The following is a 57,671-nucleotide window of genomic DNA, read 5'->3' on the forward strand; positions in this document are numbered from 1 at the left end:
TGCGGAAGGCGTCGTTCTGCACCAGATAGGTGTTCGAGCCTTCGGAGCTGATCGCCCGCATGAGCCCACGGGCGCCCAGCAGCGCGGCCAGCGTCACGATGAAGGGCGCCATTCGCGTGTACGCGATGAGGAGCCCATTGGCCAGGCCGATAGCCCCGCAGACGGCCAGGGGCAGCGCGAATGCGGCCAGAATGCCGTACTGCGACGCCCACGCGGCGAGCACGCCCCCGAGCACGTAGAGCGAGCCGACCGACAGATCGATCCCGCCCGTGATGATCACGAAGGTCATGCCCAGCGCGATCAGCATCGGCGGCGCGGCCGCGACCAGGATGGTGGCCGCGTTGTCGAGGCTGCGGAAGTTGGGGAAGGCCGCGACGGCGATCAGCAGCACCACGATCAGGACGGCCAGCGCGCCCTGCCGCTGGACGACGCCGACGATCCGGTCGTTCCGGTCGGCCTTGCGGATGTCCTCGGCGACGATCGCCGGAGGGTCCGAGACGACTCCCATGGTCACCGGGTCTTCCTCTCTCGGGCCACGTAGACCGCGATCAGGATGATCACGGCCTGCACCATCTCGGTGGTGGAGGGCTGCAGGTTGTGCTTGATCATCGTGGCGATCACCAGCTGCATGAGCAGGGCGCCGGCCACCGTGCCCAGCACCCGCACCTTGCCGCCGGTGAGCGGGGTGCCGCCGACGACCACGGCGGTGATCGCGGACAGCTCGATGAGCAGGCCCACGGCGGACGCGTCGCTGGACTGGATGCGGGCCACCGACAGCAGGCCGGCGATCGAGGCGAGCACCGCGCACACCACGTAGACGGTGATCAGCACCCGCTTGACCGGCAGGCCGGCCAGTTCGGTGGCCGGCCGGTTGCCGCCGATGGCCAGCAGCCGCCGGCCGAAGACGGTGCGGCGCACCACGAACGCGATCACCAGCACGAGCGCCGCGGCGATCCACACCAGCACCGGAATGCCGAGCAGGTCGCCCGAGCCCAGGTAGAGCAGGTTGGGGTCGCGGATGTCCTTGAGCTTGCCCTCGCTGATCACCACGGCCAGACCACGTCCGCCGACGAAGAGCGCGAGGGTGGCGACGATCGGTTGCAACCCGACCTTGGCCACCAGCACCCCGTTGATCAGTCCGACCGCCACGCCGGCGAGCAACGACACGAGAACGGCCGCCACCACGCCGTACCCCAGATAAAGGGGTATGAGGGCGGCGGCGAGGGCCATGACCGAGCCGACGGAGAGGTCGATGCCCTCGGTGCCGATGACCAGGGCCATGCCGAGCGCCACGATCACGATCGGCGCCACCTGGATCAGCTGGATGCGCAGGTTGCTCCAGGTCAGGAAGTACGGGGTGAAGAAGATGTTGTACAGAACCAGCAGGACGATGGCGATGTAGACGCCGTACTTGGGCAGCCAGGCCCGCAGGCGGGCGCCGTCGATGGTGGGCCGGGCGGCCACCGTTTCAGTGCTCACGGGTGTCCTTAGCGATCGTGGACATCAGGTCCTCGGTGGTCACCTCGTCGCCGGTCAGGGTGCCGACGACGACCCCGTCGCGCAGCACCACCACCCGGTCCGAGCCTTCGACCAGTTCTTCGGCGTCCGACGAGACGAGCACGACGCCGAGCCCCTCGGCCGCCAGTTCGTCGATCAGCGACTGCACCTCGGCCTTGGCCCCGACGTCGATGCCCCGGGTGGGCTCGTCGAGCAGCAGCACCTTGGGGTCGGTGGCGAGCAGCCGGGCCAGCAGAACCTTCTGCTGGTTGCCGCCGGAGAGGTCGCCCACCGCCTGGTCCGGGCTGGACGCCTTGATCCGCAGGCGGGTCATGAAGCGCTCGACGATCGCGTCGATCTTCGCGTCGGACACCAGGCCGCCGCGGGAGACGCGGGGGAGCACGGCGAGGGCGATGTTCTCGCGCACCGACAGGCCGGGGACGATGCCCTCGGCCTTGCGGTCCTCGGGCTGCACGGCGATGCCGGCTCGCACCGCGCGTACGGGCGTGGGCTTCCTCAGGTCTTTGCCGTCCACCTCGATGTCGCCGCTGTCCAGGTGGTACGCGCCGCCCACGGCCTTGATCGTCTCGCTGCGCCCGGCCCCGAGCAGGCCGCCCAACCCGACCACCTCGCCCGGGCGCACGTCGAAGCTGACGTCGTGCAGCTTGTGCCGGCTGTTCAGCTCGCGCACCCGCAGCACGGGCGGGGCCTGGTCGTCGCCGGTGGCCGCGCCGGAGAAGGCGGTCGCGCCCTCCCGTCGTACCTCGGCCATGTCGCGACCCAGCATGAGCGAGACCAGCTTGATGCGTTCGAGGTCGGCCAGCCGGCCGGTGTGCACGAGCTTGCCGTCGCGCAGGATGGTGACCGCGTCGCAGATCTCGTAGAGCTCGTCGAGCCGGTGGCTGACGTACACGATGCCGATGCCGCGGGCGTGCAGGTCGCGGATGACGCCGAAGAGGGTCTGCACCTCGCGCGGCTCGAGCGACGAGGTGGGCTCGTCCATGATGACGACCTTGGCGTCGATCATGACGGCGCGGGCCAGGGCGACCATCTGCTGCGCGCCCAGGGCCAGAGTGCCGAGCGGGCGGCGGACGTCGGCCGAGACGCCGTAGTCGGACAGGATCGTACGGGCCTCGCGGTCCATCCGCTTGCGGTCGATCAGGCCGAAGCGGTTGCGGGGTTCCCGGCCGAGGAAGAGGTTCTGCGCCACGCTCATCAGCGGGACAAGGTTGACCTCTTGATAGATGGTCGAGATGCCGGCCCGCTGGGCGTCCATCGGCGTGCCGAACTGCGAGGGTTTGTCCTGGTAGCGCAGCTCGCCCCCGTCTGGCTGGTAGACGCCGGTCAGCACCTTGATCAAAGTGGACTTGCCAGCGCCGTTCTCGCCGACCAGCGCGTGCACTTCGCCCGGTTTCAGCGTGAAGGAGACTCCGTCGAGGGCGCGTACGCCCGGAAAGGTCTTCGAGACGTCGACGACTTCCAGCAACGCCATATGGTTCTCCTTCGTACGGGTGCCGGGCCGGATGGTCAGGGAACCACCCGGCCCGGCGTTTCTCGCGCTACCCCAGTGGGGCAGCGTTGTTCCAGGTGGCGTCGGCGTTGTAGCTGCCGGCGCCGTCCCACGTGTTGCCACCGCCGTTGGTGGCGATGTAGACGGCCTCGGCGTAGTGCCGCCAGTAGTAGCCGGGGTAGTTGATCGATTCGAGGGAGATGTTTCCGGCCCCGCCGTTCAGGCCGGGCTGGCCGCAGAAGGTGGCGTCCTGCTGGAACGTCGCCGACCCGTCGTTGGTCGCCGTCTGCAGCCGGTAGTTGGCGTGCCGCAGGAAGCGGCCCGGGTAGTTGACCGATTCGAACGTGTAGCAACTGTTGTCGGCCAGGCCGGTGCGGACGGTGAAGGTGGCGTCCTGCCGGTCGGTGGCCGGGCTGCTCGTGGTGATCACGTCGGTGCGGGCCAGGCTGTCCCGGTGCCGCAGGTAGCGGGTGTCGTAGCCGGGCGTGGTGACCCGGAACGACCGGTTCTGCCCGACGGTCAGGTCGGCCCCGCTGCGCCACAGCGGGGCGCCCACGGCCCAGGTCGCGTCGTCGTTGAACGACCCGCCGGTGCTCGCCTCGACCCAAACCTGTTCGGCGCGGTGCCGCAGGTAGCGGCCGGGGAAGTTGGCCGACTCGAGCGACGTGCCGCCGCCCGACAGGCCGGGACGGGCGCAGAAGGTCGCGTCCCCGGCGAACGAGCCGCCGGTGTTGGCCTCCCGGTAGACCTGCGAGTTGCGGTGACGCAGGTACTGACCGGGGAAGTTGCGCGACTCGAACGAGTAGCAGGCCGCGTTGGACAGGCCGGGACGCACCCAGAAGGTGGCGTCCTGCCGGTCGGTCGTCGAACTCGACGTCGAGATGACGTCGGTGCGCGCGACGCCGGCGGCGTGCCGCAGGTAGCGGTTGGTGTAGCCGGGCGTGGTGACCTTGAGCGAGGCCAGCCGGTTGACCGAGAGCGTTCCGCCGCTGGCCGCGCCGAGCACCCGCAGGTTGACCTCGCGGACGCGGGCGAAGTCCATCTTGCGGATCTGCCGGTCGTACGTGAAGAAGCCGTTGAGCTCCTCCTCGACGTCGGTCGGTTCGGTGTAGACGGAGCCGGACAGCCCGTTGCCGTTGATCAGGTCGACCATGCGGCCGGTGATCTGGATGTATCGGTTGGTCAGCGCGGTCGAGTCGGGCAGCCACTCGTACGCGAACTTGCCGGTCGTCGGCCACTCGTGCCCGGGGGTGCGCAGGCCCAGGCCGCCGTACTCGCCGTTGACCGCGAACCGGGTGGCCGTCGGCGGCCGGGTGATGCCGGGACCGACGTACTGGTGGTCGTCGATGACGTCGCCGTTGCCCGGGTCAGGGTCGGAGTCGCAGCAGTTGGAACCGGAGTTGTGGTTCACCATCCGGGTCGCGTCCCAGCTCTTGACCAGGTCGGCGATGCGGCCGGCGTCGTACTCGCCCCAGCCCTCGTTGAACGGCACCCACTGGACGATCGACGTGATGCCCTTGTGCTCGTCGATCATCTCCTTGAGTTCCTTCTCGAATCGCGTACGACCGACAGCCGACGGTTCGCGGCCGCTGGCCAGCGCGGGCATGTCCTGCCAGACCATCAGGCCCAGGCGGTCGGCCCAGTAGAACCAGCGGTCGTTCTCGACCTTGATGTGCTTGCGCACCATGTTGAAGCCGAGCGCCTTCTGCTGTTCCAGGTCGAAGCGCAGCGCGGCGTCGGTGGGCGCGGTCGAGATGCCGTCGGGCCAGTAGCCCTGGTCGAGGGTGCCCAGCTGGAAGACGAACTTGCCGTTGAGCGTCGGGCGCAGCACCCCGCCGAGCATCGCCTTGCCCAGCGAGCGCATGCCGAAGTAGCCGCCGACCGCGTCACCGCTGGCCAGGGTCACACGGAGGTCGTACAGGAAAGGATCGTCGGGGGTCCAGAGGTGCGCGTTGGGCACCGGGATCCGGAACGACGAGCCGACCGTGCCGGTGGCCGAGCCGACGACCGTGCCGCCGCTGAGCACCTGCGCGGTGGCCTGCTGACCGCTGGCGTTGGCGGCCTGCACGACCAGGTCGAGGCCGCCGGCCGACACGTTGGGGGTGGTGTCGAGCCGGGTGATCCGGGCCGGGTTGGTCGGCTCCAGCCACACCGTCTGCCAGATTCCCGAGTACGGCGTGTACCAGATCCCGCCGCGGCTGAGGCGCTGCTTGCCGACCGGGATGTCCTGGCCGTTGGTCGGGTCCCAGACGCCGACGATGATCTCGTTGCTGCCGCTGCGGAGAGCGCTGGTGATGTCGTACGAGAACTTGTCGTAGCCGCCCTCGTGCGTGCCCAGCAGCGTGCCGTTGACCCAGACCTTGGACTGCCAGTCGACGGCGCCGAAGTTGAGCTGCACGTTCTTGCCCGACCAGCCGGCCGGAACGGTGAACGTGCGCTTGTAGTACGAGTAGTCCTGGCGTCGCATGATCCCCGAGAGCGCGCTCTCGATCGGATATGGCACGAGGATTTCCTCGCCCAGGGTCTGTCCCGTCGGCGGGGTGTTGATGTTCGAGGCGCCCGCGAACTGCCAGATGCCGTTGAGGCTCTGCCAGTCGGTACGGGTCAGTTGGGGGCGGGGGTATTCGGGGAGCGGGTTGGTGGTGCTGACCTGGCCCGTCCACGGGGTGGTCAGCGGCGGCGTCTTGGGGACGAACGCGGCGGCCGGTCCGGTCGTGGCGACGAGCGTGCCGGCGGTGGCGGTCAGCGCGGCCACGGCGAGGGCCAGCAATCTTCGGGGATGTGCGGTCACGTTCTCTCTCCTTCGAAAGAGTGAGCCGTGCGGGGATGCACACATACTGACGTGAACGAACACAGTCAGCAATAGACAAACTTCAATGTGTAAACAGGCCCGGCGACAGAGGCCGCCGGGCCCGTCACTCAGTAGGCGCTACCGATGTCCGACTTGGCGTTGTCCGTGCCGTATTGCCGGTCCTCGATGATGATGTCCTGCCCGACCGGCTCGCCGTTCAGGAACTTCGTCGCCGTCTCGAACGCCAGCGGGCCGAACCGCGGGTTCGACTCGATCACCGCGGACGCCCAGCCGTCCACGATGGCCTGCACAGCGCCCTTGGTGCCGTCGATCGAGACCACCTTGACGTCGCCGGCCTTCTTGCCCGCGCCCTTCAGGGCGGTGATGGCGCCGAGGGCCATCTCGTCGTTCTCGCCGTAGATCCCGTTGATGTCCGGGTTGGACTGCAGTAGTTGCTCGGTGACTTTCTGCCCTTCCTCGCGGGCGAAGTTGCCCGTCTGTTCGAACACGACCTGAATGTCCGGCGCGACCTTGGCGATCTGCTCCTTGAAACCGCTCGTGCGCAGGGTGGTCACGTTGTTGCCGGGCGAGCCCAGCAGGATCGCGACCTTGCCCTTGTTGCCCATCGCCTTGGCCATCTCGTCGGCCGCGCGCTTGCCCTGCTCGGCGAAGTCCGACCCGATGAAGGTCAGGTAGTCCTTGCACGGGTCAGCGTTGATCTTGCGGTCGATCGTGATGATCGGGACCTTCTTGGCCGAGGCCTTGGCGAAGACGGAGTCCCAGCCGTCCGAGTTGAGCGGCGCGATCACCAGCAGCTGAACACCGGAGTCGATCATCTGCTCGACGTCGCTGATCTGCTTGTTGAACTGGGAGTTCGCGTTCGTGGTGGTGAGCTGGGTGATGCCCTGCTTGGCCGCCTCGTCCTTGATGGACTGGGTCTCGGCGATGCGGAACGGGTTAGCCTCCTTCTCGGACTGCGAGAAGCCGACCTTCGCCGTCTTGAGGTCGAACTTGGTGCCGCCGAACTGGTCGAGGGTGCAGGTCGCGGCGCTGGGATCGGCCGACTGCACGACCTGGGCGCCGGCCGACGCGGGCGTGTCGCTCGCGGTCGTTCCGTCGTCCTCGGACTTGGCGCAGGCGCTGGTGAAGAGAAGGGCCGCACCCAGGATCGCGGCCGCCGGCCGCCAGCGGCCGGGAGAAACGCTCATGACAGAGCTCCTTAGCGGTGGATGTGACATCGGGGAGTAACCACCTCGAAACACATTCACGCACTATCAAACTTTTTCTGTCAAGACTCCGCACCATAGGCGCGCACGAATGCACGCGATTCAAGATCGTCTTGGCAACTTCGGCTTGATCAAACCATGGGAGTCGATGTGCGCGCGACGTCCCAGCGCGCCGACATCGAGGCGTACAGACGGCGGGCCTCCTCGGGCCGCTCACCGCTGAGCACCGCGGCGTCCTCGAGCGCCGCGGCCAGCTCGAAGGTGCGGCCGACCTTGCGGTAGTGGGCCGCCGCGGCCAGGGCGGGGGCCGGATCGCCGTGCAGCAGGGCCTGGCAGCGCAGGTTGGCCGCGTACGCCCGGGCCGGTCGCACCTCACGCGCGGCCTCGGTCGCGCAGATCGCGGCGGCCTGGTCGGCCACCTCCGGGCGGTCGTGCCGGCGGGCCAGCCGCAGCACGTCGGGCAGCCACTGGTGGCGCAGCATCATCGGCGCGTAGGCCGGTTGCAGCAGCGGCCCGAGCAGGTCGAGCGCCTCGTCCGGCCGGTTCCGCTGCTCGGCCGCGAGCGCCCGCGCCACCAGCAGGAAGTCGCAGTTCTCGCGCTCGGCCTCGCTGGCCGGCACCGCGTCGGCCGCGCCCAGGTGAGCCGCGGCGAGGTCGCGCGCGCCCCGGTGCAGGGCGATCAGGGCGGCCACCCCGTGCAGCAGCATGGTCACCGCGCCCGGCTCGCGCTGACCGTGGAACGTGATGCCCGGGCCGTCCTCGGTGACCGCGCCCACCTCGGCCAGCGCCTCGTCCCAGCGGCCCAGCCAGTAGTCCTGCACGGCCGTCGCCACCTGCAGCCCGGCCGGCGCGGTGCGCAGCGTCTCTTGCGCCTCGTCGAGCCGGTCCAGGTTCTGCAGCGAGAACAGCCGGTTGTCCAGCAGGTCGACATAGGTGCCGGCCAGCTCGGGCCGGCCGCGGACCACGTTCAGGGCCCGATCCACGTGCTCCAGCGCTCGCTCGTGGTCGCGGCGGATCGAGCTGGTCAGCCAGATCGTCTGCAGGGCGAACGCCGTCTCGTAGGGCTGGCCCGCCGCCACCGCCTCGTTGTAGACGACCGTGGCCCGCCGCTCGGCCGCGTCCAGATCGTCGAGGTCGCCCCGGCGGAAGTTGGCCAGCAGCACCCGGTGCCGCGAGCGCCAGATCTCCGGCACCCGCTCGTCGTCGACCGCCTCGTGCAGCATCGCCTCGGCCTCGGCGGTCTCGCCCCGGTGATGGCGCATGGTGGCCAGCAACTGACGCATCTCGGCCCGGTCGCCGGGATCACTCGTCAGGCTCATCGCCTCTTCCGCCTGGTGCAGCGGGACCCGGCCGTGCCGGTACTCGAGCCGGACCAGCGCGACCAGCAGGGTCGCCCGCTGTTCGGCCGAGGGCAGGTCGGTGGCCAGCGTGCGCCGGATCAGGTCGCCGGCGATCTGCGGGGCCCGGCGCACCACCGCCGCGTGATGGGTGACCAGCCAGTTGAGCACCCACGAGTCGGCCAGCGGGGCCGAGGCGTTGAGCTGCTCGGCGACCCGGGTGAGTGGGCTGCCGCCGGCCGCCAGCACCTCGGCGGCGTGCCGGTGCAGACCCGCGCGCAGCGCCGGCGGCACGCTCGCGACCAGGGCCTGGCGCAGGAACGGATGCCGGAAGGCCAGGTCGGTGCCGCTGTCGACCAGCACCGCGGCCGCCAGCGCCTCCTCCAGCGCGCCGACCAGGTCGAGCGCCGACCGGCCGGTGACCGCCACGACCTCGCTCACCGAGAACTCCGAGCCCAGCAGCGCGGCCAGCCGCAGCACCTCGCGGGTTTCGGAGGAGAGCACATCGAGCGCCGCGTGCACGGCGTCGAGCAGGGTCGGCGGCGGCTCGACGGTCACCTCGGGGCCGATGTCGGCCCGGCCCCCGCTGATCTCGACCGCGTCCCGCTGCCGCAGCGCCGCGACCAGCTCGCGGGCGAACAGCGGGTTGCCGCCGGAACGGGCCGCCACCTCGCGCAGGTTGGGTCCGGGCGGGGCGCCGACCAGGGCGGTCACCAGGCGGTCGAGGTCGGCCGGGGCGAGCGGGCCGAGGTCGAGCGGCATCTGCTGGCGGGCCCGGATGCGGCGGCGCAGCTCGGCCTGGTGCGCGTCGGGCCGGGCCGCGGCCACCAGCAGCAGCGGCAGCTGACCGACCAGGCCGAGCAGCCTCTCCCACACGCGCACGGTGGCGCTGTCGGCCCACTGCATGTCGTCGACCACCAGCACCAGCGGGGACGTGGCGCAGGCGGACCGGACGGCGGCGACGATCTGATCCTCGGCCGGTCCTTCCGTCTCTTGTGGACGCCGCGAGGCCGTCTCGAGGCCGAGCGCCCGCGACAGCACTTGCAGAGGCACCCGCGAGCCGAGCTGGTCGGCCGCGCCCCAGGCCACCCGGCAGCCGAACCGGGCGGCGTCGGCGAAGGCGTGGGTGAGCAGTTCGGTCTTGCCGATGCCGGGCTCGCCCGAGATCCAGACCGCGCCGCCGGCGCCGGCCGCCACCGCGCGGACCAGGCCGCGCAGATGATCGATCTCGGCCACCCGGCCGACCCAGGAACGGCCGCCGAGGCCGTCGCGCAGCGCCTTGGCGATCGGCGTCGGCACCACCGTGCGGAACGAATCGGGGGAGGGGCGGGCGGGGCCGCGGTCGGCCGAGCCCGAGAGCAGTTGCCGGTGCAGCGAGCGCAGCGCCGGGCCGGGCTCGATGCCCAGCTCGGCGACGAGGGTGCGGCGGGCCGTGCGGAAGACCTCCAGCGCCTCGCCGTGCCGGCCCGCCCGGTGCAGCGCGCGCATCAGCAACTCGTGCAGCGGCTCGTGCAACGGGTGGTCGCGGACCAGGGCGGTGAGCTCGGCGATCAGCCCGTCGTCGCCGCCCGCCTCGAGCATCAGGCGGGCCCGTTGCTCGGCCGCGGCCAGGCGCAGCTCGGCCAGCCGCTGACGGTCGAGCTCGAGGAAGGGGCCGGCCAGATTGGCGTACGCGTCCCCGCGCCACAGGGTCAGGGCCTCGTCCAGCCGCTCGATGGCGGCCGCCGCGTCCCCGGCCGTGAGCAGTTCGGCCGCGGCCGCGCGCAGCCGCTGGAACCGGGCCGAGTCGAGATCGCCGGATTCGACGCGCAACTGGTAGCCGCCCGAGCCGGAGCTCAGGTTCTCGGGGTCGAGCACCCGCCGCAGCCCCGAGACGTACGTGTAAATGCTGCCCACCGCCGTGGCCGGCGGCGAATCGCCCCAGATCGCGGTGATCAGCTCGTCGCGCCCGACCACCCGCCCGGCGTGCGCGGCCAGCACCGCGAACACCGCCCGCTGCCGGGCCGGGCCCAGATCGAGCTCGCTCCCGCCCAGCCAGGCCCGCACCGGCCCGAGCACGCAGACGCGCAAGTCGTTCGTCACGTGTCCTCCCGGGTCGATGGTGGTGAATGGAGACGTGTCGAGGTGTCAACGGATAACAGAAAGCGCACGGAGGGGCACTCCTCGCCGGGCGCTCTTTCGCCTGGCGGCTACCCCTGCTGAACTAGTTCATCGGCCTTCCGTCGGTGATGAAGGATCCGTGAAGGTTCCCTGAAGGCACTTTTCGCAGACTGACTCCCTGACCTTATGGGGAGGCAGCCATGGAACAGATCCGCGTCGCCGTCCAGGCGACCGACCCGCTCAGCCACGCCGGCCTCGCCGCGTTGCTCCAGTTCCGCGGCGACCTCACCGTAGTGCGCAATGCCCAGCGAGCGGAAGCGGACGTGCTGGTCGTGGCCGCGGAGAGGCTCAGCACCGAAGTCGTGGCGACGCTGCGCCGCGCGGGTGCCGAGACCGGCGCTCCGGTTGTGCTGGTGGTCGGCGAGATCGACGAGGGTGACTTGCTGACTGCCGTCGAATGTCGCGTGGTGGCCATCCTGCCGCGCGGCGCCGTCTCGGCCGACCGGCTGGCCCACAGCGTGAAGGCGGCCGCCTCGGGCGGCGGCGTGCTGCCCCCGAATCTGGTCGGTGAGCTGCTCAAACACGTCGAACGCATGCAGCGCGACGTGCTCACCCCGAACGGGCTGAACGCCTCCGGGCTGACCCCGCGCGAGATCGACGTGCTGCGCCTGATGGCCGACGGCTTCGACACCAACGAGATCGCCGGCAAGCTCTGCTATTCGGAGCGGACCGTGAAGAACGTGATCTATGGCGTCACGCACCGGCTGAAGTTGCGCAACCGATCCCACGCTGTGGCATATGCGCTTCGCGCCGGCATGATTTGAGAGTTGGCTGGGGTCATGGATGCCCCGGTGAAGCTCAAGCCCGGCGACCGTGTCGCCGTCGTCTCGCCCTCGTGGGCCGGTCCCGGGGTGTTCCCGGCCGTGCACGAGCAGGCCATGCGCAGGATCCGCGACGACCTCGGCCTGGAACCGGTCGAGTTCCCGACCACCCGCAAGCCCGGCTCACCGGCCGCGGCGCGGGCGGCCGACCTCATGGCGGCCTACGCCGACCCGGCCATCCGGGCCGTCTTCGCCACCGTCGGCGGCGACGACCAGATCACCGTGCTGCCGCACCTCGACCCGGCGCCGTTCGTGGCCGACCCCAAGCCGTACTTCGGCTACTCCGACAACACCAACCTGCTCAACTGGCTGTGGATGCACGGGGTGGCCGGCTATCACGGCGGCTCCACAATGGTGCATCTGGCGCGGGGCGGCGGCATCGACGCCGAGCACCTCTCGTCGCTGCGGGCCGCCCTCTTCGAGACCGTGGACTTCCCGATCGAGCCGGTGGCCGGGTTCAGCGACGAGGACGAGAGCTGGCGGGACCCGGCCACGCTGACCACCTCGAAACCCAAGGTGCCCAGCCCGGGGTGGCACTGGCACCAGCCGGACAAGGTGGTGACCGCGCCGACGTGGGGCGGCAACCTCGAGATCCTGCACTGGAACCTGGCCGCCTCGCGGTGGATCCTGCCGCCCGAGCGCTACGCGGGCTCGATCCTTCTCCTCGAGACGTCGGAAGAGATGCCGCCGGCCGAAGAGGTCTTCCGGATGCTGCGCAACGCGGGCGAGCGTGGCCTGCTCGAGCAGTTCCCGGTTGTGCTCTTCGCGGCGGCCAAGGCCAGCCACGGCGCGCACCGCCCGCCGCCGGAAGAGCGCGCCCGTTACCGCGACGAACAGCGGGAGGCGACGCTCAAGGCGCTGGCTACCTACAACCCCGCCGCGATGGCCGTGTTCGGGATCGATTTCGGACACACCTCACCGCAGTGGATCCTGCCCCACGGCGGCCGGATGACCGTCGACGGTCCCGGCCGCCGCATCGTCGCGCACTTCTGATCAGGCGACCCGTTCGGGCACCTGAGGCTGCGCGGGCGTCGAGCCGGGGTCGCAGAAGGTGCGGGCCGGCGGGTGGGCCGGCAGCCTCGTCGGCACCAGCAGGAAGGCCAGCACGGCCCCGGCCACCATCAGGCCGGCGCAGATCATCATCGTGTTCCGGTAGACCGGCTCGAGCTGGGCGGCATCGGTCAGGCTGCCGCCGCCCAGCCCGGCCGCCAGCGGCAGCACGGCCACCGCGAGCAGGCCGGCCGCCCGGGCCACGGCGTTGTTGACGCCCGAGGCGATGCCGGCGTACGAATCCTCCAGCGCCCCCAGGGCCGTCGCGGTCAGCGGCGCCACCAGCGTCGACAGGCCCAGCCCAAAGATGATCACCGAGGGCAGCACGTCGGTCCAGTAGTTCGCCCCGGGCCCGATGCGCGACATCAGCACCAGGGCGACGGCGCAGATCACCGGGCCCACGGTCATCGGGATGCGCGGGCCGATCCGCTGCGACAGCCCACCCGCGCGGGCCGACAGCACCAGCATGAGCGCGGTCGTCGGCAACAACGCGATGCCACTGGCCAGCGGCGAATAGCCGGACACGACCTGCAGATTGATCACGAACAGGAAGAAGACGCCGCCGTTGGCCGCGTACACCACGAAGGTGACCAGGTTGGCCCCGCTGAAGGCCTTGTTGGCAAAGATACGTACGGGCAGCATCGGGTGGGCCGCCCGGCGCTCGTACATCACGAAGGCGACCAGCGAGGCGACGCCGACGGCCAGCGAGACCAGCACCACGGGACTGCCGGGCCCGTCCATGGGCCAGGCCGTGAAGCCGTACGTGAGACCGGCCAGCCCGAGTGCGCCGGTGAGCACGCCGACCACGTCGATGTTGCGCGCGGCCGCCGGGTTGCGCGACTCGGGCACGTGCTTGGCGCCGACCCAGATCACGATCGCGGCCAGCGGCACGTTGATGAGGAAGATGTAACGCCAGTCGCCGATGTCGACCAGCCAGCCGCCCAGGAACGGGCCGAGCGCGCCGCCGATGCCGCCCAAGCCGGACCAGGCGCCGATCGCCTTGCCACGGTCCTCGCTGGTGAACGACGCCTCCAGGATGGCCAGCGCGCCCGGGGTGAGCAGCGCGCCGCCGATGCCCTGCAGGATGCGGGCGAAGATCAGCGTCTCGATGTTGGGCGAGAAGCCGCAGAGCAGCGAGGCCAGGGCGAACCAGGCGACGCCGAGCAGGAAGATGCGCTTGCGCCCGTAGCGGTCGCCCAGCGAACCGCCGAGCAGGACGAGCGAGGCCAGGCTGAGGGCATAGCCGTTGACGGTCCACTGCAGACCGGCGGCGTCGGCGCCGAGATCACGGCCGATCTCGGGCAGCGCGATGTTGACGACGGTGGAGTCGATGAAGGCGAGGCTCGAGCCGAGGACGGTCGCGAGCAGCACCCACCGGCCGGCCGCCGTGCTGTACCGGACCGGTTGACCGGTCGTCAGATCCATGCGGCGACAGTAACCCTGAGCAGCCCCGAAAAGGATCGGTCGAGCGACTGGTGAGCCTGTGTGCCTCACTACTCCGCCGAGCCGTCACATCTGGCGATGGTGTCTTGTCGGGCGAAGGTGAACATAGGGTGGGATGCATGATGCGTGCAGCCGTCTTCAATGAGCCTGGTCCGGCCTCCGTCCTGCAGATCGTCGATCGGGATCTGCCGCCGCCCGGGCCGGGTGACGTGCGGGTGCGGATCGTGTTGTCAGCGGTCAACCCGACCGACACCGGCACCCGGGCCGGCAAGGGGGTGCCGGACGGTGTCGCGCCGCCGCGGGTGCCGAACCAGGACGGGGCCGGCGTGGTCGACGCGGTCGGGGACGGGGTGCAGGGGCTCGAACCGGGTGACCACGTCTGGGTGTGGGACGCCGGCTACGGCCGCGAGAACGGCACCGCGCAGGAGTACGTCGTGCTGCCCCGCCGCCAGGTCGTGCGGATGAACGAGGACGTCCCGTTCGAGGTCGGCGCCGCCCTGGGCATCCCCGCGCTGACCGCCCACCGCTGCCTCACCCTGGCCAGCGACGGGCCCGAGCGGTTGGAGCCGGGTGCGCTCGAGGGCCGCACCGTGCTCGTCGCGGGCGGGGCGGGCGCGGTCGGCAACGCCGCCATCCAGCTCGCCAAGTGGGCCGGCGCGACCGTGCTGACCACCGTCTCGTCCAAGGAGAAGGCCGACCTGGCCACGGCGGCCGGGGTCGACGCGGTGATCAACTACCGCGAGGAGGACGTGACCGCCCGGGTGCGCGAGCTCAGCGAGACCGGGCCCAACGTCATCGTCGAGGTCAGCACCGACAACCTGGGCCTCGACCTCGACGTGATCGCACCCGGCGGCAACATCGCGATCTACGTCGGCGGCAAGTTCACCATCCCCAGCTTCAAGGCGATGCTCAAGAACGCCAGCCTCGACTTCGTGCTGACCTACACCACCTCGGAGCAGGAGAAGGACAACGCCGTGGCCGCGGTGGCCGAGGCCGTGAACGCCGGCGCCTTCCGGGTGGGGGAGGAGGCCGGGCTGCCGATCGTCCGCTTCCCGTTCGAGCAGGTGGCCCAGGCCCACGAGGCCGTCGAGCAGAACGCCGTGGGCAAGGTCGTCATCGAGGTGACTGCGCCTTAGCCAGCAGCGCGTCGGCCACTCGTTCCACGCCGCGGCCGTCCACCGCCGACCAGGCCCGCTGGGCCAGTTCGGTGCGGGCGGCCGCGTCGGTCAGCAGGTGGTGCAGGGTGTCCACGGCGTCGGCGCCCAGGTGGCCGAGCCGGCCGAGCCCGGCGCCGTAGCCGCGGGCGATCGTCCGGTCGTACCCCAGGATCTGGTTGTCGACCACCCAGACCAGGGCGGCCGGCAGACCCAGGCAGAGCAGCTCCCAGGTCGACGTGCCGCTGGCGCTGACCGCGAGGTCGGCCCCGGCCAGCAGCTTGGGCAGGTCGTCGGTGGGCGCGACGATGTCGAAGCGCTGTCCCTCGGCCGGCACGACCGCGTGCAGCTCGTCGCGCAGGCTCTCGTTGGCGCCGATGATCGTCGCCTCGAACGGCGCCCCGGTCTGAGCGAGCCGGACGGCGATCTCTGGGGCGGCCCGGTAGGCGTCGGTTCCGCCGAAGAAGGCCACGACCTTGGGCGTACGCGATGACGTGTGCACCGGTGGGGCCGAGGGCCGCAGCTCGCGTACCGAGCTGCGCAGCAGCGCGTAGTCGAGCCCGGCCAGGCCCAGTGCCCCCTCGACGTCGACCACCGAATCGAGGTTCTGGTCGACGTAGATGTCGGCTGTCTGACCGCGGAAGTCCCCGTCCACGATCGCCAGCACCGGGCGGCCGGTCGCACGGACCGCCACCGAGTGCGACGGCGGCAGCGTGTACGAGTCGATGACCAGCGCGTCCAGCTCGAGCCGCTCGACCTGCGCCACCAGGGCGGCGTCGTCGGCCGGGGGCGGGAACCAGGGCAGGCCGCGCTGGGTGAGCTGGGACTCGGCCCACTCGACGCCGCCGAGGTCGCTCAGGAAGACGACCGCGACGCCGCGGGAGACCAGCTCCTCGGCCAGCGCGACACACCGGACGAGATGACCGACGCCGGTGCGGGCACCGGCGTCGCAGCGAATACCGACGATCGTCACTGCTACGCCTGCACCAGGGCCTTCTGGAGGACGTGCGCGTTCAGCTCGATCAGCTCGGGCCGCCCGGCCAGCCAGTCGGTCAGCTTGCGCACCGAGATCGGCTCGTCGCCGAAGTGCGTGACGATCGCCTCGATCAGCTTCCAGTCGTCCTCGGTGTCGAGCGTGAGGCGCAGGTGCGACAGGTCGGGCTGCAGGGTCAGCCCGAGCACGTCGAACTTCTCGGAGTGCGTGTAGATGTACGACGTCACGTGGGTGCGGTGGTGCTCGGTGGCCAGCGCGTCGATCTCGCGCAGGATCGGCGTACGGACGATCTCGACGTCCAGCCCGCGGGGCAGCGTCTTGGTGATCGACGTGGTCATGTAGTCGACGCCCGCGGCCAGAAAGACCCGGTGGGTGAGCGCGATCAGCTCGGGGTCGAGCAGCGGCGAGTCCGCGGTGAAGCGGAGCACGATGTCGCTCTCGTGCTCGTCCAGCACGCCCAGGAAACGGTCGAGCACGTCGTCGACCGAACCCCGGAAGCACGGCACGCCGATCGCGGCGCACTCGGCCGCCACGGCGTCGTCGTCCGCCTCGGTCGTGGTGGCCACCACGACCTTGTCGAGCACGCCGCTCTGCTGGGCGGCGTAGACGACCCGCTCCAGGACGCTGCGGCTGCCCAGCTTGCGCAGCACCTTGCCGGGAAGCCGGGAAGAGCCCATCCGGGCCTGGATGATGCCGAGGGTTGTCATGAAAGTCCTTTTCGAAGGCGATTGCGTGCCTTGCGGGCAACTCCCATACCCAGCTTCGCGACGCGGAAGCCGACGGAGCCGCTGAAGGTCGCGATCTGCATACGAGCCTTACGAAGTTCCTTGTCCTTCTTCACGAGCTCACGCTCGAACCGCTGGGCGCGGGATTCGGCGTCGGCCAGTTGCCGCCGCAGTGCTCGGATCTGCTCCTCTTGTTCCCGGCGTGAGGCCGGGAGTGTATCCACCGCCGGCACCTGCTCGTCCGGGGAAGGCAGGCCGGCGGCGCCGTGCAAGATCGCCGTCAGGGTCGGAAGATCGGTGGCGGCGGGCCAGGGGTGCGCGTAGCCCCCGCCGAGCAGCGTCTGCGCGAACCGGCGGATCACGTCGGTCGGCGGCGGGACGCTCGGGTCCAATATCGCGTACGTGTCCTGGTCGACCACCACGTTGTCGGCGGCGGCGCCAGGCTGTGCGGAGGCCCAGCCGGTGAGCAGCCGCCGCACGATCGGCAGATCGTGCCGCAGGCAGGCGGCCAAGAGCAACTCCTCCAGCAGGCGACCCGCCGGGAGTGGCCCGTTCAGGCCAGAAACGTCGCGACCAGGAACTTCGCGCAGTACACGGCGGGTCCACGGGCCGTCATCGCCGGACCTCAGCTCGATCACCGGGCCGTCGCCGATGAGCACGGGCGGCAGGTCCGGGGCGGCGGCCGGACCCGGTTCGCGGTGGGCCACGACGAGCCAGGCGGCGGCCAGCTCCAGGCCCAGTCCGTCGCGCACGGCCGCGGCGGCGAGCCGGCGGGGGTCGCTGAGAACCTCTTTCCCGGCGTACGCGCGAGCGGCGGCACTGGCGGTCAGGGCGGACAGCACGCCGGCCGGCCCGTCCCGCAGCGCCTCGGCCGTGGCAATCAGGGTGGGCGCCTCGGGCACCGGCCAGGCCGCGCCGAGCCAGCCCACGGTCAGCCCCTCGGTGGTCAGGTGGGCGGCGAGGCGGTCCGCGTTGCCGGGCTTGGAGCCGAACTCGCCGAGCGGGCTCCAGTCGCTGTCGGTGCGGGCCGCGGTGGCGCTGCCCAGGTCGACCAGCCGGTGCAGGCCGAGCTCGTTCTCGACGGCGAGCAGCAGCGTGCCGCCGGGGTGCAGCGCGTGGTGCAGCGCCCGCAGGCATTCGGCCCAGTCGAGCTGCGGTCCCTCGACCGAGCAGAGCCGGCCGAGCCCGTCCAGCGCCACGACAGCGTCGTACTGGTCGTCGCCGGTGAGCTTGGCCAGCGAGCCGCAGAGCACGCGCAGGCCGCGGGCGTCCAGGGCAATCGCCTCGGGCTGAGAACGGACCAGGCAGGTGACCGGGAAGCGGGCGGCCAGCGCGTCGATCAGGGCGTCGTCGTGCGGCCCGGCGATCAGCACGCGCGCGTCGGCGGGCAGCCGCTCGGCGAGGAAACCCAGCAGGGCCCCGCCGGCGCGAGGCCGGTCCTCGGTGAAGGAGGGCATCTCGCCCCCGATCATCTCGATCACGCGGGCACCCTAGCTGTCGCCTTCGAGAAGTGTTCCGTCCACCCCAGCATGGCCCGCAATTCGGCTGGAGACGCGACAAACCCCTCACCCAGCTCGGCCAGTGCCGAGGCGCGGGCGGCTTCGGGGTCGAGGTGCTTGCCGTGCAGCTCGGGCCAGTCGCGGCGGATCCGGGCGGCGGTGGGTGCGTCCTCCCGGTCGAGCTGCATCGGGTCGCCGTAGACGGCCGGTTCGCAGCCGGCCGCGACGCCGTGGAAGATCGCGCTGCTGAGCCGGTTGGACGCCACGCGCTTGTGCCGCCGCAGCTCGGTCAGCTGCTTGTCGAGGAAGTGGCGGTCGGTGTCGAGCCACTGCCGGCCCCGATAGCCGTGGCAGACGACCCGGCCGTACTGCTCGTACGCCGTACGCACCTGATCGTCGCGATACTCGTTCCAGTACAGGCAGAAGGTCACCGGGCCTGCCTCGGTCTCGAGGATCTCGTCGACCTGGCGCTGGTGGTCACCGAGGACCTTCTGCTGCTCCCAGCCGTGGAACGGGTAGTAGATCGTGCCCTCGCGGGCGGGCGCCTCCGCGGCCTCGGGCCGCAGGGCAAGCAGGTAGAGAAAAGGAGCGCCGATGACCGTGGCCTGCCGGCGCCCCATCGACCACGCGCGTCGTCTCGTCCGCTCGGAGTAGACGAAGATGGGCCGGCCCGGCACATACGGCGTGCCGAGGCCGAGCCCGTCCACCACGTTCCAGCCGTGCTGCACATAGCCGTCGATCCGGGGCGGTTGCTCCGGATCGAGGCCGCAGTACTCCGCGAGGATGTGCGCGTGGCCGTAGAAGTGGTTGGCGTGGTGCACCGGACTAGCTCCCGAGGATGGTCCGCAACGCCTCGACGACCCGGTCCTGGTCGGCATCGCTGAGGTCGACGAAGAGCGGCAACGACAGCTCCTCAGCGTAGAAGGCCTCGGCGACCGGGCACATCCCGCGCTGGTAGCCCAGGTCTTCGAAGACCGGGTGCCAGTACACGGGGATGTAGTTGACCTGGACGCCGATGCCGGCCTCGCGCATGCGCTCGAAGACCTCGCGCCGGCGGCCCCCGAGCACCCGCACCGGGTACAGGTGACGCAGCGGGTCGACGCCCTCACGCTGGATCGGCAGGCGCAGACCCGGCACGTCGGCCAGCAGCTCGTCGTAGCGCGCGGTCAGCTGCTGGCGGCGGGCCTTGAACGCGGCCAGCCGCTTGAGCTGCGAGCTGCCGAGCGCGCAGAGCACGTCGGGCAGCCGGTAGTTGTTGCCGAACTCGTGGACCTCTTGGTGCCACGGGCCCTCGTCCGGGTAGCGCATCACGTTCTTGTCGCGCACCAGGCCGATCGTGCGGAAGGTGCGGGCCCGCTGCAGCAGGTCGGGCCGGATCGACGCCACCGCGCCGCCCTCGGCCGTCGTCAGGTTCTTCGTGGGGAAGAACGAGAACGTCGTGAGGTCGGCCAGGGTGCCGACCGGGCGGCCGTGGTAGGTCGTCCCGATCGAGTGGGCGGCGTCGCCGATCAGCACCGCGCCGGCGCCCTCGGAGATCTTGCGCAGGGCGTCGTACTCGGCCGGGTGGCCGGCGTAGTCGACCGCGGCGATCGCCTTCGTGCGTCCGGTGGTCAGCGCCTCGACCGCGGCCGGGTCGATGTTGGCCGTCTCGTCCTCGACGTCGGCGAAGACGATCTTGGCGCCGAGCAGCGCGGCCGAGGAGGCCGTGGCCACGAACGTCATCGGGGTGGTGACGACCTCGTCGCCGGGGCCGACGCCGGCCGCCGCGTACGCGGTGTGCAGCGCGGTCGTGCCGTTGGTGACGGTGACCGCCGGCGCGCCGGCGATCGCCTCGATGTCGGCCTCGAACTGCGCCACCCGGGGGCCGGTCGTCAGCCAGTCGCTGCCGAGGGCGGCCACGACCGCCTCGACATCGGACTGGTCGATCGACTGCCGTCCGTACGGCAGCATCAGTTCTCCTCGAGCAGCTTGCGCATGTCCTCGACGGAGAGCCACAGGTCGTTGTTGTCCGAGCGGTAGTTGAAGCCGTCCTCGACCTCCTGGCCACCCTCGGGCGCCTCGTAGCCCCAGCTGGCCACGACCGGCTGCACCACGTAGCGGTCGGGGAAGCGCAGCGTGCGGCGGCTGTCGTCGGAGGCGATCATCTCTTCGTGCAGCTTCTCGCCCGGCCGGACGCCCATCTCGTGGGTGGCCGAGTTCGGCGCCACGGCCTCGACCAGGTCGAGGATCTTCATGCTGGGGATGCGCGGGACGAACAGCTCGCCACCCTGCATGACGTCGAACGAGTCGACGACGAACTTCACGGCTTGGGGGAGCGTGATCCAGAAGCGGGTCATCCGCTTGTCGGTGATCGGCAGGCTCTTGCCCTCGGCGGCGAGCTTGCGGAACAGCGGGACGACCGAGCCGCGGCTGCCCATAACGTTTCCGTAACGAACCACCGCGAGGCGGGTCGGGTGGGTTGCCGCGTAGTGGTTGCCGGCGATGAAGAGCTTGTCGGCCACCAGCTTGGTCGCGCCGTACAGGTTGATCGGGCTCGACGCCTTGTCGGTGGAGAGCGCGACGACCTTCTTGACGCCCTTGTCGATGGCGGCGTCGATCACGTTCTGTGACCCGTTGATGTTCGTCTCGACGAACTCCGAGGGGTTGTACTCCGCCGTGTCCACCTGCTTGAGGGCGGCCGCGTGGACCACGTAGTCGACACCGTGCATGGCGCGCTCGAGGCGGGCCTTGTCCCGGATGTCGCCCAGGAAGAAGCGCAGGCGCGGGTCGTCACCGAACATCTGCCGGAGCTCGTACTGCTTCAGCTCGTCCCGGGAGAACACGACGATGCGCTGGGGGTCCAGGTGGGTCAGGGCGTAGTTCAGAAACGCCTTACCGAAGGACCCGGTGGCACCGGTGACCAGGATCGACGATCCGCTGAGTACAGACACTTGATTTTCTCCCGGGGGGTGGGCAGGACGCAGTACGAGGCGGAAGCATAACCACCTCACCAGCCGATTCGCGGGCCAACATCAAACGCTAACCGTAGTTCATCGGGGCTTCCGCTAGCATTAACGACTTCGTCGACACTTGCGACGAACTTGAGAGGCCTCTGTCCACCCGCCCCCCTTTGGGAGTACCACCGTGAGTAACCTGCAGCGACTGCGCGAGGCGTTCCGCACCTCCCTGGACCTTCCGGCGGATGCGCCCGTGGACGAACTGCAGTACCAGGACAACGAGAAGTGGGATTCCCTGGCGCACATGTCCCTGGTGGCGGCGCTCGAGGACGAGTTCTCGGTGATGATTGACACAGACGACGTCATCAACATGTCCAGCTTCACCGAGGCGGTCAGCATCCTCGGTAAGTACGGGGTCGACTTCAATGAGTGATCGGGCGGCCCTGGTCACAGGCGCCTCCCGCGGCATCGGCCGGGCCACCGCCACGCGTCTCGCGGAGCGGGGTTACGACCTCGTTGTGCACGGCCACCGCCCCGAGTCGATCGCCCCGGTCGCCGAAGAGCTCGCCGGCAAGTACGGCGTGACCGTGGTCAGCGGCCACGGCGACATCGGCGAGCCCGAGACGGCCAAAGAGCTCACCCAGCTCGCGTTCAAGAACTTCAAGCGCCTGGACGCGCTGGTGATCAACGCCGGCACCCACGCGGCCGGCATGCTCGGCATGACCGACGACGCCACCATCCAGCGGCTGTTCGCGGTGAACTCGGCCGGCGCGGTCTACACGCTGCGCGGGGCCGCTCGCCTGCTCGCCCGGGGCACCAACCCGGCCGTCGTGCTGGTCTCGTCGATCACCGCCTCGCGCGGCATCGCCGGCCAGGCCGTCTACTCGGCCTCCAAGGCCGCCGTGGCCGCGCTGGCCAAGTCGGCCGCCAAAGAGCTCGGCGCGCAGGGCATCCGGGTCAACGCCGTCGAGCCGGGCTTCATCGCCACCGACATGCTCGACACCCTTGACGAGAAGGGCCGCCAGGAGCGCATCGCCGACACGGCCCTGGGCCGGCTGGGTGAGGCCGACGAGGTCGCCGACGTGATCACGTTCCTCCTCTCCGAGCAGGCCCGGTTCGTGACCGGCCAGGTGCTCGGGGTCGACGGAGGACTGACGCTGTGAATCTGTTCCACCCGGGTGCTCGCGTGATCGACGCGGTCACCGGCGAGACGCTGACCGAGGACATGATCGCCGCGGCCGAGGCGCAGCTGGCCGGCGAGCCCGGCGGTGTCGTGTTCCTGCCGATGCAGACCACGCTGCCGGTGGTCGCCCGCTACCTCGCGGCGCTGCGGCTGGGCCGTCCGGTGCTGCTGCTCGACCCGGAGCACGACAACGCGTCCTTCGTCGAGCGGTTCACCACCACCGAGGTGCACCCCGACCTGGCGGTGCTGCTCACCACCAGCGGTTCGACCGGCAACCCGAAGCTGGTGCGGCTCACTGCCGACGCCGTGCGGACCAACGCCGAGCAGATCGCCGAGGTGCTGGGCATCACCGGCGATGAGGTGGCTGTCACCACGCTGCCGCTCTTCTACTCGTTCGGCATGTCGGTGCTCAACTCGCACCTGATCAAGGGCGCGACGATCGTGCTCGAGCGCACCGGCATCATGCAGCGCGACTTCTGGACGGCGGTGAACGAGCACGGCGTCACCTCGCTGGCGTTCGTGCCCTCGCAGTACGAGATGCTGCGCCGCCTGCGCTTCGACCCGGCCAAGTACCCGACCGTACGCAGCCTCACTCAGGCCGGCGGCCGGCTGCGCACCGACCTGGTGACCGACTTCTCCGAGCGCATGGCGACGGTCGGCGGCAAGCTCTACGTGATGTACGGCCAGACCGAGGCCGGCCCGCGCATGGCCACGCTGCCGCCCGCCCGCCTGGCCGAGAAGCTGGGCTCGGTCGGCCAGGCGCTGCCCGGCGGCGAGTTCACGATCGAGGACGACGAGGTCGTCTATCGCGGGCCGAACGTCATGATGGGCTACGCCGAGACCGCCGCCGACCTGGCTCTGGGCGACGTCCAGGGCGGGGTTCTGCGCACCGGCGACCTGGGCCGGGTCGACGACGAGGGCTTCCTGTTCATCACCGGGCGCATCAAGCGGATGGCCAAGGTCTTCGGCGTCCGCATCAATCTGGACGACGTCGAGAAGAACTTTCCCGTGGCCGCCGTGGCCGGCGACGACAAGCTGGTCGTTTTCGCCGTCGGCGCCTCGGACGACGAGGTGCGCGACCTCAGGACCAAGATCGCCGAGTGGCTCGGGACACATTTCTCCGGCGTGATCGTGCGTAGTGTTGAGGCGCTGCCGCTGATGCCCAACGGCAAGACCGACTATCGGGCGCTGGAGTCCTCGCTGTGAGTAGTGTCTTCACCCTGTCTCAGGCCGCGAAGGAAGAGGTCCTGCTCAAGGAGCTCTCCGCGCTGACCGAACACCACCGGGAGAACTGCGAGCCGTACGCGCGAATCCTCGCCGCCAACGGCTACCAGGGCGCCACCTCGGTCGAGGGCCTGCCCTGGCTGCCGGTTCGCCTGTTCAAGAACCTGGAGCTCAAGAGCATCCCGGACGACGAGGTGTACAAGGTCCTCACGTCCAGCGGCACCACCGGGGCCGAGGTCAGCAAGATCTACCTCGACAAGGCCGCGGCCGGCGAGCAGACCCGCAAGCTGGGCGCCACCGTGCAGTCGGTGCTCGGCCCCAAGCGGCTGCCGATGATCCTGGTCGACACCAAGGCCATGCTGAAGGACCGCAAGTCGTTCAGCGCCCGCGGCGCCGGCGTGCTCGGCATGTCGAACTTCGGCCGCAACCACGTCTGGGCGCTCGACAACGAGGGCCACGTCGACGTCGAGGCGCTGAAGGGCTTCCTCGAGCAGTACGGCGACGAGCCCTTCCTGATCTTCGGCTTCACCTACCTGGTCTGGCTGCACCTGTACGAGGTCGCGCTCGAGAACGATCTCGACCTCAGCAACGGCATCCTGATCCACTCGGGCGGCTGGAAGAAGCTGGTCGACCAGGCCGTCTCGCCCGAGGAGTTCCGCAAGCGGCTGGCCGCCGTCGGGCTGACGAAGGTGCACAACTACTACGGCATGATCGAGCAGATCGGCACGATCTTCCTCGAGGGCCCCACCGGGGGCTCGCTCTACTGCCCCGACTTCGCCGACGTGGTGATCCGCGACCCCGAGACGTGGGCCGAGCAGCCGGTCGGCAAGCCGGGTCTGATCGAGGTCATCAGCACGCTGCCCACCTCGTACCCCGGCCACGTGCTGCTCACCGAAGACCTGGGCGTCGTGCACGGCGTCGACGACGGCGACTGGCCCGGCAAGCGCTTCTCGGTGCTCGGCCGGCTGCCGCGGGCCGAGGCGCGGGGCTGCTCCGACACCTACCGGGAGGCGGCGTGATCCAGTACCGCTTCGGCGCGGAGGGCGACCTCACCGCGCCCTCCGACGACCGTCTGACCGTCGGCGACCCCCGGGTCATCGACTTCCTGGGCAAGCTGGCCCGCAAGCTGCTCGTGCCCGCGGTGGCCCGGCGGCACCCCGAGCTGGGCTCGCTCGGCTTCTTCCTGCGGCCGGCCGAGCTCAACCGCACGGTCAAGCACCTGCAGCGGGAGGACGCGATCGTCTTCCCCCGGGGCAACGTCTTCCACATCCCGCCGGCCAACGTCGACACGATCTTCGTGTACTCGTGGGCGCTCTCGGCCCTGGCCGGCAACCACAACGTCGTACGGATCTCGGAGCGCTCGGCCACCGCGGCCGACACGATCCTGACCGCGCTGAACGAGGTGCTGGCCGACGCCGACCCGGTGATCGGTCGCACCCAGCGCATGATCACGTACGGCCGGGACGACAAGGTGACCGCGGCGCTCAGTCAGTGGGCCGACCTGCGGGTCATCTGGGGCGGCGACTCGGCCGTCGAGGCGATCCGCAAGCACCCGCTGCGCCCCTCGGCCCGCGACCTCACCTTCCCCGACCGCACGTCCTGGGCGGCGCTGTCGGCCGACGGGTGGCGCAAGGCCGAGCCGGCCAAACGGCGTGACGCGGTGCTGGCCTTCACCAACGACTCGTACTGGTTCGACCAGGCGGCCTGCTCGTCGCCGCGCACGGTCTTCCTGGTCGGCGAGAACACCGACGACGTCCGCGAGGAGTTCATCGAGCTGCTGCTGCAGATGGTGGACCAGCGCGGGTGGGAGATCGACGCCGCCATGGCCGTCGAGAAGCGGGTGAACGCCTACGGGCTGGCCGCCACCGGCGCCGTCTCGTCGATGGCGTTCCCGGCCAACTCGGTCACCTCGATGTCGCTGAACGCCGTGCCCGACGCGCCCCGCCGCTGGATCGGGGCCGGGGCCTTCCCGTTCGCCCAGGTCGGCTCCCTGCTCGAGCTGGTGCCGGCGATGAACCGGCAGGACCAGACGTTCAGCCACTTCGGCTTCTCGCGGGACGAGCTGCGGGAGTTCGCGCTGGCCCTCGGCGGGCGTGGAGTCGACCGGATCGTCCCGTTCGGGTCGGCTCTGACCTTCGGTTCGATCTGGGATGGCTACGACCTTCCACGCGAATTCACCCGGTTGACGACACTCGTAGAGTGACCGCTGTGCTCGAGGCTGCCGAGGCGGCGCCGGCGACCACCATCCCGCGCCCCTCGGCAGTTCCCCGCCGCCCCTCCACCGTCTACCGCCGGCTGCGGACGCCCCTGGCGATCCTGCCCTGGTTCTTCCCGGCGGTCACGCTCGTCGTGACGCTGCTCGACACCGGCGTATCGGGCCGCGACATCGCGATGTACGCGTTCTACTTCACCGTCGATGTCGTGCTGCCCGGCACGCTGGTCTTCCGGGCCCTGCGCGGCAGCCGCGGCAACGTGCCCGAGGACGTCGGGCTGGGTGCCGCCACCGGCCTGCTGATCATGCTGGGCTCGTGGGCGCTGTCGGCCGCCCTCGACAAGTTCGTGCTGCTGCCCTGGTGGCCGGCCCTGATCGTGGTTCCTTTCCTGGCTGTGCCCCGGTTGCATCGCTATTGGCGGGTGAGCCGGCCCCGCCCGCTGCCGCTGCGCTGGTCGTGGCTCGTCGCGGCCGGGCTCGTGCTGCTGGTGCTCTCGGAGTTCCCGGGCTGGACCAACACGCCGCTCCCGCCCGCCGGGGGCATCATCTACCAGGACCTTTATTACCATCTGGCGCTCATCCACGAGATGATGCGGCCGATGCCGTTCCAGGTGCCGCAGATGTCCGGCACCCCGCTGCACTACCACTACCTGTCCGACGCCGACATCGCCGCGGCCAGCATGATCACCAAGATCGACCCGGCCGTCGTGCTGATGCGCCTGTGGATCGTGCCGGTGGCGGGCACGGCGGTCGTCGTGATGGCGGCGCTCGTGCGCTCGCTCAGCGGCAAGTGGTGGGCCGGCGCGCTCGGCGGCACCGCCTCCATCCTTGGCCTGCCGTTGCTGCTGGGCACGGCCTACACCCCGCTCGGCGGCAGCCCGGTCAACGCCGAGAGCCCGTCCCAGACGTACGTGTTGCCGTTGCAGGCGCTGATGGTCGTGCTCACGGTCGACGTGCTCCGCGGCCGCCCGCTGCGCTGGGGCTGGGCGCTGATCTTCCCGCTCGCCCTGGCCTGCGCCGGCGCCAAGTCCAGCGCCCTGCCGCCGTTCATCGCCGGGCTGCTCGCCGCCACCGTGGTCGTGCTGATCGGCTACCGGCGGCGGCTGCTGCCCGTGCTCACGCTCTTCGCCCTCACCGTGGCCGGCGTCGGGCTGGGCTTCCGGCTCTTCGCCGGCGGCGGCGCGGGCACCCTCGGCTTCCAGCCGCTCTCGGTCCTGTACTGGATGGCCCCGTACCGCGACACCATCGGCCACGAGGACGTCATCGACGGTTCCCGTTTCCTTCTGTACGGGGTGGAGACGACCGGCACGGCGGGGCGCCTGTTCATCGCCGGCCTGCTGATCTGGTGGCTCGCCATGCAGTCACCGCGCATGCTGGCCCTGCTCGGCATCGTCACCGGCACGACCAAGCGCGAGCCGTCGATCTGGCTGCTGGCCGGCATGACCGCGGCCGGTTTCGGCGCCACCTTCCTGCTGTGGCACCCGTCGGCCAGCCAGGTGTACTTCTACACCGGGGCGGCGCCGTTCGGCACGGTCGCGGTCGCCTGGGTCATGGCCGACCTGGCCCGGGGCTGGAAGGCCGTGTTCGCCGGCGCGCTGGCCGGCGGCACCTGGGCGCTGCTGGCCCCGCAGATGTACGCGCCTCGGATGGACCGGGTGGTCAACTGGATCTTCGTGCTGGCCGAGCCGCTGATCCGCACCACGATCATCGCCGTCGGCCTGGCCGCGATCGGGCTGATCCTGCACAAGGTGATCAAGGGCCGTACGCCGTGGCGGGCGGTGCTGCCGGCGCTGCTGGCCGCCGTGCTCGCGGCCGGCCTGGTCGGCGGGGCCAAACGCCAGATCGAGGACGTCGACACCACCCTGGCCGCGGTGCCGACCGGCCTGCGAGACCCCGGCAAGCTCGTGCTGAGCGGCGAGATGGCGGCCGCCCAGTGGCTCGACCAGAACGCCGGCCGGGACGACGTGGTGGCCACCAACGTGCACTGCATCCCGATCGACTGGACCCAGAGCTGCGACTCCCGCGCGTTCTGGGTGGCCGGGCTGGCCGGGCGGCGCACCGTGATCGAGAGCTGGGGCTACACCGACGAGGCGGTCGCCGCGGACGGGGTGAACGGCGAGCGCTACTTCAAGCAGCCGGCTCCGGACACCATGCGATACCTGCTCAACCAGCGGGTGTTCGCGCACGGCCAGCCCGAGGACGTGGCCGAGCTCAAGCGGCTCTACAACGTCAAGTGGCTCTTCGCCGACGATCGGGCCGGTCGCTCGGCCAACCTGACCGAGGTGGCGACGCTGCGCTACTCGTCGGGGCCGGTCTCGGTTTATGAGTTGCCCTGACCCGTACGGTGGGGTTAACCCTACCGTCGATCGGGCGGCGGGCAGGATCGGAACGGAGCGCGCCGATGCCTAGCGTCAACACCATGACGACGCAAGCCTCCCTCACGCGCTCACCCCTGGCCCGGCTGGTGCGCCAGGTCGGCATCGACACGCAGTACGTGCTGCTCGGCTTCCCGATCGGCATCATCACCGTCACGGTCTTCATGACCCTGTTCTTCACCGGTCTCGGCCTCCTGATCATCTGGGTCGGCATCCCCCTGCTGATCGCGACCCTGATGACCGCCCGTGGCTTCGCCACCCTGGAAAGGGCGCGGATCGGCCCGGTGTTCGGCCAGAAGCTCCCGCACCCGTACTACAAGAAGGCGGCCGAGGGCGGGTTCGTGCGGCAGGCGCTCGGCGTCCTGGGCGACGGGCAGTCCTGGCTCGACATGCTGCACGGCATGTTCCGCTTCATCCCCAGCACGATCTCGTTCAGCCTGGTCGTCACGTGGTGGGCGGGCGCGATCGGCGGCCTCACCGTGCTGCTGTGGGACTGGTCGATCCCGCACCCGGAATCGAACACCGACCTGCCCGAGCTGCTGGGCATGGGCGACGGCACGGGCACCCGGCTGCTGTTCTACTTCGCCTGCGGCGTGTTCTTCGCCGGCACGCTCTACCCCGTGGTCCGCGCGTCGGCCCTGCTCGAGGCATGGTTCGCCCGCGGCCTGCTGAGCGGCGTCAACGAGCTGCGCGAGCAGGTGGCCGAGGCCAACGCGGCCCGCACGGTCGCCCAGCAGCAGAAGGCGGCCGCCGTCTCGGCCGAGGCCAACGCCCTGCGCCGGCTCGAGCGTGACATCCACGACGGCCCGCAGCAGCGCCTGGTGCGCCTCGCGATGGACCTGGGCCGGGCCGAGCAGCAGTTCGCGACCGACCCCGAGGCGGCCCGGGCCACCGTGGCCGAGGCGCTGACCCAGACCCGCGAGACGCTGGACGAGCTGCGCGCCCTGTCCCGCGGCATCGCCCCGCCGATCCTGGTCGACCGCGGGCTGCAGGCGGCCCTGACCGCGCTGGCCGGCCGCAGCCTGGTGCCGGTCGAGCTGGACGCCCCGCTCGCCGAGCGCCTCGAGCCGACACTCGAGTCGACCGCGTACTTCGTGGTAGCCGAGGCCCTGACCAACGTGGCCAAGCACAGCAACGCCAACGAGGTGCAGGTCAGCGTGCGCCGCAACGCCACCGGCCTGATCGTCTCGGTGGCCGACGACGGTGTGGGCGGGGCCAGCGTGGCCAAGGGGCACGGTCTGGCCGGGCTGGACGACCGGGTGCGGGCGGCCGGCGGCGTCCTGGACGTCAGCAGCCCGGTCGGCGGTGGGACCAGGCTCACGGCGGCCCTCCCCGTCTGAGCCTGTGTGACAGCATGTCGGCATGCGGGTGGTGATTGCCGACGACGCGGTGCTGTTGCGTGAGGGACTGGTCAGGCTCGTCGAAGAGAACGGCCACACAGTGGTGGCGGCCGTCGGCGACGGGCCTTCCCTCGTGTCGTCGATCGCCGAGTACAAGCCGGACGTGTCCATCGTGGACGTGCGGATGCCGCCCTCGCACACCGACGAGGGGCTGAGGGCCGCGGTCGAGGCGCGCGGCCTGGTGCCCGGCACCCCGATTCTCGTGCTCTCCCAATACGTCGAGGTCTCGTACGCCGACGACCTGCTGGCCGACCGCCTGGGCGCGGTCGGCTATCTGCTGAAGGACCGGGTGTCCCAGGTCGCCGAGTTCCTGGACGGCCTGCGCCGGGTGGCCGGCGGCGGCACGGTGCTCGACCCCGAGGTGGTCAGCCAGCTGCTCGTCCGCCGCCGCCGCGACGACCCGCTGCGCAACCTGACCCCGCGCGAACGTGAGGTGCTGGGCCTGATGGCCGAGGGCCTGTCCAACAACGCGATCGCCCGCAAGATGGTCGTCACCGACGGCGCGATCGAGAAGCACGTGCGCAACATCTTCACCAAGCTCAGCCTGCACCAGGACGAGGAACAGCACCGCCGCGTCATGGCAGTGCTGGCCTACCTGCAGGGGTAGGGCTACCACTACTGCCGATACGCGGGTCAGCGGGATCGATCGGGATCGGGCTTCTTCATAGCGTCGTTGCCATGGAGACGAGGGAACAAGTCAAGGGAATCGCGGCCCGCGCCGCGCTTTGGAGCGCCCGCCACCGGGCGCTCGCGATCCTCGGGTGGATCGCCTTCGTGATCGGCGTGACCGTGCTCAGTGGACAGCTGGGGACGATCGAGGCCAAGGGGTCGGACCAGGGACACGGGGATTCTGGTAAGGCCGACAAAATCGTCGAGGCGGCCGGCTTCCCGGTGCAGCCGGCCGGCGAGATGGTCATCGTGCAGAACCGGGCCGGCACCGACCGTACGGCCGCGGTGAGCGACGTGACCAAGGCGCTCAAGAAGACCGCGAACGTCATCGACGTGCAGCCGCCGGTCCAGTCGCCGGACAAGCGCTCCTCGCTCGTCACGTTCAGCATCAGCGGCGACCCCGAGACGGCCTCCGACCGGGTGCAGCCCTCGCTCGACGCGGTCGCGGCCGTGCAGGCGAAACACACCGACCTCTACGTGGCCCAGGGCGGCTCGGCCAGCGGCGACAAGCTGATCGGCGAGGACCTTGAGAAGGGCCTGACCCAGCTCGGCATCCTGTCCATCCCGGTGACTTTGGGCATCCTTCTGGTCGCCTTCGGGGCAGTGGTGGCCGCGCTGCTGCCGGTCGCGCTGGCGATCATGGCCGTGATGGCCGCGATGGGCCTGCTGGCCTTCGCGAGCCGCCTGGCCCCCACGGTCGACACCACCGCCCACGTCATGCTGCTGGTCGGGCTGGCCGTCGGCGTCGACTACTGCCTCTTCTACATCCGCCGGGAACGCGACGAGCGGCGCAACGGGGCCGACCCGCACCGCGCCCTGGTGATCGCGGCGCAGACGTCGGGCCGCTCGATCTGGATCTCCGGCCTCACGGTCATCGTGGCCATGGCGGGCATGTTCCTCACGTACGACACGACGTTCGTCAGCTTCGCGGTGGGCACGATCCTGGTCGTGGCGACGACCGTGCTGGGCTCGCTGACCGTGCTGCCGGCCCTGTTGTCGGCTCTCGGCGACAAGGTCGACGCGGTCAAGATCCCCGGGCTGTACCGCAAGAACAGCGAGGGCCGGATGTGGAACGGCTTCCTGCGCCTGGTGCTGGCCAAGCCGCTGATCTCGGCCGTGCTGGCCGTGGGCGCGCTGGCCGCGCTGGCCGCCCCCGCGCTCGACCTGAAGACCAAGGGGGAGGGGATCGAGGACCTGTCGCCCGACGCGCCGATCGTGCAGGCCTACCTGGCCGTCGAGAAGGCCTTCCCGAGCGAGATCTCGCCGGCCGAGGTCGTGGTGCAGTCGCCCGGCGCCGGCTTCGAGCAGAAGGTCACGTCGTTCCGCGCCGCGGTCGAGAAGAGCGGTGGACGGCTGGCCGGTCCGGTCGACGTCGAGCTCAACCCGGCCGGCACGGTCGCGGTCGTCTCGGTCGGCCTGGTCGACGAGAAGGCGCTCGACCTGCTGCGTGAGGACGTGGCGCCGGCCGCCTTCGGACCCGGAGCCCTGGTGACCGGGGAGGCGGCGGGCAGCGCCGACTTCAACGCGCGGCTGAACGCCAGCCTGCCGTGGGTGTTCGGCTTCGTGCTCGGGCTGGCCTTCCTGTTGCTGCTGGTGTCGTTCCGCTCGGTCGTGGTCGCGCTGACCGGCGTGGTGCTCAACCTGCTGTCGGTGGCCGCCGCGTACGGCATGCTCGTCTGGGTCTTCCAGTACGGCCACTTCGAGGACCAGCTCGGCTTCCGGGCCGCCGACGGCATCACCAACTGGATGCCGCTGTTCCTGTTCGTCATCCTGTTCGGACTGTCGACGGACTACCACGTCTTCGTGCTGAGCCGGATCCGCGAGGGCCACGACCGCGGCCTGAGCACCCGGCAGGCCGTCCGCGAGGGCATCGGCCGTACGGCCGGCGTCATCACCAGCGCGGCGGTGGTCATGGTGGCGGTGTTCGCGCTGTTCGCCACGCTGCCGATGGCGTCGACCAAGCAGCTGGGCATCGGGCTGGCGGCGGCGGTGCTGCTGGACGCGACCATCATCCGGGCCGTGCTGCTGCCCGCCGTGATGGCGATGCTGGGCGAGAAGAACTGGTGGCTGCCGCGCTGGCTGGGCTGGCTGCCGCAGATCGCCCACGAGCCGCCGCAGCAGGCCCCCGCGGCCGAGGGTCGCCACCGCGAGCTGACCACTGTTTCCTGATCCGACCCGTCACATCGGGGTCCCGGCGTCCGGCCGGGGCCCCGATTCCGCGTGCAACAGGAGTTCGGCGCCGACCGGGCGGTAACCGGCGGACTGGAAGGCGCGGACGCTGCGGGCGTTGCCGGCAGCCTGCTGCGACCACAGCACAGCGCCGGCCGGGACGAGGTGGCGCGCGGAGAGGGCGAGTGCCCGCCCCAGCCCCCGGTCGCGGGCCTGCTCGTCGACCTCGATCGAGACCTCCCAGCGGCCGGCCACCCCACGGCCGAGCGTGAGCAGCCCGCCCGGAACCGACCAGATGCGCACCTCGTCGCGGTGCGCGCGGGCCCGGCGTACGCGGGAATGGTCTTGATCTTGCTCGGTGAGCGGCAGCGGCGGCGGCCCGGGCAGCGCCGGAGCCACGGTCAGAAGGTCGATGGTCTCGGTGGTGCGCCCGGTTCGGGTCATGAGCATGGCCAGGAAGACCGGGTTCATGGTGGCCGCGAGCGGATCACAGTCGAGCCCGGCGATCGTGGCCCGGATCCACTCGGGGTCGTCGTCCAGGAAGATCACGGTGTGCGCGGTGAAGGCCAGCACACCGGCGTCACGCGCGCTCGGCTGCGGCACCACCGTCGTGCCGCCGTCGGCCGGCGGGAACTCGCCACCGGCCGCCGCGTCCAAAATCTTCGCCAACTCCATGTGTCGATCCTGCCTCCGTCCGGCGGCTTCAGAGCGCGGCGCCGGCCTGGTGGCCGAGCCAGGCTGCGGCCAGGCCGAGGATGAGGCTCGTTACGACGTACGCGAGGGACCGGAACCGCTCGCCGCGCTGAAAGAGAGTCAGAGCTTCGAGACTGAAGGTCGAGTACGTGGTGAGGGCGCCACAGAAGCCGGTGCCCAGCAGTGCCCCGGCGGCGTGCGGCACGGGCAGGCCGATCAGGAACCCCAGCAGCAGCGATCCGGCGATGTTGACGACGAACGTGCCGAGCGGGAACGAGCCCGCGCGGCGGCGAAGGGCCTGGTCGGTCAGGTAGCGCAGCGGCGCCCCGACCGCCGCGCCCAGGGCGACCAGCAGAACCGTCATCGCCGCAGCCGGACGGCCAGGGAGCTGCCGGCCCAGACGGCCAGCAGGGCGCCGATCACGGTGGCGAACAGGTAGGCGATGCCGATCACGGTGGGTGACACCACGACATCAGTCATCGCGGTCGAGAACGTCGTATAGCCGCCCAGAAAGCCGGTCGCCAGGAAAAGCCGCAATCGACCCTGATTCGGAACAAGAACCGAGACGATCCCGATGAGGAAGCATCCGGACACGTTGACCGCCCAGGTGGTCCAGGGAAAACCGTCTCCGGCCCGGGGCCAGAGGACGCCCAGGCCGTAGCGGGCCAGGGCGCCCAGGATGCCCCCGGCGGCGATCACGGCGAGTGTCCCGGACTTCACGCTGATCAAGGTAGCGCGCCCGTGACCGGGGCGAACGTGGCGGCGTCCGCCCCGGCCGGACTGTCCACTGTAAATTACGATCTTGGAATCCGCCCCCGGCCCGACGGGTTACGGGTCGATCGGGTGATGTGTGACACACCGTTCATCCGGGAGTGGTTGCCGCCGGGGTGCCGCCGGGGGTCCGTTTGCTGGTCACCCAGGGACATTTCGCCCGTCCGGCTCGCCGGGGCGACCGGGGAACGATTCCCTAACGGTCTGCGCGGAACTTAACCTTGAGTGGTACCTTTCGGCGTCCGACTTTGCAGGTCTTCGAAGACCTGGCGATATCGCGCGCCCGAGGAACACGAGAGGGCAGCGCACCAGCAGCCGGCGATGGACGAGGGAATGCAGCACGTCATCAATCACAGCGGTCACGACCACCCGCCGGCCCCTCAGCACATTTCGGGTCGGCCAGCTTCCACAGAGAGGGTGAAGTGATGTCGGAGCGCTCCGCTGCCCTGCTTCCTGACCAGGGTACGGACTTCGTCGCCGCGCTCAGCGCGCCGCCGGTCAACAACCTGCGGCGCATCGGCGGCGAGATGTTCAACTGGAGCGACCGCGACCCGCAGCGCAGCGAGGCGCTGCCCCGGGGCGCCGTCCTTCGCCACCTGATCGGGCAGTACGCCGGTCCCGGCCGCACGGTGCTGGTCGCCGGCCCGCACGCCGACGAGGTCGTCGTCGCCCTGGCCGACAGCGGGGCCGAGGTCACCTGGCTGCTCCGCTCGCTGATCGACGCCGAGGACGCGGCCCGCAACCACTCGCGGGTCACCGTTCTCTCCGGCGCCGCCGTCAAGCTGGACGCCGGCGAGCGCTTCGACCTGGTCGTCGCGGCCGACGGCGTCGAGCGGCTGAACTCGGCCGAGGGTGAGCAGATGGCCCCGGCCCGGCTGATCGACCGGCTGGCCGAGGCGGTCCGCCCCGACGGCGTCCTGCTGCTCGTGCACGACAACCACCTGGGCGTGCACCACACCGTCCGCCTCGAGCCGGGCGCCCGCGAGCGCCTCGACTCGGACTGGAACGCCCCCGAGGACGAGAACGACCCGCAGCGCCCCGCCTCGCCGGAGCAGCTGGCGGCCCGGCTGGCCGAGTCCGGCCTGACCGTCGGCGCCTCGTACGCGGTGTTCCCCGAGCCGTCCGTCCCGACCGTGCTGGTCGGCGAGGGTCTGCTCGGCGTCGTCTCGTCCCCGCTGCGCCCCCGGCTCGGCACCGCGCTGTCCCAGGCGTTCACCGCGGCCTACCGCAGCCGTCCCGTCCTCAGCGACCCGCGCCGCCTGATCAGCCGCTCGCTGCGGGCCGGGGCCGAGGCCACCGTCGCCCCGGCCTGGCTGGTCATCGCCCGGGCCGGCGACGCGTCCGTCGTCGACCGGCACGAGCTGCTGGTCGGCGACCCCAGCGGCACTTTCGCGTACGAGGTCTCGTCGGCCGCCGGTGACGTGCGCACCACCGTCATCGAGCCCCTCGCCGGACCGCTCGAGCGGGCCGGCCTGCGCCGCATCGGCGAGCCGGCCGCCCCCGGCGCCGACTCCGGCTACGTGCTGGAGGAGCGCCTGCTGCACCTCGCGGCCACCAACGACCTGCGCGCCCTGCGCACCGAGCTGGCCCAGTTCGACTCCTGGCTGCGCGGCCAGGCTCAGGACGGCCTGCTGACCGGCCCGGTCGCGCTGGCCGGCCTGGCCGACGTGCTGGTCACCGACCAGGGCCCGGCGCTGCTGCCCACCCGGTGGGAACCGGTCGAGCCGGTGCCGGTCGAGACGGCCGTGGTCCGCGCGGTCTGGCAGTTCGCCGTGCAGCTGATCACCTCGGGTCAGCCCCACCCGTGGCAGATCACGTCGAGCGCGGTCGACCTGACCGCGATCATGCTGGGCATGGTGGGCCGGGGCGTCGACGCCGACCGGGTCCGCGCGGCGGTCGAGCTGCACGTCCGGCTCGAGACGGCCGAGTTCGACCTGAGCCTGGCCGACCAGCACGACCGGCGGCTGAAGCTGCTGGCCGTCTCGCCCGGCACGGCCTCGGTCGACGTGCCCGGCTTCCGCGAGCTCACCGAGGCGCTGTGGCGCCAGCGGTACGAGGCGAGCCATCTGCTGGCGATGATGGAGTGGACCGAGCAGATGATCAAGTCGCGCGACCTCGCGGTCAGCAAGATGGACTGGGAGGTTCAGTTCTACAAGAAGACCTGGCCCGGCCGGGTCCTCATGGTCGCCCGCAGCGGCTACCGGGTGATCGTGCGGGACGGCCGCAAGTTCGTCCGCGGCCGCCGGGCCCGCAAGGCCGCCGCCAAGGCAGCGGCCACCGCGCAGCAACAGCAAGGCTGAGCCAAGAAAAAAGGGCCCCCGCTCGGGGGCCCTTTTCTATGGCCGGATCAGACCAGGTCCCAGGTCAGCGGGGTGCCCTTGGCGGCGTCGGCCACGAAGGTGCGGCCCAGCACCAGCCCGATGGCGTCGGGCTCGAGCCCGCCGGTCGGGCGGATGGACCGGACGTTCTCGGGGGTCACCTTGTCGCCCGCCTTGACGTCGGCCACCACGTAGAGCGACCGGCGGAACCGCAGGCCCTCCTTCTCGGCCTCGGTCGGGCCGATGTGCGTGGTGCCCAGCGCCTGCCAGGCCCGCTCCGACTCGATGCGCAGCGCCTTGAGCTCGGCCGGCTCGAGCGAGAAGGCCGAGTCGACACCACCGTCGGCCCGGTCGAGCGTCACGTGCTTCTCGATCAGGCAGGCCCCGAAGGCGACCGACGCGATCGGCACGCCGATGCCGTGCGTGTGGTCGCTCAGGCCGATGGGCAGCTCGAGCATCTGGGCCAGCACCGGGATGCGGCGCAGGTTCGTGTACTCCGGCGGGGCCGGGTACGAGGCGGTGCAGCTGAGCACGGTGATGTCGGTAGCGCCCACGCCCTGGGCCGCCTCGACCGCGGCGGCGATCTCTTTCACCGAGGCCATGCCGGTCGAGATGATGATCGGCTTGCCCGTGCTGGCCGCCAGGCGGATCAGCGGCAGGTCGGTGATCTCCGACGAGGCGATCTTGTAGAGCGAGGCGTCCAGCTTCTCGAGGAGCTCGACCGCCGTACGGTCGAACGGGCTGGAGAACGGCGTGATGCCCCGCTCGCGGGCACGCTCGAAGATCGGCTGGTGCCAGTCCCACGGCGTGTGGGCGCGCTCGTACAGGTCGTACAGGTAGGCCTCGGACCACAGCTCGTGACCCTTGGAGATCTGGAAGCGCGGGTGCTTGACGTCCACGGTCATGGTGTCGGCCGTGTACGTCTGGATCTTGATCGCGTCCGCGCCGGCGTCCGCCGCCGCGTCGACCAGCGCGAGCGCCCGGTCGAGAGAGCCGTTGTGGTTACCCGACATCTCCGCGACGATGTACGGCCGCTTCTCGGGCCCGAACTCAGTCATTACTTCCCTCTCTCCGTCCAGACGACGGTCTTCATCTCACCGTCGACGAGTCGTTCGTAGCGCCGCGTCTCTTTGAAGCCGAAGCGCCGGTGCAGGGCGAGCACCTGCTTGTTCTCGGCCAGTGTCTCGCCGCCCAGGGTCTCCAGGCCCAGTGTGCCGAAGGCGTAGTCGACGGCCTCCTTCTCCAGCCGCATCCACGCGAACAGGAGCTTGTCGCCCAGCCCCGCGGCGTCCAGATAGAAGGACCAGGTGTTGCCGTCGAAGATGACCACGCCGGCGGGCGTACCCGCATCGTCTTCGTAGATCAGCACATCACGCCACCGCTTTTCCCACCACCTCGCGTGCTCCTCGGGCTTGATCTCGTGCGTGGTCAGGCTCACGGCACGCACCGACTCATGGTTGCGCCAGGGCAGGATCAGATCCCGTTCGGCGTAGGTCGCAGGTCGCAGCACAGTGTCAAAGTATGGCCGCCCCGCGATCGTTCCCGCCGGGGACCTGGGTCACAGCGCGATTCCTCACCTCGGGGGCCCGCCGGCCGATCAAGCCGGAAGCACTTTTCCCCTAGGAGGCGCCCGGATGGGCCGAACTTTGCGGATCTCCGTGGCGCTGCTGGCGGCGGTGATCGCCGGCGTCGTGGTCAACGCGATCAGCCCGGTCATCCCCTGGGTGCTGCTCTGGGTGCCCGGCGTGGCCGGGGCGGCCGTGCTCGCCGTCGACTGCTTCCAGACCGCCCGGGCCGAGCACCTTCCGCTGGCCGTCCGTCAGTTCTGGCGACGGATCGGGGTGATCTGTGTGCCGGTCGGCCTCGGCAACGCGGCCCAGGCGTACCACGCCCTCGTCGCCCCCGACCCGGCTCACGCCGGCGTCGGCATCGGTCAGATCGCCATCCAGAGCGTCGCCGTGGTCCTGGTCATGTACGCCCTGCTCCGCCTGCCGTTCGGCCAGCAGACGCGGGGTGAGCTGTTCCGGGTGGTGCTCGACGCGGGCACCGTCATGCTGGCCTGCGCGGTCTACCTGTGGCACTTCAGCGGGCGGTACGCGTTCGAGGGCGGCGACCCGGGCATGCTCTTCGCCTCGCTGGCCCTGAGCGTGCTGGCCCTGCTGGCCGTCTTCGCCGTGGCCAAGTTCCTGCTGACCAGCCAGAACCACATGGACCCGGGCGCTCTGCGGCTGATCGGCCTGGCCGTGGTGATCGGCGCGGTCGGCCCCGCGCTGCGCCCGCTGCTGTCGGCCTGGGATCCGAACCTGTACCCGGACATGATCGATCTGCCGGCCCTCTTCCTGTGCGCGATCCTGGCCAACCGCCGGCAGCGGGCCGTCCGGCCGGGGCCGCGGCGCGGTGAGAAACCTGTGCGCCGGCGCCCGTTCAGCTTCCTGCCCTACCTGGCCGTCGCCGTCGTCGACGGGCTGCTGCTGGTCGTCACCTGGCAGGACGACAGCGCCGCCCAGCGCACCGTCGTGGTCGCGGCCGTGCTGCTCACCGCGGTCGTCGTGCTCCGCCAGATCACCGCGTTCAGCGACAACGGCCGGCTGCTGCGCCGCCTCGACCACAACGCCACCCACGACGCGCTGACCCAGCTGCCCAACCGCGTGCTCTTCCACGAGCGGCTGCGCCGGGCCCTGGACGCGCCGGGGGCCCGCCCGGTCGCCGTCGCGCTGATCGACCTGGACGACTTCAAAGAGGTCAACGACACCCTGGGCCACGAGGTCGGCGACCAGTTGCTGATCGCAGTCGCCCACCGCCTGGCCGGCTGCCTGCGGGTGGAGGACACGGTGGCCCGGCTCGGTGGCGACGAGTTCGTGGTGGTGATCGACGGCGCCGACCCCGAGGCGGCCGGTCTGGCCGCCCGCCGCATGATCGACTCGCTGCGGGCGCCGGTGCTGGCCGACGGTCACGAGCTGCCCATCCGGGCCAGCATCGGCATCGCCGACGGCCGCTCCGGCGACGACCCGAGCGTGCTGCTGCGGCAGGCCGACATCGCGATGTACGCGGCCAAGGCCCTGCCCGGCACGGCGGCGCTGCACTACGACGAGGACATGACGGCCACCTCGGTCGGCGCCGAACTGCAGGACGCGATCCGCGACGAGCAGCTGTTCCTGCTCTTCCAGCCGATCGTGGCGCTCGACGAGGGCCACCGCGTGCTGGGCGCCGAGGCCCTGGTGCGCTGGAACCACCCGGTGCACGGCACTCTCGCGCCCGACGCGTTCATCCCGGTCGCCGAACGTACGGGCCTGATCGTGCCCCTCGGCCGCTGGGTGCTTCGGGCCTCGCTGCGCCAGCTGGCCGCCTGGCCCGCCGGCACCCTCCTCAACATCAACATTTCCGCCCGCGACCTGCGCGAACCCGACTTCGCCGGCGCCGTCAAAGCCCTTATTGACGAGTACGGCGTGACCCCGGCCCAGATCACCCTGGAGATCACCGAGTCGATGCCCGTCGAACCGGGCGACTCGTTCACGGTGCTCGACGAGCTGCGCACCTTAGGCGTGAAGCTGGCCCTGGACGACTTCGGCACCGGCAGCTCCCCGCTCAGCCTGCTGCACGACGTGCCCCTCGACGAGGTCAAACTCGACCGCACGTTCACCCAGGCCGACCCCGACGAGCGGGTGTCGGTGGCGGCCGGCGTGGCCCACCTGGCCGAGGCGCTGAAGCTGCACGCCGTGGCCGAGGGCGTCGAGACCCCGCAGCAGGCCGAACGCCTGCGCGAGCTGGGCTACCAGGCCGCCCAGGGCTACCACTTCGCCCGCCCCCTGCCGGCCGCCGACTTCGAGGCGCTACTGCCCGTCGAGGCCTCCGCCTAGGCTCAGATCATGGAGATCTTTCACCGCCCGGCCGTACGGGTGATCTGCTTCGACGCCGACGGCCGGGTGCTCCTGATGAACTGGCGCGACCCGCACGACGGCTCCCGCCTGTGGGAACCACCCGGCGGCGGCATCGAGGAGGGCGAGAGCCCGCTCGAGACGGCCCGCCGCGAGCTGGCCGAAGAGACCGGCCTCGACCCCTCCCGAGTCGGCGAGACGTACATCGACGTTCACCGCGCGTCCCAGTGGAAGGGCCGCCTCTACACCGGCAACGAGCAGTTCTTCGCCGCCCGCTACGACACCGCACGGCCCGCCCTCTCCGCGGCCGGCCTGATGCCCTACGAGGCCGAGGAGCTGCTGGGCCACGCCTGGATAGCCCCGGCCGACTTCCCGGCCCTGCCCGACCGCCTCGAACCACCCCACCTGGCCGAGGTCGTCGCGCGCCTCTGAGGGCTACTCGAGGTTGGCGGTCAAGTAGTGGAGGGAGTTGGCCAGGTCGGGGCCGGGGGTGTGGGGGCGGCGCAGTTCGGTGGTGTAGACGGCGAGGTCGGCCAGGATCCACCAGAGGCGGTAGAAGGCGATCGTCCGGCGGGAGACGGTTCGGCCGGTTCGGTGCTCGTAGTGGGCCAGCAGGCCGTCGTCGGGGTGAGGTGGGGCGCCGATCATGGCGGGGGTCAGCATCCAGAGGTCGCGTTCGGGTGGGGCCAGGCGGGTGGTGTCCCAGTCGATCAGCCGGAGGCCGGTGGGGGTCTTGAGGACGTTGCCGGGGTGGGGCTCGCCGTGGGTGACGACCCAGTCGGTGGCTGGGGCCACGTCGGCGGCCATGTTGTCGAAGTCCTGCAGCCAGGCGGTGATGCGGGCGGCGTGCCGGCTGAGGACCTGGCGGGCCGGTTCGGCGTACGGGCCGCTCGTCCAGGGGCCCTCGAGGTCGTTCAGGGCCGCCTCCAGGTCGGCTCGGCCCGGTAGCCGCAGGTCGGTGGGTTGCGCGATCGGCGGTGGCTCGGTCTGGTGCAGGGCGATCAGCAGGTCGAGGACGGCTGAGCGGTCGGCTGCGGGGTGGGGGCCGAAGTCGCCGGCGGTTCCGGGGACCAGGGGATAGACCGACAGCGCGTGCTGGTGGCTGAGGGGGCGGGCCGCGTCGCCGTCGCGGTCGGGGATGGGGGCCAGCACGAAGTCGAGGCCGGCTCGGCGCAGGGCCGCGGCCGTGCCCAGGGCCCGCCTCAGCGTGGGCAGATCGGCTCGTACGTCGATCGTGACGAACCATCGCTCGGCGCCCGCGGTCGCCGACCAGTGGTAGCCGCCGGCGCCGACCGGCAGGAACTCCAGCTCACTGACGGCCAGCCGCCAGCCGTCGGCCAGGCCCCGTACGACATCGTCATCGGTCAAGCCCTCGGGTCGCTCGCGCACGACCCGCATTGTGCCGCAGCGGCCGACCGGTCAGGGGAACAGCAGGTCGCTGATGGCGGCGCCGGTCAGCGGCTCGGCGAAGTAGTAGCCCTGGCCCAGTTCGCAGTTGCCGCCGGCCAGCGAGGTCAGCTGGCCCGCGTGCTCGATGCCCTCGGCGATGGTGGACAGTTCGAGCGCCCGGCCCAGCTGGATGATGCCGTGGGTGAGCGCCGCCGCGGTGGGCTCGTCGACCACGTCGTCTACGAAGGATTTGTCGATCTTGATGATGTCGACCGGGAAGCGGCGCAGGTACGCCAGCGACGAGTAGCCCGTGCCGAAGTCGTCGATGGCCAGGCGTACGCCCAGGGCCTTCAACGCGCCCAGGCGCTCCAGCGTGGCCGGGCGGTGGTCGACCAGGAGCGACTCGGTCAGTTCGAGCACCAGGCGGTCGGGCCGCATGTCGGCCGCCTGCAGAGCCGACTCCACCACCTGGATCAGCGCCGCCTGCTCGAGCTGGACGGCCGAGACGTTGACGCTCACCGTCAGCGGCGGGCCGTCGCGCCGGGCGTTCCACTCGGCCACCCGGGTCGTCGCCTCGCGCAGCACCCACTCGCCGATCGGCACGATCATGCCGGTCTCCTCGGCCAGCGGGATGAAGTCCATCGGCGGCACGATGCCGCGCTCGGGGTGCATCCAGCGGATCAGCGCCTCGACCCCGGTGATCTCGCCCGTCCGCAGGTGAACGATCGGCTGGTAGCGCAGCTCGAACTCGTGCCGCACCACGGCCCGGCGCAGGTCGGCCTCGAGCGCGATGTGGGCCTGGAAGGCCTCCTGCATGGCCGGCTCGAACACCTCGAACCGGTCCTTGCCGTGCTTCTTGGCCTGGTACATCGCCAGGTCGGCGTGGACCATGAGCTCGGCCACGGCGTGCTGGTCGGGCCCGCTGAACGCGACGCCGATGCTGGAGCTGATGAAGGTCTCGGAGCCGAGCAGGTCGAACGGCTCGCGCAGCGCGTCCAGGATGCGCCGGGCCACCGGCACTGCTTCGTCGGCGTCGAGCACGCCCGGCAGCAGCACCGCGAACTCGTCACCGCCCAGGCGCGCGGCCGTGTCGCCGTCGCGCAGGCAGCTCTGGATGCGGCCGGCCACGCCGGTCAGCAACGCGTCGCCGGCCGCGTGCCCGAGCGAGTCGTTGACCACCTTGAAGCGGTCGAGGTCGACGAACAGGACGGCCGCGCCCAGCCCGCTGTGGCCGAGCGCTTCCTCCATGCGGGCCTGGAACAGCGCACGCGTGGCCAGGCCGGTCAGCGAGTCGAGGAACGCCTGGTTCATCGCCTCCTGGGTGCGGGCGTCGGTCAGGGCCAGGCTGAGGTGCTCGGCGAACGCCTGCAGGATCTCGCGGGCCGGCTTCTCCCAGACCCGGCGGGCGCCGAACGTGCCGGCGGTGAGGCTGCCCACGGCCTGGCCGTTGACGCGTACGGGCGTGGCCATCACCGATTCGAGCTGGATGGCGGTCATCGGGGGCAGCGCGATCGGGCACGCGGCGTAGTCCTCGACCGCGACCAGTTCGTCGCCGAGGATGGCCAGGCCGGAGACGCCGCCCGAGGCGATGGGGATGCGGCGGCGTTTCGCGGCGGCGCCAGGCGGTACGCCGAGCGAGGCGACGGTGCTGCCGAGCGTACGGTCGTCCGGCTCGAGCAGGTTGATCGCGACCATGTCGACGCCGAGCAGGTCGCGCACCGCGCCCAGCACCATGTCGTAGATCTGCGGCACGGGCACGCGGCGGCCGATGGCCCGCTGCACGGCCGCCATCTCTTCGAACACGCGCCGGCCCTGGTCGAGGTAGCCGAGCAGGCGGCCGTTCTCCTCGGCGTAGCGGCGCTCCGACTCGATCATGTGCAGCGACTGCAGGCTCAGCTCGAGCACGCGGGCTAGGCCGCGCAGCAGGCACACCTCTTCGGCGGTGAAGGGTCCGCGCGTACGACCCAGAACCAGCACGCCCGAGGCGGAGTCGCCGATCGTGGCGTGCGTGACCGCGTAGCGGGTTCCGTTGAGTTCGAGGGCGGCCCGGCGACCGGCGGCGATCTCGGCCAGCGGATGCGCGGGCACCCGGTCGGCGGGCAGTCCGACGGCCGCCACCACGCCGCCGTCGATCATCAGGACGGCGATGTCGGCGTCGAGGGCTCGGGCCGCGCATTCCACGGCAGCGTGGTGCGCGGCCGGACCGGCGGGACGGTCGGCGACCGCGGACAGGAACTCACCAAGCTGGTCTGTCGCTAGCACGGATTGACAGTCGTCCGCGGGCGGCCCGAGTTGAGGGAAACGGCGCCGCCCGAGCTCACACGACCGGTCACGATGTGGTCATGATTTCGCCGGAAACGGTCAAGCGATTCGCGCGCTTGGACATAGTTTGGAGCGATCTTGGTCGACCTCCGTGGCCGGGCAAACGGGCAAGTAAACAACGAAGTCTGTGACCTTGTGATGGAGGCCACAGGTTTCTCCGGTGTTACAAATAGGTCGGTCGACGAGCGGGGAGGTGGCGGCAATTGAATGCGGATGAGCGACAGCATCAGATCGTCGCCCTGGCCCGCCGGCACGGTGAGGTCGAAGTCGCGAAACTCGCGGCCGAACTCGACGTGTCCGCCGAAACGATTCGCCGCGATCTGCGCCTGCTGGAAAAGCATGGCCTGATCCGGCGGACGCACGGCGGGGCGTACCCCGTGGAAACCGCGAAATTCGAGACCGACCTGGCCATGCGGACCGTTCGCGGGGTGCCCGAGAAGCGGCGGATCGCGGCCGCCGCGGCCGGGCTCATCGGGGACGCGGAAACGATCTTCATCGACGAGGGCTTCACCCCGCAGCTGATCGCCGAGGAGCTGCCCACCGACCGGCCGCTCACCGTTCTGACCGCGTCCCTCAACACCGCGGCCTGGCTGGCCGCCTCCACGCCGGCCACGGTTCTGCTGCTCGGCGGCCGGGTGCGGGGGCGCACCCTGGCCACCGTGGATCACTGGGCGGCGGCCATGGTCTCCAGCTTCGTGATCGACCTGGCCTTCATCGGGGCCAACGGGATCTCCCGTGAGGTCGGGCTCACCACGCCGGATCCGGCCGTCGCGGACGTGAAGGCGCGGGCGGTGGCGGCCGCCCGTCGCCGGGTCTTCGTCGGCATTCACACGAAATTCGGCGTACGCACATTCTGCCGATTCGCCGAGATATCTGATTTCGAGTCACTGGTCACGGACACCGCATTACCGGTTTCCGAGGCGAACCGCTATGCCCGGCTGGGACCGCAGGTCATCCGGGTCTGATTCACACCACTGTTCACTCGCCGTTTTCCATTAAACGGAGGTTCCACCATGTCCAAAAAACTGGCTGCGATAGCGGTCGGACTGCTGGCCTTCACGGCCGGCTGTTCGGGCGCCGGCTCGACGACCACCGGCAGCGGCGATTCGGCCGACAACACCATCACGGCCCTGATGGTCGGCAACCCGCAGATGGAGGACATCCAGAAGCTGACCGCCGACAACTTCACCAAGCAGACCGGGATCACCGTGAAGTTCACGATCCTCCCGGAGAACGAACTGCGGGACAAGGTCACCCAGGACGTCGCGAACCAGGGCGGACAGTACGACGTGGCCACGGTCGGCGCCTACGAGGTGCCGATCTGGGCCAAGAACGGCTGGCTGCACGAGGTGTCGACGCAGGCTCAGGCCGACTCCGCGTACGACGTGAACGACCTGATCAAGCCGATGGTGTCGTCGCTCAGCGGCGAGGACGGCAAGATGTACGCGGCCCCGTTCTACGGCGAGTCGTCGTTCCTCATGTACAACAAGGAACTCTTCGACGCCAAGGGCCTCAAGATGCCCGAGAAGCCCACCTGGGCCCAGGTCGCCGACTTTGCGGCCAAGCTCGACGACAAGAGCAAGGGCGTCTCCGGCATCTGCCTGCGCGGCCTGCCCGGCTGGGGTGAGCTGTTCGCCCCGCTGACCACGGTCGTCAACACCTACGGCGGCACCTGGTTCGACAAGGACTGGAACGCGCAGGTCAGCTCGCCCGAGTTCAAGGAAGCCACCAACTTCTACGTCAACCTGCTCAAGCAGCACGGTCAGCCCGGCGCCCCGCAGTCCGGCTTCACCGAGTGCCTGAACACGTTCGGCCAGGGCAAGGCGGCCATGTGGTACGACGCGACGTCGGCCGCCGGCACGCTGGAGGACCCGAACGCCAGCAAGGTCGCGGGCAAGGTCGGTTACGCGTACGCCCCGGTCAACAAGACCGAGTACTCGGGCTGGCTGTGGACGTGGGCCTGGGCCATGCCCAAGACCACCAAGAAGGCCGACGCCGCCTGGAAGTTCATCTCGTGGGCGACCAGCAAGGACTACGAGAAGCTGGTCGGCGAGAAGCTGGGCTGGTCGCGGCTGCCGTCCGGCAAGCGCACCTCGACGTACTCGATCCCGGAGTACAAGGAGTCGGCCAAGGCGTTCGCCGACGTGACGCTGGGCTCGATCGAGCACGCCGACCCGACCAACCCGGGCGTGCAGCCCCGGCCCGCGCTGGGCGTGCAGTTCGTCGGCATCCCCGAGTTCGCCGACCTCGGCACCAAGGTGTCGCAGGAGGTGAGCGCGGCCATCGCCGGCAGCAACACCGTCGACAAGGCCCTGGCCGACGGTCAGAAGCAGGCCGAAGACGTGGCGAAGAAGTACAAGTGACAACCATGGTCGCCCGGCCGGACGAGCGGACTCAGCCGCCCGTCCGGCCCACCAAGGGCGGGGCCAAGGACCGCTGGGTACGCCGGGCGCCGCTCCTGCCCGCGCTGATCTTCGCCATCGTCGTCACGCAGGTGCCGTTCCTCTACACGATCTATCTGTCGACCACGAGCTGGAACGCGCTGCGTCCCGGGGACAAGCCGTTCGTCGGGTTCGACAACTACGTCACGGTTCTCTCCGACTCGCGGCTGCGGTCGGCGCTGGTCAACACCGTCGTGCTCACGGCCGGCGCGGTGATCTTCTCGCTCATCCTGGGCCTGGTGTTCGCGCTGCTGCTGGACCGCAAGTTCCTCGGCCGCGGCATCGTGCGGACCCTGCTCATCACGCCGTTTCTGGTGATGCCGATCGCCGCCGCGCTGCTCTGGAAGCACGCCCTCTTCAACCCGACCTACGGCCTGATCAACGGCATCTTCGGCGGCTCGACCGACTGGGTCTCGTCGTACCCGAAGGCCGCCGTGATCACCACGCTGGTCTGGCAGTGGACGCCCTTCATGATGCTCATCCTGCTGGCCGGCCTGCAGTCGCAGTCGCACGAGGTGCTGGAGGCGGCCAAGGTCGACGGGGCCAACGCGTGGCAGATCTTCCGCCGGATGACCATCCCGCACCTGCGGCAGTACCTGGAGCTGGGCGCGCTGCTGGGCTCGATCTATCTGGTCAACACGTTCGACGCGATCTTCAGCATCACGCAGGGCGGGCCGGGCACGGCGACCACCAACCTGCCGTACGAAATTTATCTGACGATGTTCCGCAAGTTCGAGTACGGCGAGGCCTCGGCGGCCGGCGTGATCGTGGTGATCCTGACGATCATCGTGGCCACGTTCGCCCTGCGGGTCATCTCGAGCCTGTTCAAGATGGAGGAGAACCGATGAGGGTGCGCCTCCAGAACTCGATCTGGGGCATCGCGGCCTGGGTCGCCGGGATCGTCTTCGTATTTCCGGTGATCTGGATGGTGCTGACCAGCTTCAAGCAGGAGGCCGACGCGGCGACCAACCCGCCGAGCTGGTTCTTCGCACCCACGCTGGCCCAGTACACCCAGGTCTTCGACCGCAACATCACGCCGTTCCTGCTCAACTCGCTGATGGCCAGCGTCTTCTCGACGATCCTGGTCGTGCTGCTGGCCACCCCGGCCGCCTATGCCCTGTCGCTGCGCCCGGTGGCCAAGTGGAGCGACTCGCTGTTCTTCTTCATCAGCACCAAGATGATGCCGGTCGTGGCCGCCTTCCTGCCGGTCTATCTGCTGGTCAAGCACCTGGGCATGCTCGACAACATCTGGACCATGGTCATCCTCTACACGAGCATGAACCTGCCGCTGGCGGTCTGGATGATGCGCTCGTTCCTGCTCGAGGTGCCGCGCGAGGTGCTCGAGGCGGGCGAGGTCGACGGCGCGGGCCTGCTCACCAGCATCCGCAAAATCATCCTGCCGATCGTCAGCCCCGGACTGGCCGCGACCGCGCTGATCTGTTTTATCTTCGCCTGGAACGAGTTCTTCCTGGCCGTGAACCTGACCGCCACGAACTCGGGCACGTCGCCGATCTTCCTGGTCGGTTTCATCTCGTCCGAGGGCGCCTTCCTGGCCCGGCTGTGCGCGGCCGCGACGATCGTCTCGCTGCCGGTGCTCATCGCCGGCTGGGTCGCGCAGAACAAGCTGGTCCGGGGCCTCTCGATGGGAGCCGTCAAGTGAGAGCAGCCGTCGTCGTCACGCCGGGAACGATCGCGATCGAGGAGGTGCCGGACCCGACCCCCGGCCCCACCGACGTGGTGGTCAAACCGGCCGCGACCGGCATCTGCGGCACCGATCTGCACATCATGGACGGCGAGTTCGCCCCGTCGTTCCCGATCGTGCCCGGTCACGAGTTCGCCGGCGAGATCGTCGCCGTCGGCTCGGAGGTTTCCGGGTACGCGGTGGGCGATCACGTCGCGGTCGACCCGTCTCTGTACTGCGGTTACTGCTACTACTGCAAGCGAGCCCGGGGCAACCAGTGCGAGAACTGGGCGGCGATCGGGGTGACGGTCAGCGGTGGCGCCGCCGAATTCGTGGCGGCGCCCATGGCCAACCTGTTCAAGCTGCCCAGCCACCTCGCGGCCAAGGACGCGGCCCTGATCGAACCGCTCTCGTGCGCGGTCCGCGGGTTCGACGTGCTGCCGCGGGCGATGGCCACCTCGTACCTCATCTACGGCTCCGGCACGATGGGGCTGATGATGCTCGAGCTGGCCAAGCGGGCCGGGGCCGAGTCGGTGTCCGTGGTGGACCTCAATCCCGCCCGGCTCGAGACGGCGAAGCGGCTGGGCTGTACGGCCGCGACCACCTCGGCCGCCGAGCTGGACGCGCCGCGCGGATTCGACGTGGTGATCGACTGCACCGGTGCCGAGGCGGCCATCCGGGATGGTTTGTCCCGGGTTGGGCGGGGTGGGACGTATCTCCAGTTCGGAGTGTCGAGCTACGACGCCCGGGTCGCGATCGAACCGTACGAGATCTATCGGCGCGAGATCACGATCACCGGCTCGATGGCCGTGCTGCACAGCTTCGACCGGGCCGGGCAGCTGCTCGCGGCCGGCGTGCTCGACCCGTCGATCTTCGTCAGCCACCGGTTCCCGCTGAGCGACTACGCGCAGGCGCTCGACCAGTTCCGGGCCGGGGTCGGAAGGAAGATCCTCATCGAGCCGTGAGTGAAACCTTACGGCCGGTTGTCAGGTGGTCACTCTTCAGGATCAAATAGGGGTGTGGGTACGCCCCCGGAGCCATCGCACACCCTGGCCCCCGGCCGTCTCGGCGCGGCCGCCGTCACGTTCTTCGCGCTGGCGGCGACCGCACCGATCGCCGTTCTGATCACCGTCGTGCCCGCCGCCTACGCCACCGGCGGCGGGGCTCTGGTTCCGCTGAGCTTCGTGGCCCTCGGCGTCATCCTCGTTCTCTTCTCGGCCGGTTACGCGGCCATGGCCAACCGCGCGCCCTTCGCCGGTGCGATGTACACGTACGTCGCACGCGGGCTGGGCCGCCCGGCCGGTGCGGGCGCCGCGTGGCTCGCCCTCGCCTGCTACCAGGCCATTCAGCTCGGGCTGTACGGCCTGGTCGGTGCGGCCGCGGCGCCCCTGCTACGCAGCTGGTTCGACGTGACCGCCGACTGGTGGCTGGTCGCCGCCGGGTGCTGGCTGGTGGTCGCGCTGTGCGGCACGATCCGGGCCGAGATCGCCGGCGGCCTCGTCGCGCTGCTGGTGCTGGTCGAGGTGGCCGTCGCGGCCGGGTTCGCGACGGCCAACGTGCTCGACCCGGCCGGCGGGCAGCTCGTCGCCGACAGCGTGCTGCCGTCCACTGTCGACCTGCCTGCGCTCGGCCTGCTGCTGGCGGTGGGGGTGCTGGCGTTCGCCGGGTTCGAGACCACCGGCCCGTACGCCGAGGAAGCCATCCGCCCCCGTCGGGACCCCGGCCTGGCCACGTACGCCACGGTGGCCGTCTTCGCAATCGTGCTGGCCGGCGCCTCGTGGTCGCTCAGCGCGGCGGCCGGACCCGACCGGATAACCGATCTCTCCCGATCCCGCGGCTCCGAGCTGCTGTTCGAGCTGGCCGGGGCCCGGCTCGCGCCGTGGGCGGTCACGCTCGGCCGGTTGGTGCTGCTCACCGCGCTGATCGCGGCGATTCTGGCGTTGCATCAGACCATGTCGCGCTACCTGTTCGCGCTGGGGCGGGAAAGGGTGCTGCCGGCCGGGCTGGGGCGCACGTCCCGGCGTACGCACGCACCCCGCGCCGCCTCGCTGACCCAGACGGCCGTGACCGCACTGTTCCTGGCGGCCGCGGCGACCAACGTCGCCGACGCCCCGGTGACCGGGCGGCGCCTCATGATCGCGGGCGGGCTCGGCCTGCTGGTGTTGCTGATCCTCACCTCGCTGGCGGCGTTGCTGCACCTCAACCGCGTGCCGAACGGCGAGGACGCGTTCACCCGCTTCGTCGCGCCGGTGTTGTCGACGGTGGCTCTGGGCGCCGTGGCGTATCTCGCGTTCCGGGATCTCGCCCTGCTGCTCGGCGTGCCGGGCGGCTCGGCGTTGCGCTGGATCGTGCCGGCGGGGTTGGCTGTCGTGGCCGGCTTGGGCGTGCTGCACGCGCTGGTCCTGCGCGGGGCGCGGCCGGTGATCTACGCCGGCATCGGCCAGGGCGGCGTCCCGGTGGTGATCACGCCCGTGGCGCCGCCGGCACCGCGCCGTCCGTTGGACGAGCGCCGCCCCTTGCCGGAGCGGCGGCCGTCGGACGAACACGGGCTTTCGTCGGCCGATCCCGGCTTGGAGCGGCCGCCGGGCGAGCCTGGGCGGTCGCCGGACGAGCCAGGACGATCGCCGGACGAGCTTGGGTGGTTGCGCGACGAGCCTGGACGGTCGCCTGACGAGCTTGGGCCGTTGCTCGACGAGCCTGGACGTTCGCCCGGTGGGCCCGGACGGTCGCCCGACGAGCTTGAGCGGTCGCTCAACGAGCCCGACCTGTCGCCGGACGAGCCTGGGCGGTCGCTCGACGAGCCGGATCGGCCGGGCGGGCCGGAGCAGCCGTCCGCGCAGCCGGGGCCGCGTCGCCCGCCGCGAGAGCCGGGCGCGCACCGGCCCGAGCGAGTGCAGCGCTGACATGCGCGCGCCGGATCTGCCACCCCAACGGGAACCGATCCGTGCGCGCGAGATGGGCGCGGTGCGACCGGCGGCCGAGCGGGAACTGATCCGTGCGCGCGAGGCGGGTGCGGTGCGACCGGCTCCGGAGCGGGATCGGGTGCGGGCGCTCGGCATGGATCCGGCCACCGGCCGCTACCGGCACAACGAGGCCGTGACCGCCGTCCGCATCGAGATCGAATTGGGCGTACGCCTGACCCGAGCCGCCCCCGGCTGCCGGGCCGACTGGTTCGACCAGGGCGGACGCTCGTACGACGCGGTGGGCCCGTTCGCGGCGCACCGGTTCGAACGGCAGTGGGCACGGTTCTCGCAGCAGATCGTGCTGCACCTGAAGAAAGCCGACCTGGTTCCGGTGGACGTCTCGCAGTTCACCGCCGACCAGGTGGCGAAGGTGGAAAAGTTCGTGGCGGAGCAGGGCTTGGCACCGCGGGTCTTCATCCTGGGACGGCGACAATGGCGGCTCTCATCATGGTCCGGCAAGGGCGGGACTGGCAGGCGACGGGCGGGCTCTTCGAGTGGACGCTGGAATACCTCATCCCGCGCCTCGACGACCGGAAGACCGCGGACTGGCTCCGCATGGTCGTCGCCGAGAACCTCGGCAGCCTCTGGCTTCCCGACCTGCCCGACGCCGGCCGGGCGCAGATCTTCGCGCTGCTGCGTTCGGACCTGGTCGCGGCCGCCCGCCGCGAACTTCCGGAGGGGCCGGCCAAGAGTGACGCCATCGCCCAGCTGGGAGAGCTGGTCGCGCTGACCTGGCTGGAGGACGGCCGCTAGGCGAAGAACTCCTGGATCTGGGTGAGCGTCAGATAGCCCTGCACCTCGGGCTCCTGGGTCGGCTCGGGCAGGCGCTTGGCGGTGACGGGCACGTCCGGTACGTCGCGGGGCGGGCACGGCATGGGCGGGGTGGGCGGCAGTGCGGGCAGCGTGAGGGCCTGGCGGATCACCTCGAACATGGCCCGCACCTCGTCGGCCGCGGTCCGTTCGGCGGTGGCCGTGCCGGTCGGCAGCGCGCAGGTGAAGTTGGCCTGCAGCCGGTCGTCGAGCCGGCGGATGTCGGCGCTGGGCCGCAGGTGGTCGAGCTTGCCCTCGGCGACGATGCCCAGTTCACAGGCGGTCAGGCCGGACTGGCGCCACCAGGATCGCCAGCGCGGGTCGGCGTCCAGGGTCAGCGCGACGTGCTGCAGGGCGATCACGTACTCGCGCGGGGCGTGGCCGCCGCGGGTGGTGGTGCCCAGGTGCGGGTGCAGCCAGAAGAAGTGCTCCGCGGCGTCGGCCATTTCTGCATGGTGACATTTCGGTCGTGCGCCGGTCAGCTGGAAGGCCCCGCACGTACGGGCGAATTCCGCCGTACATAAGCTGGTGATATAAGTTGGGGTGTGCAGCCTGCCATCACCGAGCAGTCCATGTCGGCCGGGGACGCGGCCGTCGCCGCCGGATTCGAGCGGTTCTACGAGACGCTTCGCCGGTTGACCCCGCGCGGCCCGCTCAGCCTGACCGCCGCCTCGACGCTGCGCCGCCTCGAGCGCTCCGGCCCGCACCGGCTCTGCGAGCTCTACGCGCCCGAGGGGATCAGCCAGCCCGCCATGACCCAGCTGGTCACCCGGCTCGAGAAGGAGGGGCTGGCCGAGCGCACGAGCGACCCGAACGACGGGCGGGCCGTGGTCGTGAGCATCACCGAGGCCGGGCGCGAGGCGGTGGCTCACCGCCGTGAGGTGCGGGCCTCGGCGTTGTCCGAGCTGTTGCACGGGCTCACGCCCGAGCAGTACGAGACCGTCGTCGCCGCTCTGCCCGCTCTGGAACGGCTCAGCGACCTCGCGGCCGACCGCGCTTCTTAGCAAGCCGCGGTTCGCCGGCCGGGAGCAGCACGCCTGCCGCTGCCCGAAATGTCCATATAAGTGAAGAGGAGATGAGCCGCGTGCTGTCCGTGGATCATCCGCGTTACAAGTGGATCGCCCTGTCCAACACGACGCTGGGCACCCTGCTGGCGACGATCAACGCGTCGATCGTGCTGATCTCGCTCCCGGCCATCTTCAAGGGCATTCACGTCGACCCGCTGCAGCCCGGCAACGTCAGCTACCTGCTCTGGATGCTGATCGGCTACATGCTGGTCACGGCCGTGCTGGTGGTCACGCTGGGCCGGCTCGGCGACATGTACGGGCGGGTCCGCATCTACAACGCCGGCTTCGCGATCTTCACGCTCACCTCGATCATCCTGTCGCTCGACCCGTTCGACGGCGGGGGCGGCGCGCTGTGGCTGATCGGCTGGCGCGTGCTGCAGGCGGTCGGCGGCGCGATGCTGATGGCCAACTCGGCCGCGATCATCACCGACGCCTTCTCGGCCGAGCAGCGCGGCATGGCGCTCGGGGTCAACATCGTCTCGGCGCTGGCCGGCTCGTTCATCGGGCTGGTGGCCGGGGGAGTGCTCGCCGAATGGGACTGGCGCTCGATCTTCTGGGTCAACATCCCGCTCGGGTTGCTGGGGACTGTGTGGGCCTACCGCTCGCTGCACGACACCGGCGTACGGCGGAAAGCCAAGATCGACTGGTGGGGCAACGCCACCTTCGCGATCGGGCTCACGGCCGTGCTGGCGGCTATCACGTACGGCATTCAGCCTTACGGCGGCCACGCGATGGGCTGGACCAATCCGTGGGTGCTGAGCGGCCTGATCGGCGGCGCGCTGGTGCTCGTCGCGTTCGGGCTGATCGAGGCCCGGGTCGCCGAGCCCATGTTCCCGCTCGCCCTGTTCAGGAACGCGGCCTTCACCAGCGGCAACGCGGCCAACCTGCTGGCCAGCGTGGCCCGCGGCGGCCTCCAGTTCATGCTGATCATCTGGTTGCAGGGCATCTGGCTGCCGCTGCACGGTTACTCGTACGAGTCGACGCCGCTCTGGGCGGGCATCTATCTGGTGCCGATGACGATCGGGTTCCTGGCCGCGGGCCCGGTGGCGGGCTGGCTCTGCGACCGGTTCGGCCCTCGCCCGTTCGCGTCGGGCGGGCTGCTGGTGATGGCCCTGTCGTTCCTCGGCCTGCTGCTGTTGCCGGGCGACTTCAACTACGCGGTGTTCGCCGTGCTGATCTTCATCAACGGCGTCGGCGGCGGCCTGTTCGCGGCGCCCAACACGTCGCTGATCATGTCGAGCGTGCCCGCCACCATGCGCGGCGCCGCCTCGGGCATGCGGGCCACCTTCCAGAACGCGGGCCAGGTGCTCTCGATCGGCGTCTTCTTCTCGCTGATGGTGGCCGGTCTGGCCGACCACCTGCCGGGTGCGCTGAGCAGCGGCCTGACCGGCCAAGGTGTGCCGGCCCAGACGGCCTCGGCGATCGCCGCGCTACCGCCGGTGGGCACGCTGTTCGCGGCCTTCCTGGGCTACAACCCGATCGGCGAACTGCTGGGACCGCAGGTGCTGGCCGCCCTGCCGCCGGGCAACGCGGACCGCCTCACCGGTCTGGAGTTCTTCCCCCAGCTGATCTCCGACCCGTTCCACAGCGGCCTGGTGATCGTCTTCTGGCTGGCCATCGCCATGGCCGTCGTCGGCGCGCTGGCCTCCCTGGTCAAGGGCAAGCCGGCCCCGACCTCGGACTACGTCGTGCACGAGTCCGAGGTGCAGGCCGAACTCGGCGCCCAGCCGCTCTCACCGGCCACGGGAGTCGCCGAGCCCCTCAAGCCCTGAGCTCATCTCTTGCAAGCCGATGGTGGCGAGCAGGTCGAGTTTGCCCCGCGCGTCGGTGCCCGGCCGCGGGGTGCTCACCACCAGGCGCAGGTCGGTGCCCTGGGTGGTCAGCACATTCGAGTCAATCGGGATGTCACCGACCTCGGGGTGCACGACGGTCTTGCTCGCGGTCTCGTGCTCGGCCACGGCCCGCAACTCCCACAGCTGCCGGAAGCGGTCGGTGCGGACGAGCCGGGCGATCAGAGCGACCAGGCCGGGATCGCCGGGATACCGGCCGGTGGTCGAACGCAGGTCGGCCACCAGCGACGTCTCGAAGTCGGCGCGCTCGGCCGCGGTCTGGCGGACTCGTGAGAAGCCACCCTCGAACTGGCTGATCAGCGCGCTGCGGGCCGCCTCGGGCAGCCGCGTCGGATCGCCGAACGTGGCCGCGAACAACGGATTCCAGTGCAGCAGCTGCCAGGTGGCGTCGTAGACCCCGACCGGGCTGCCGGCCAGCTGATCCACTATCCGGTGCACGCTGCCCGGCACCAGACGCGGCACCCGTCCCGGACCGGCGGCATGCCCGGCCAAGCGCATCAAGTGAGCCTGCTCGTCGTCCGACAGCTGCAACGCGCGGGCCAGCGCCGCGCAGACCTGGGCCGACGGAGTGGCCGCCTTCCCCTGTTCCAGCCGGACCACGTACTCGACCGAGATGCCGGCCAGCAGGGCCAGCTCCGACCGCCGCAGACCGGCCACCCGCCGCGGCGCGTGGTGAGCGAGCCCCACGGCGGCCGGATCAAGCCGGTCTCGCCAGGCCCGCAGCGCCGCACCGAGGTCACTCATGCCGTCCATGGTCGCGCGGCCGTCCGGCCCGTGGGTGGTACAGGCTTTACCACCACATCCGTTGGCTCCCGTTGCCGTCGCCGCGGGCGCAGGCTGGTAACCATGAACAACACCGTCACGCTCGCCGAAGACCTGACCCTGACCCGCATCGGCTTCGGCGCGATGCAACTGGCCGGCCCCAACGCGTTCGGCCCGCCCCGCGACCGCGCCGCGGCGATCCGGGTGCTGCGTGAGGCCGTCGAGCTGGGCGTCACCCACCTGGACACCAGCGACTACTACGGGCCCTTCGTGACCAACGAGATCATCAGGGAGGCCCTGCACCCGTACCCGTCGGACCTGCGAATCGTCACCAAGGTCGGCTTCCGGCGCGGAGCCGACGGCAGCTGGAACCCGGCCCAGGACGACCTGCGGAAACAGGTCGAATCGAACCTCGAGCACCTCGGCCTGGACGCACTGGACGCCGTGAACCTCCGCGTCGCGGGCCCCGGCTCGCTGGCCCGGGCCTTCGACGAGCTGGCCGGCCTGCGGGCCGAGGGACTGATCCGGCACCTCGGCCTCTCCAACGTCACCGCCGAGCAGGTCGCCGAGGCCCGCGCGATCGCACCGATCGTCTTCGTCCAGAACATGTACAACCTGGTGCTGCGGGGCGACGACCCCCTCATCGACAGCCTCGCGGCGGACGGCATCGGCTACGTGCCGTTCTTCCCGCTGGGCGGCTGGCGCCCGCTGCAGTCCACTGTGCTCGAAGAGGTGGCGGCATCGGTGGGAGCAACGCCGCAGCAGACCGCTCTGGCCTGGCTCCTGCAGCGAAGCCCGACCATCCTGCCGATCCCTGGCACGTCCTCTGTGGAGCACCTACGCGAGAACGTGGCCGCCGCCGACGTCGTCCTGCCCACGGCCGCCGTCGCCCGTCTCGACGCTTTGGCCGAGTGACCCTGGCGCCTACGCGACCAGGAAGGCGGACACACCCATGTCGGCGCCGACGATACGGGCGGTCTCGGCGGCGTGGGCGTTGAGCGACTCGACGGCTTCGCGCTGGGCGGGCGGGGCGACAACGGTCCGCAGTGGACGCTTTCCGGCCGGCATCTCGACCAGGGCGACGATCGCATCGGAAACCGCCGTCGGGTCGCCGGGGTTCTCGGTCTGCCGCCCGGTCAGTTCACCGACAAAACTTCCAAACCCTTCCCCGTACGCGGTGAAGCGGGCGGCATCGGCGGGCAACACGGCATTGTTGCCGATGTTGGTCGGGTAGGGAGCGGCATCGACGATGACCGACTCGACACCGAACGGCGCCAGTTCGTGGTGCCACGCCTCGGTCAGGCTGCCGAGGGCGGCCTTGCTCGCCGCGTACAGCCCCGAGTAGGGAATCGTGACCCGGCTGGAGATCGAGCCGACCTGGATCAGCACGCCCTGACCTTGCTGCCGCAGCTGAGGCAGGGCGGCCCGGGCGACCCGCAGCGCGCCGAAGACGTTCACGTCGAACTGGCGCTGCGCCTCCTCGGCGGTGAAGGCCTCGAGCGGGCCCGGGAAGATCCCGCCGGCGTTGTTCACCACCACGTCGAGGCGGCCCGCGGCCTCCATCACGGTCTCGACTGCCTTGTCGGCTGACGCCTGGTCGGTCACGTCGAGCTCGACAATTCGCAGGTCAAGGCGTTCGGCCGCCGCGAGCGCGGTCAGCTCGGCGGCCGCCTTGGCTCCCCGGCCGCCCACATCACGAAGGGCGGCGAACACCTGATGCCCGCGCCGGGCCAGCGCCTCCACGGTCAACCGTCCGAAGCCCGAACTTGCACCTGTAACCAGCACGACCTGCCGAACGTTGCCGCTCATGATCTCTCCCGTCGCAGTGAAACGGGGTGGCGCCCCGCTTACCTCCGCTACGATATGGGGGACCGCCCCACTTGCCAACACGAAGTGGGGCACCCCACCATTTCAACGCTTCGGAGGACCTGGCGTGGCTCTGGTGAAGCCGAAGCGGGCGGATGCGCGGCGCAACTACGACCAGATCGTGGCGGCGGCCGAGGCTGAGGTGGCCCGCCACGGGGCCGAGGCGTCACTGGAAGAGATCGCCCGGCGCGCGGGCGTGGGTTCTGCGACCCTGCACCGGCATTTCCCGTCGCGGCAGGCGCTGCTCGAGGCGGTCTTCCATGACCGGGTCGTGGTGTTGTGTGAGCAGGCCCGAGAGTTCGCCGAGCGTCCTGACCCGGGTGCCGCGCTGGCCGACTGGCTGCGGGCGGTCGCGCGCTATGGGGCAACGACGCGAGGGTTGGCCCGCTCGCTGCTCGACGGCGGCCGCAATCCCGAACCGCCGCCGGACAGCTCCTGCGAGACGATGCTGGTCGACGCGGGCGGCGATCTTCTGAAGCGGGCGCACG

The 57,671-nt window shown here is 70.6% G+C and carries 49 protein-coding genes (2 of these 49 running past the window's edge); 26 read left to right on the plus strand and 23 right to left on the minus strand.

What is annotated here, in order from left to right; translation table 11 throughout:
• From OWR29_RS05780 to OWR29_RS05805, 6 genes are all read right to left on the minus strand, one after another.
• Window positions 1-508: the 5' portion of an ABC transporter permease gene (locus tag OWR29_RS05780; protein ID WP_267561896.1), read on the minus strand. 500 nt of this gene lie to the left of the window's left edge; 508 of the gene's 1,008 nt are visible here — the first part of the coding sequence; the start codon lies at window positions 506-508; its stop codon lies beyond the left edge, outside the window.
• A 2-nt stretch (window positions 509-510) separates the two neighbouring features.
• Complete coding sequence (locus OWR29_RS05785) at window positions 511-1,479, minus strand: ABC transporter permease (RefSeq protein WP_267561450.1); 969 nt, start codon at window positions 1,477-1,479, stop codon at window positions 511-513.
• Window positions 1,469-2,989 (minus strand): sugar ABC transporter ATP-binding protein, encoded by a 1,521-nt coding sequence (locus OWR29_RS05790; RefSeq protein WP_267561451.1) that lies wholly within the window; start codon window positions 2,987-2,989, stop codon window positions 1,469-1,471. The genes OWR29_RS05785 and OWR29_RS05790 overlap by 11 nt, the downstream gene beginning before the upstream one ends.
• 67 nt (window positions 2,990-3,056) lie before the next feature.
• Complete coding sequence (locus tag OWR29_RS05795; RefSeq protein WP_267561452.1) at window positions 3,057-5,798, minus strand: AbfB domain-containing protein; 2,742 nt, start codon at window positions 5,796-5,798, stop codon at window positions 3,057-3,059.
• Between the two features lie 128 nt (window positions 5,799-5,926).
• Window positions 5,927-7,006: an ABC transporter substrate-binding protein gene (locus tag OWR29_RS05800; RefSeq protein WP_267561453.1), complete on the minus strand. Its 1,080-nt coding sequence runs from the start codon at window positions 7,004-7,006 to the stop codon at window positions 5,927-5,929.
• 149 nt (window positions 7,007-7,155) lie between these two features.
• A complete protein-coding gene (locus tag OWR29_RS05805; RefSeq protein ID WP_267561454.1) occupies window positions 7,156-10,443 on the minus strand; it encodes an ATP-binding protein in 3,288 nt (1,095 codons plus the stop codon).
• A 218-nt stretch (window positions 10,444-10,661) separates the two neighbouring features.
• Between OWR29_RS05805 and OWR29_RS05810 the strand changes: the two genes are divergently transcribed.
• Together OWR29_RS05810 and OWR29_RS05815 are read left to right on the plus strand one after the other, a co-directional pair.
• Window positions 10,662-11,285: a helix-turn-helix transcriptional regulator gene (locus OWR29_RS05810; RefSeq protein ID WP_267561455.1), complete on the plus strand. Its 624-nt coding sequence runs from the start codon at window positions 10,662-10,664 to the stop codon at window positions 11,283-11,285.
• 15 nt (window positions 11,286-11,300) lie between these two features.
• Window positions 11,301-12,335, plus strand: coding sequence for a S66 family peptidase (locus OWR29_RS05815; protein ID WP_267561456.1), 1,035 nt, complete (start codon window positions 11,301-11,303; stop codon window positions 12,333-12,335).
• On the opposite strand, the gene OWR29_RS05820 is transcribed toward OWR29_RS05815, so the two are convergent.
• Entirely contained in the window at window positions 12,336-13,817 is a 1,482-nt protein-coding gene (locus OWR29_RS05820; protein ID WP_267561457.1) for an MFS transporter, read from the minus strand. It lies immediately after the preceding gene.
• 140 nt (window positions 13,818-13,957) lie between these two features.
• Here OWR29_RS05820 and OWR29_RS05825 point away from each other — a divergent pair, with 140 nt between their 5' ends.
• A complete protein-coding gene (locus OWR29_RS05825) occupies window positions 13,958-14,971 on the plus strand; it encodes an NADPH:quinone reductase (RefSeq protein WP_267561897.1) in 1,014 nt (337 codons plus the stop codon).
• On the opposite strand, the gene OWR29_RS05830 is transcribed toward OWR29_RS05825, so the two are convergent.
• Genes OWR29_RS05830 through pseB form a run of 6 tightly spaced genes read right to left on the minus strand, consistent with a single transcriptional unit; the run spans window position 14,949 to window position 21,137 of the window.
• Window positions 14,949-15,962: a PseG/SpsG family protein gene (locus OWR29_RS05830; protein ID WP_267561458.1), complete on the minus strand. Its 1,014-nt coding sequence runs from the start codon at window positions 15,960-15,962 to the stop codon at window positions 14,949-14,951. The genes OWR29_RS05825 and OWR29_RS05830 overlap by 23 nt on opposite strands.
• A gap of 2 nt (window positions 15,963-15,964) precedes the next feature.
• The gene (locus OWR29_RS05835) at window positions 15,965-16,690 is read right to left on the minus strand and encodes a cytidylyltransferase domain-containing protein (RefSeq protein WP_267561459.1); all 726 of its coding nucleotides are present in this window, start codon (window positions 16,688-16,690) and stop codon (window positions 15,965-15,967) included.
• Window positions 16,687-18,180, minus strand: a complete 1,494-nt coding sequence (locus tag OWR29_RS05840) for a class I SAM-dependent methyltransferase (protein ID WP_267561898.1) — start codon at window positions 18,178-18,180, stop codon at window positions 16,687-16,689. The genes OWR29_RS05835 and OWR29_RS05840 overlap by 4 nt, the downstream gene beginning before the upstream one ends.
• 5 nt (window positions 18,181-18,185) lie before the next feature.
• On the minus strand, window positions 18,186-19,028 hold the full coding sequence (locus OWR29_RS05845) for a hypothetical protein (protein ID WP_267561460.1): 843 nt from the start codon (window positions 19,026-19,028) through the stop codon (window positions 18,186-18,188).
• Window positions 19,029-19,032: 4 nt separating this feature from the next.
• The gene (locus OWR29_RS05850) at window positions 19,033-20,157 is read right to left on the minus strand and encodes a DegT/DnrJ/EryC1/StrS family aminotransferase (RefSeq protein ID WP_267561461.1); all 1,125 of its coding nucleotides are present in this window, start codon (window positions 20,155-20,157) and stop codon (window positions 19,033-19,035) included.
• On the minus strand, window positions 20,157-21,137 hold the full coding sequence (gene pseB, locus OWR29_RS05855) for a UDP-N-acetylglucosamine 4,6-dehydratase (inverting) (RefSeq protein ID WP_267561463.1): 981 nt from the start codon (window positions 21,135-21,137) through the stop codon (window positions 20,157-20,159). The genes OWR29_RS05850 and pseB overlap by 1 nt, the downstream gene beginning before the upstream one ends.
• A gap of 193 nt (window positions 21,138-21,330) precedes the next feature.
• On the opposite strand from pseB, the gene OWR29_RS05860 reads away from it, so the two are divergent.
• From OWR29_RS05860 to OWR29_RS05900, 9 genes are all read left to right on the plus strand, one after another.
• Window positions 21,331-21,576, plus strand: a complete 246-nt coding sequence (locus OWR29_RS05860) for an acyl carrier protein (protein WP_267561464.1) — start codon at window positions 21,331-21,333, stop codon at window positions 21,574-21,576.
• Window positions 21,569-22,306, plus strand: coding sequence for an SDR family NAD(P)-dependent oxidoreductase (locus OWR29_RS05865; RefSeq protein WP_267561465.1), 738 nt, complete (start codon window positions 21,569-21,571; stop codon window positions 22,304-22,306). The genes OWR29_RS05860 and OWR29_RS05865 overlap by 8 nt, the downstream gene beginning before the upstream one ends.
• Entirely contained in the window at window positions 22,303-23,532 is a 1,230-nt protein-coding gene (locus OWR29_RS05870) for an AMP-binding protein (RefSeq protein WP_267561466.1), read from the plus strand. The genes OWR29_RS05865 and OWR29_RS05870 overlap by 4 nt, the downstream gene beginning before the upstream one ends.
• Window positions 23,529-24,569, plus strand: coding sequence for a LuxE/PaaK family acyltransferase (locus OWR29_RS05875; protein WP_267561467.1), 1,041 nt, complete (start codon window positions 23,529-23,531; stop codon window positions 24,567-24,569). The genes OWR29_RS05870 and OWR29_RS05875 overlap by 4 nt, the downstream gene beginning before the upstream one ends.
• Window positions 24,566-25,753: an acyl-CoA reductase gene (locus OWR29_RS05880; protein WP_267561468.1), complete on the plus strand. Its 1,188-nt coding sequence runs from the start codon at window positions 24,566-24,568 to the stop codon at window positions 25,751-25,753. The genes OWR29_RS05875 and OWR29_RS05880 overlap by 4 nt, the downstream gene beginning before the upstream one ends.
• On the plus strand, window positions 25,750-28,098 hold the full coding sequence (locus OWR29_RS05885; protein WP_267561469.1) for a hypothetical protein: 2,349 nt from the start codon (window positions 25,750-25,752) through the stop codon (window positions 28,096-28,098). The genes OWR29_RS05880 and OWR29_RS05885 overlap by 4 nt, the downstream gene beginning before the upstream one ends.
• Window positions 28,099-28,181: 83 nt before the next feature.
• Window positions 28,182-29,477, plus strand: a complete 1,296-nt coding sequence (locus OWR29_RS05890; RefSeq protein ID WP_267561470.1) for a sensor histidine kinase — start codon at window positions 28,182-28,184, stop codon at window positions 29,475-29,477.
• A 22-nt stretch (window positions 29,478-29,499) separates the two neighbouring features.
• Complete coding sequence (locus OWR29_RS05895) at window positions 29,500-30,144, plus strand: response regulator (RefSeq protein ID WP_267561471.1); 645 nt, start codon at window positions 29,500-29,502, stop codon at window positions 30,142-30,144.
• 71 nt (window positions 30,145-30,215) lie between these two features.
• On the plus strand, window positions 30,216-32,375 hold the full coding sequence (locus OWR29_RS05900) for an MMPL family transporter (RefSeq protein WP_267561472.1): 2,160 nt from the start codon (window positions 30,216-30,218) through the stop codon (window positions 32,373-32,375).
• 9 nt (window positions 32,376-32,384) lie between these two features.
• Here the strand turns inward: OWR29_RS05900 and OWR29_RS05905 are convergent, their stop codons facing one another.
• From OWR29_RS05905 to OWR29_RS05915, 3 genes are read right to left on the minus strand one after another with little or no spacing between them, the layout of a single operon-like run.
• Entirely contained in the window at window positions 32,385-33,050 is a 666-nt protein-coding gene (locus OWR29_RS05905) for a GNAT family N-acetyltransferase (protein ID WP_267561473.1), read from the minus strand.
• A gap of 28 nt (window positions 33,051-33,078) precedes the next feature.
• The gene (gene crcB, locus OWR29_RS05910) at window positions 33,079-33,432 is read right to left on the minus strand and encodes a fluoride efflux transporter CrcB (RefSeq protein WP_267561474.1); all 354 of its coding nucleotides are present in this window, start codon (window positions 33,430-33,432) and stop codon (window positions 33,079-33,081) included.
• Complete coding sequence (locus OWR29_RS05915; RefSeq protein WP_267561475.1) at window positions 33,429-33,788, minus strand: fluoride efflux transporter FluC; 360 nt, start codon at window positions 33,786-33,788, stop codon at window positions 33,429-33,431. The genes crcB and OWR29_RS05915 overlap by 4 nt, the downstream gene beginning before the upstream one ends.
• Window positions 33,789-34,264: 476 nt before the next feature.
• Here OWR29_RS05915 and OWR29_RS05920 point away from each other — a divergent pair, with 476 nt between their 5' ends.
• Complete coding sequence (locus tag OWR29_RS05920) at window positions 34,265-36,139, plus strand: class I SAM-dependent methyltransferase (protein ID WP_267561476.1); 1,875 nt, start codon at window positions 34,265-34,267, stop codon at window positions 36,137-36,139.
• Between the two features lie 47 nt (window positions 36,140-36,186).
• On the opposite strand, the gene pseI is transcribed toward OWR29_RS05920, so the two are convergent.
• Window positions 36,187-37,215, minus strand: coding sequence for a pseudaminic acid synthase (pseI, locus tag OWR29_RS05925; RefSeq protein ID WP_267561477.1), 1,029 nt, complete (start codon window positions 37,213-37,215; stop codon window positions 36,187-36,189).
• A complete protein-coding gene (locus OWR29_RS05930; RefSeq protein ID WP_267561478.1) occupies window positions 37,215-37,667 on the minus strand; it encodes a GNAT family N-acetyltransferase in 453 nt (150 codons plus the stop codon). The genes pseI and OWR29_RS05930 overlap by 1 nt, the downstream gene beginning before the upstream one ends.
• A gap of 124 nt (window positions 37,668-37,791) precedes the next feature.
• Between OWR29_RS05930 and OWR29_RS05935 the strand changes: the two genes are divergently transcribed.
• Window positions 37,792-40,014 (plus strand): putative bifunctional diguanylate cyclase/phosphodiesterase, encoded by a 2,223-nt coding sequence (locus tag OWR29_RS05935; RefSeq protein WP_267561479.1) that lies wholly within the window; start codon window positions 37,792-37,794, stop codon window positions 40,012-40,014.
• 9 nt (window positions 40,015-40,023) lie between these two features.
• Entirely contained in the window at window positions 40,024-40,464 is a 441-nt protein-coding gene (locus tag OWR29_RS05940) for an NUDIX hydrolase (protein ID WP_267561480.1), read from the plus strand.
• Between the two features lie 3 nt (window positions 40,465-40,467).
• On the opposite strand, the gene OWR29_RS05945 is transcribed toward OWR29_RS05940, so the two are convergent.
• Entirely contained in the window at window positions 40,468-41,430 is a 963-nt protein-coding gene (locus OWR29_RS05945; protein WP_267561481.1) for an aminoglycoside phosphotransferase family protein, read from the minus strand.
• 21 nt (window positions 41,431-41,451) lie between these two features.
• On the minus strand, window positions 41,452-43,683 hold the full coding sequence (locus tag OWR29_RS05950) for a putative bifunctional diguanylate cyclase/phosphodiesterase (RefSeq protein ID WP_267561482.1): 2,232 nt from the start codon (window positions 43,681-43,683) through the stop codon (window positions 41,452-41,454).
• A gap of 263 nt (window positions 43,684-43,946) precedes the next feature.
• Here OWR29_RS05950 and OWR29_RS05955 point away from each other — a divergent pair, with 263 nt between their 5' ends.
• The 7 genes from OWR29_RS05955 (at window position 43,947) to OWR29_RS05985 (ending at window position 51,581) form a co-directional block, all read left to right on the plus strand.
• On the plus strand, window positions 43,947-44,708 hold the full coding sequence (locus OWR29_RS05955) for a DeoR/GlpR family DNA-binding transcription regulator (RefSeq protein WP_267561483.1): 762 nt from the start codon (window positions 43,947-43,949) through the stop codon (window positions 44,706-44,708).
• Window positions 44,709-44,756: 48 nt separating this feature from the next.
• The gene (locus tag OWR29_RS05960; protein ID WP_267561484.1) at window positions 44,757-46,106 is read left to right on the plus strand and encodes an ABC transporter substrate-binding protein; all 1,350 of its coding nucleotides are present in this window, start codon (window positions 44,757-44,759) and stop codon (window positions 46,104-46,106) included.
• 5 nt (window positions 46,107-46,111) lie between these two features.
• Window positions 46,112-47,032, plus strand: coding sequence for a carbohydrate ABC transporter permease (locus OWR29_RS05965; protein WP_267561899.1), 921 nt, complete (start codon window positions 46,112-46,114; stop codon window positions 47,030-47,032).
• Complete coding sequence (locus OWR29_RS05970) at window positions 47,029-47,844, plus strand: carbohydrate ABC transporter permease (RefSeq protein WP_267561485.1); 816 nt, start codon at window positions 47,029-47,031, stop codon at window positions 47,842-47,844. The genes OWR29_RS05965 and OWR29_RS05970 overlap by 4 nt, the downstream gene beginning before the upstream one ends.
• Window positions 47,841-48,830, plus strand: a complete 990-nt coding sequence (locus tag OWR29_RS05975; RefSeq protein WP_267561486.1) for a zinc-dependent alcohol dehydrogenase family protein — start codon at window positions 47,841-47,843, stop codon at window positions 48,828-48,830. The genes OWR29_RS05970 and OWR29_RS05975 overlap by 4 nt, the downstream gene beginning before the upstream one ends.
• 54 nt (window positions 48,831-48,884) lie before the next feature.
• Complete coding sequence (locus OWR29_RS05980) at window positions 48,885-50,768, plus strand: amino acid permease (RefSeq protein WP_267561487.1); 1,884 nt, start codon at window positions 48,885-48,887, stop codon at window positions 50,766-50,768.
• A gap of 492 nt (window positions 50,769-51,260) precedes the next feature.
• Window positions 51,261-51,581, plus strand: a complete 321-nt coding sequence (locus tag OWR29_RS05985; protein WP_267561488.1) for a hypothetical protein — start codon at window positions 51,261-51,263, stop codon at window positions 51,579-51,581.
• Here OWR29_RS05985 and OWR29_RS05990 read toward each other — a convergent pair.
• The gene (locus OWR29_RS05990) at window positions 51,578-52,084 is read right to left on the minus strand and encodes a hypothetical protein (protein WP_267561489.1); all 507 of its coding nucleotides are present in this window, start codon (window positions 52,082-52,084) and stop codon (window positions 51,578-51,580) included. The two genes, OWR29_RS05985 and OWR29_RS05990, sit on opposite strands and share 4 nt — an antisense overlap.
• A 99-nt stretch (window positions 52,085-52,183) precedes the next feature.
• Here OWR29_RS05990 and OWR29_RS05995 point away from each other — a divergent pair, with 99 nt between their 5' ends.
• Entirely contained in the window at window positions 52,184-52,642 is a 459-nt protein-coding gene (locus OWR29_RS05995) for a MarR family winged helix-turn-helix transcriptional regulator (protein ID WP_267561490.1), read from the plus strand.
• A 71-nt stretch (window positions 52,643-52,713) separates the two neighbouring features.
• Window positions 52,714-54,477 (plus strand): MFS transporter, encoded by a 1,764-nt coding sequence (locus tag OWR29_RS06000; protein WP_267561491.1) that lies wholly within the window; start codon window positions 52,714-52,716, stop codon window positions 54,475-54,477.
• Here the strand turns inward: OWR29_RS06000 and OWR29_RS06005 are convergent.
• Window positions 54,439-55,299, minus strand: a complete 861-nt coding sequence (locus OWR29_RS06005) for a helix-turn-helix domain-containing protein (RefSeq protein WP_267561492.1) — start codon at window positions 55,297-55,299, stop codon at window positions 54,439-54,441. The two genes, OWR29_RS06000 and OWR29_RS06005, sit on opposite strands and share 39 nt — an antisense overlap.
• Window positions 55,300-55,401: 102 nt before the next feature.
• Between OWR29_RS06005 and OWR29_RS06010 the strand changes: the two genes are divergently transcribed.
• The gene (locus OWR29_RS06010; RefSeq protein WP_267561493.1) at window positions 55,402-56,232 is read left to right on the plus strand and encodes an oxidoreductase; all 831 of its coding nucleotides are present in this window, start codon (window positions 55,402-55,404) and stop codon (window positions 56,230-56,232) included.
• A 9-nt stretch (window positions 56,233-56,241) separates the two neighbouring features.
• On the opposite strand, the gene OWR29_RS06015 is transcribed toward OWR29_RS06010, so the two are convergent.
• Window positions 56,242-57,126 (minus strand): SDR family oxidoreductase, encoded by an 885-nt coding sequence (locus tag OWR29_RS06015; protein WP_267561494.1) that lies wholly within the window; start codon window positions 57,124-57,126, stop codon window positions 56,242-56,244.
• Between the two features lie 124 nt (window positions 57,127-57,250).
• Between OWR29_RS06015 and OWR29_RS06020 the strand changes: the two genes are divergently transcribed.
• Window positions 57,251-57,671: the 5' portion of a TetR/AcrR family transcriptional regulator gene (locus OWR29_RS06020; protein ID WP_267561495.1), read on the plus strand. The gene runs 152 nt beyond the window's last position; the window shows 421 of its 573 coding nt (coding positions 1-421); it begins with the start codon at window positions 57,251-57,253; its stop codon lies off the right edge, out of view.

The organism is Paractinoplanes pyxinae (assembly GCF_026626335.1).
Classification (GTDB): Bacteria; Actinomycetota; Actinomycetes; order Mycobacteriales; family Micromonosporaceae; genus Actinoplanes; species Actinoplanes pyxinae.

Bases quoted from the DNA above. Each gene is read 5' to 3' on its own strand.
- OWR29_RS05790 (WP_267561451.1), bottom strand. From the start codon at position 2,989: ATGGCGTTGCTGGAAGTCGTCGACGTCTCGAAGACCTTTCCGGGCGTA.
- OWR29_RS05800 (WP_267561453.1), bottom strand. From the start codon at position 7,006: ATGAGCGTTTCTCCCGGCCGCTGGCGGCCGGCGGCCGCGATCCTGGGT.
- OWR29_RS05810 (WP_267561455.1), top strand. From the start codon at position 10,662: ATGGAACAGATCCGCGTCGCCGTCCAGGCGACCGACCCGCTCAGCCAC.
- OWR29_RS05815 (WP_267561456.1), top strand. From the start codon at position 11,301: ATGGATGCCCCGGTGAAGCTCAAGCCCGGCGACCGTGTCGCCGTCGTC.
- OWR29_RS05820 (WP_267561457.1), bottom strand. From the start codon at position 13,817: ATGGATCTGACGACCGGTCAACCGGTCCGGTACAGCACGGCGGCCGGC.
- OWR29_RS05825 (WP_267561897.1), top strand. From the start codon at position 13,958: ATGCGTGCAGCCGTCTTCAATGAGCCTGGTCCGGCCTCCGTCCTGCAG.
- OWR29_RS05835 (WP_267561459.1), bottom strand. From the start codon at position 16,690: ATGACAACCCTCGGCATCATCCAGGCCCGGATGGGCTCTTCCCGGCTT.
- OWR29_RS05840 (WP_267561898.1), bottom strand. From the start codon at position 18,180: ATGATCGGGGGCGAGATGCCCTCCTTCACCGAGGACCGGCCTCGCGCC.
- OWR29_RS05850 (WP_267561461.1), bottom strand. From the start codon at position 20,157: ATGCTGCCGTACGGACGGCAGTCGATCGACCAGTCCGATGTCGAGGCG.
- OWR29_RS05865 (WP_267561465.1), top strand. From the start codon at position 21,569: ATGAGTGATCGGGCGGCCCTGGTCACAGGCGCCTCCCGCGGCATCGGC.
- OWR29_RS05890 (WP_267561470.1), top strand. From the start codon at position 28,182: ATGACGACGCAAGCCTCCCTCACGCGCTCACCCCTGGCCCGGCTGGTG.
- OWR29_RS05895 (WP_267561471.1), top strand. From the start codon at position 29,500: ATGCGGGTGGTGATTGCCGACGACGCGGTGCTGTTGCGTGAGGGACTG.
- OWR29_RS05900 (WP_267561472.1), top strand. From the start codon at position 30,216: ATGGAGACGAGGGAACAAGTCAAGGGAATCGCGGCCCGCGCCGCGCTT.
- OWR29_RS05905 (WP_267561473.1), bottom strand. From the start codon at position 33,050: ATGGAGTTGGCGAAGATTTTGGACGCGGCGGCCGGTGGCGAGTTCCCG.
- crcB (WP_267561474.1), bottom strand. From the start codon at position 33,432: ATGACGGTTCTGCTGGTCGCCCTGGGCGCGGCGGTCGGGGCGCCGCTG.
- OWR29_RS05920 (WP_267561476.1), top strand. From the start codon at position 34,265: ATGTCGGAGCGCTCCGCTGCCCTGCTTCCTGACCAGGGTACGGACTTC.
- pseI (WP_267561477.1), bottom strand. From the start codon at position 37,215: ATGACTGAGTTCGGGCCCGAGAAGCGGCCGTACATCGTCGCGGAGATG.
- OWR29_RS05935 (WP_267561479.1), top strand. From the start codon at position 37,792: ATGGGCCGAACTTTGCGGATCTCCGTGGCGCTGCTGGCGGCGGTGATC.
- OWR29_RS05940 (WP_267561480.1), top strand. From the start codon at position 40,024: ATGGAGATCTTTCACCGCCCGGCCGTACGGGTGATCTGCTTCGACGCC.
- OWR29_RS05945 (WP_267561481.1), bottom strand. From the start codon at position 41,430: ATGCGGGTCGTGCGCGAGCGACCCGAGGGCTTGACCGATGACGATGTC.
- OWR29_RS05960 (WP_267561484.1), top strand. From the start codon at position 44,757: ATGTCCAAAAAACTGGCTGCGATAGCGGTCGGACTGCTGGCCTTCACG.
- OWR29_RS05965 (WP_267561899.1), top strand. From the start codon at position 46,112: ATGGTCGCCCGGCCGGACGAGCGGACTCAGCCGCCCGTCCGGCCCACC.
- OWR29_RS05970 (WP_267561485.1), top strand. From the start codon at position 47,029: ATGAGGGTGCGCCTCCAGAACTCGATCTGGGGCATCGCGGCCTGGGTC.
- OWR29_RS05985 (WP_267561488.1), top strand. From the start codon at position 51,261: ATGGCGGCTCTCATCATGGTCCGGCAAGGGCGGGACTGGCAGGCGACG.
- OWR29_RS05990 (WP_267561489.1), bottom strand. From the start codon at position 52,084: ATGGCCGACGCCGCGGAGCACTTCTTCTGGCTGCACCCGCACCTGGGC.
- OWR29_RS06000 (WP_267561491.1), top strand. From the start codon at position 52,714: ATGAGCCGCGTGCTGTCCGTGGATCATCCGCGTTACAAGTGGATCGCC.
- OWR29_RS06005 (WP_267561492.1), bottom strand. From the start codon at position 55,299: ATGAGTGACCTCGGTGCGGCGCTGCGGGCCTGGCGAGACCGGCTTGAT.
- OWR29_RS06010 (WP_267561493.1), top strand. From the start codon at position 55,402: ATGAACAACACCGTCACGCTCGCCGAAGACCTGACCCTGACCCGCATC.
- OWR29_RS06015 (WP_267561494.1), bottom strand. From the start codon at position 57,126: ATGAGCGGCAACGTTCGGCAGGTCGTGCTGGTTACAGGTGCAAGTTCG.